At 42.2% G+C, this 53,139-nt stretch carries 51 protein-coding genes; 33 read left to right on the top strand and 18 right to left on the bottom strand.

The genetic code is table 11. The features are described from left to right. Window positions 1-156 precede the first annotated feature (156 nt). From B6K83_RS16320 to B6K83_RS16330, 3 genes are all read left to right on the top strand, one after another. A complete protein-coding gene (locus B6K83_RS16320; RefSeq protein WP_085285934.1) occupies window positions 157-342 on the top strand; it encodes a DUF2065 domain-containing protein in 186 nt (61 codons plus the stop codon). 163 nt (window positions 343-505) lie between these two features. Continuing rightward, complete coding sequence (locus B6K83_RS16325; protein WP_085285935.1) at window positions 506-1,804, top strand: adenylosuccinate synthase; 1,299 nt, start codon at window positions 506-508, stop codon at window positions 1,802-1,804. 440 nt (window positions 1,805-2,244) lie between these two features. Further along, entirely contained in the window at window positions 2,245-3,486 is a 1,242-nt protein-coding gene (locus B6K83_RS16330; RefSeq protein ID WP_085285936.1) for a malic enzyme-like NAD(P)-binding protein, read from the top strand. Window positions 3,487-3,602: 116 nt separating this feature from the next. On the opposite strand, the gene metJ is transcribed toward B6K83_RS16330, so the two are convergent. Next, a complete protein-coding gene (gene metJ / locus B6K83_RS16335) occupies window positions 3,603-3,935 on the bottom strand; it encodes a met regulon transcriptional regulator MetJ (protein WP_085285937.1) in 333 nt (110 codons plus the stop codon). A 218-nt stretch (window positions 3,936-4,153) separates the two neighbouring features. On the opposite strand from metJ, the gene metB reads away from it, so the two are divergent. Both metB and metL read left to right on the top strand, forming a co-directional pair. Continuing rightward, the gene (gene metB / locus B6K83_RS16340) at window positions 4,154-5,314 is read left to right on the top strand and encodes a cystathionine gamma-synthase (protein WP_085285938.1); all 1,161 of its coding nucleotides are present in this window, start codon (window positions 4,154-4,156) and stop codon (window positions 5,312-5,314) included. 96 nt (window positions 5,315-5,410) lie between these two features. Next, window positions 5,411-7,912, top strand: a complete 2,502-nt coding sequence (metL, locus tag B6K83_RS16345) for a bifunctional aspartate kinase/homoserine dehydrogenase II (protein ID WP_085285939.1) — start codon at window positions 5,411-5,413, stop codon at window positions 7,910-7,912. A gap of 49 nt (window positions 7,913-7,961) precedes the next feature. Here the strand turns inward: metL and B6K83_RS16350 are convergent, their stop codons facing one another. Then, window positions 7,962-8,627: a TorF family putative porin gene (locus B6K83_RS16350; RefSeq protein ID WP_085285940.1), complete on the bottom strand. Its 666-nt coding sequence runs from the start codon at window positions 8,625-8,627 to the stop codon at window positions 7,962-7,964. Between the two features lie 327 nt (window positions 8,628-8,954). Here B6K83_RS16350 and rpe point away from each other — a divergent pair, with 327 nt between their 5' ends. Continuing rightward, complete coding sequence (rpe, locus tag B6K83_RS16355) at window positions 8,955-9,626, top strand: ribulose-phosphate 3-epimerase (RefSeq protein ID WP_085285941.1); 672 nt, start codon at window positions 8,955-8,957, stop codon at window positions 9,624-9,626. 42 nt (window positions 9,627-9,668) lie between these two features. After that, on the top strand, window positions 9,669-10,673 hold the full coding sequence (trpS, locus tag B6K83_RS16360) for a tryptophan--tRNA ligase (RefSeq protein ID WP_085285942.1): 1,005 nt from the start codon (window positions 9,669-9,671) through the stop codon (window positions 10,671-10,673). An 86-nt stretch (window positions 10,674-10,759) separates the two neighbouring features. Here trpS and B6K83_RS16365 read toward each other — a convergent pair whose 3' ends face one another. Together B6K83_RS16365 and B6K83_RS16370 are read right to left on the bottom strand one after the other, a co-directional pair. Then, on the bottom strand, window positions 10,760-11,725 hold the full coding sequence (locus tag B6K83_RS16365; RefSeq protein WP_085285943.1) for an FHA domain-containing protein: 966 nt from the start codon (window positions 11,723-11,725) through the stop codon (window positions 10,760-10,762). Then, on the bottom strand, window positions 11,716-12,969 hold the full coding sequence (locus B6K83_RS16370; protein ID WP_085285944.1) for a S1 family peptidase: 1,254 nt from the start codon (window positions 12,967-12,969) through the stop codon (window positions 11,716-11,718). The genes B6K83_RS16365 and B6K83_RS16370 overlap by 10 nt, the downstream gene beginning before the upstream one ends. A 468-nt stretch (window positions 12,970-13,437) precedes the next feature. Here B6K83_RS16370 and B6K83_RS16375 point away from each other — a divergent pair, with 468 nt between their 5' ends. The 3 genes from B6K83_RS16375 (at window position 13,438) to B6K83_RS16385 (ending at window position 16,452) form a co-directional block, all read left to right on the top strand. Then, window positions 13,438-13,668, top strand: coding sequence for a FeoA family protein (locus tag B6K83_RS16375; RefSeq protein ID WP_158088373.1), 231 nt, complete (start codon window positions 13,438-13,440; stop codon window positions 13,666-13,668). After that, window positions 13,665-15,845, top strand: coding sequence for a ferrous iron transport protein B (feoB, locus tag B6K83_RS16380; RefSeq protein ID WP_085285946.1), 2,181 nt, complete (start codon window positions 13,665-13,667; stop codon window positions 15,843-15,845). The genes B6K83_RS16375 and feoB overlap by 4 nt, the downstream gene beginning before the upstream one ends. Before the next feature lie 223 nt (window positions 15,846-16,068). Further along, a complete protein-coding gene (locus B6K83_RS16385) occupies window positions 16,069-16,452 on the top strand; it encodes an MmcQ/YjbR family DNA-binding protein (RefSeq protein WP_085285947.1) in 384 nt (127 codons plus the stop codon). A gap of 65 nt (window positions 16,453-16,517) precedes the next feature. On the opposite strand, the gene B6K83_RS16390 is transcribed toward B6K83_RS16385, so the two are convergent. Then, window positions 16,518-18,221, bottom strand: a complete 1,704-nt coding sequence (locus B6K83_RS16390; RefSeq protein ID WP_085285948.1) for an ankyrin repeat domain-containing protein — start codon at window positions 18,219-18,221, stop codon at window positions 16,518-16,520. A 22-nt stretch (window positions 18,222-18,243) separates the two neighbouring features. After that, a complete protein-coding gene (locus B6K83_RS16395; RefSeq protein ID WP_158088374.1) occupies window positions 18,244-18,693 on the bottom strand; it encodes a DUF4231 domain-containing protein in 450 nt (149 codons plus the stop codon). 408 nt (window positions 18,694-19,101) lie between these two features. Between B6K83_RS16395 and B6K83_RS16400 the strand changes: the two genes are divergently transcribed. Next, window positions 19,102-21,132: a S9 family peptidase gene (locus B6K83_RS16400; RefSeq protein WP_233144080.1), complete on the top strand. Its 2,031-nt coding sequence runs from the start codon at window positions 19,102-19,104 to the stop codon at window positions 21,130-21,132. 80 nt (window positions 21,133-21,212) lie between these two features. On the opposite strand, the gene B6K83_RS16405 is transcribed toward B6K83_RS16400, so the two are convergent. From B6K83_RS16405 to B6K83_RS16415, 3 genes are all read right to left on the bottom strand, one after another. Next, on the bottom strand, window positions 21,213-21,791 hold the full coding sequence (locus tag B6K83_RS16405) for a hypothetical protein (protein WP_085285951.1): 579 nt from the start codon (window positions 21,789-21,791) through the stop codon (window positions 21,213-21,215). Between the two features lie 315 nt (window positions 21,792-22,106). Continuing rightward, entirely contained in the window at window positions 22,107-22,991 is an 885-nt protein-coding gene (locus B6K83_RS16410; RefSeq protein WP_085285952.1) for a kinase, read from the bottom strand. Window positions 22,992-23,139: 148 nt separating this feature from the next. Then, a complete protein-coding gene (locus tag B6K83_RS16415; RefSeq protein WP_085285953.1) occupies window positions 23,140-24,012 on the bottom strand; it encodes a LysR family transcriptional regulator in 873 nt (290 codons plus the stop codon). Window positions 24,013-24,123: 111 nt separating this feature from the next. Here B6K83_RS16415 and B6K83_RS16420 point away from each other — a divergent pair, with 111 nt between their 5' ends. The 3 genes from B6K83_RS16420 (at window position 24,124) to B6K83_RS16430 (ending at window position 25,404) form a co-directional block, all read left to right on the top strand. Then, window positions 24,124-24,627 carry a lactoylglutathione lyase family protein gene (locus B6K83_RS16420; protein WP_085285954.1) on the top strand — a complete coding sequence of 168 codons (504 nt, stop codon included), beginning with the start codon at window positions 24,124-24,126 and terminating at the stop codon, window positions 24,625-24,627. Window positions 24,628-24,760: 133 nt separating this feature from the next. Then, window positions 24,761-25,192: a DUF3081 domain-containing protein gene (locus tag B6K83_RS18605; protein WP_233144074.1), complete on the top strand. Its 432-nt coding sequence runs from the start codon at window positions 24,761-24,763 to the stop codon at window positions 25,190-25,192. Continuing rightward, a complete protein-coding gene (locus tag B6K83_RS16430; protein ID WP_085285955.1) occupies window positions 25,189-25,404 on the top strand; it encodes a TIGR02450 family Trp-rich protein in 216 nt (71 codons plus the stop codon). The genes B6K83_RS18605 and B6K83_RS16430 overlap by 4 nt, the downstream gene beginning before the upstream one ends. Before the next feature lie 25 nt (window positions 25,405-25,429). Here B6K83_RS16430 and B6K83_RS16435 read toward each other — a convergent pair whose 3' ends face one another. Further along, a complete protein-coding gene (locus B6K83_RS16435; RefSeq protein ID WP_085285956.1) occupies window positions 25,430-26,167 on the bottom strand; it encodes an SDR family NAD(P)-dependent oxidoreductase in 738 nt (245 codons plus the stop codon). Window positions 26,168-26,319: 152 nt separating this feature from the next. Here B6K83_RS16435 and B6K83_RS16440 point away from each other — a divergent pair, with 152 nt between their 5' ends. From B6K83_RS16440 to B6K83_RS16500, 13 genes are all read left to right on the top strand, one after another. After that, window positions 26,320-26,832, top strand: a complete 513-nt coding sequence (locus tag B6K83_RS16440) for a DUF2878 domain-containing protein (protein ID WP_085285957.1) — start codon at window positions 26,320-26,322, stop codon at window positions 26,830-26,832. Continuing rightward, the gene (locus B6K83_RS16445; protein WP_085285958.1) at window positions 26,822-27,433 is read left to right on the top strand and encodes a chalcone isomerase family protein; all 612 of its coding nucleotides are present in this window, start codon (window positions 26,822-26,824) and stop codon (window positions 27,431-27,433) included. The genes B6K83_RS16440 and B6K83_RS16445 overlap by 11 nt, the downstream gene beginning before the upstream one ends. Further along, window positions 27,430-28,020, top strand: coding sequence for a DUF3833 domain-containing protein (locus B6K83_RS16450; RefSeq protein ID WP_085285959.1), 591 nt, complete (start codon window positions 27,430-27,432; stop codon window positions 28,018-28,020). The genes B6K83_RS16445 and B6K83_RS16450 overlap by 4 nt, the downstream gene beginning before the upstream one ends. A 137-nt stretch (window positions 28,021-28,157) precedes the next feature. Beyond that, a complete protein-coding gene (locus B6K83_RS16455) occupies window positions 28,158-28,727 on the top strand; it encodes an LON peptidase substrate-binding domain-containing protein (protein ID WP_085285960.1) in 570 nt (189 codons plus the stop codon). Between the two features lie 142 nt (window positions 28,728-28,869). Next, window positions 28,870-29,439, top strand: a complete 570-nt coding sequence (locus tag B6K83_RS16460; protein WP_233144076.1) for a sigma-70 family RNA polymerase sigma factor — start codon at window positions 28,870-28,872, stop codon at window positions 29,437-29,439. Next, the gene (locus B6K83_RS16465; RefSeq protein ID WP_085285961.1) at window positions 29,432-30,121 is read left to right on the top strand and encodes a ChrR family anti-sigma-E factor; all 690 of its coding nucleotides are present in this window, start codon (window positions 29,432-29,434) and stop codon (window positions 30,119-30,121) included. Before B6K83_RS16460 ends, B6K83_RS16465 begins: the two co-directional genes overlap by 8 nt. Before the next feature lie 11 nt (window positions 30,122-30,132). After that, on the top strand, window positions 30,133-31,092 hold the full coding sequence (locus B6K83_RS16470) for a YbgA family protein (RefSeq protein ID WP_085285962.1): 960 nt from the start codon (window positions 30,133-30,135) through the stop codon (window positions 31,090-31,092). Then, window positions 31,082-32,491: a deoxyribodipyrimidine photo-lyase gene (gene phrB, locus B6K83_RS16475; RefSeq protein ID WP_233144079.1), complete on the top strand. Its 1,410-nt coding sequence runs from the start codon at window positions 31,082-31,084 to the stop codon at window positions 32,489-32,491. The genes B6K83_RS16470 and phrB overlap by 11 nt, the downstream gene beginning before the upstream one ends. A 42-nt stretch (window positions 32,492-32,533) precedes the next feature. Beyond that, a complete protein-coding gene (locus tag B6K83_RS16480; protein ID WP_085285963.1) occupies window positions 32,534-33,019 on the top strand; it encodes a nuclear transport factor 2 family protein in 486 nt (161 codons plus the stop codon). Continuing rightward, window positions 33,016-33,762 carry an SDR family NAD(P)-dependent oxidoreductase gene (locus B6K83_RS16485; protein ID WP_085285964.1) on the top strand — a complete coding sequence of 249 codons (747 nt, stop codon included), beginning with the start codon at window positions 33,016-33,018 and terminating at the stop codon, window positions 33,760-33,762. Before B6K83_RS16480 ends, B6K83_RS16485 begins: the two co-directional genes overlap by 4 nt. Next, on the top strand, window positions 33,759-35,042 hold the full coding sequence (locus B6K83_RS16490) for an NAD(P)/FAD-dependent oxidoreductase (RefSeq protein WP_085285965.1): 1,284 nt from the start codon (window positions 33,759-33,761) through the stop codon (window positions 35,040-35,042). The genes B6K83_RS16485 and B6K83_RS16490 overlap by 4 nt, the downstream gene beginning before the upstream one ends. Then, complete coding sequence (locus tag B6K83_RS16495) at window positions 35,032-35,895, top strand: DUF1365 domain-containing protein (RefSeq protein ID WP_085285966.1); 864 nt, start codon at window positions 35,032-35,034, stop codon at window positions 35,893-35,895. The genes B6K83_RS16490 and B6K83_RS16495 overlap by 11 nt, the downstream gene beginning before the upstream one ends. A gap of 25 nt (window positions 35,896-35,920) precedes the next feature. After that, complete coding sequence (locus tag B6K83_RS16500; RefSeq protein ID WP_085285967.1) at window positions 35,921-37,147, top strand: SAM-dependent methyltransferase; 1,227 nt, start codon at window positions 35,921-35,923, stop codon at window positions 37,145-37,147. Between the two features lie 103 nt (window positions 37,148-37,250). Here B6K83_RS16500 and B6K83_RS16505 read toward each other — a convergent pair whose 3' ends face one another. The 7 genes from B6K83_RS16505 to B6K83_RS16535 form a co-directional block, all read right to left on the bottom strand. Next, window positions 37,251-39,395: a putative bifunctional diguanylate cyclase/phosphodiesterase gene (locus B6K83_RS16505; protein WP_158088375.1), complete on the bottom strand. Its 2,145-nt coding sequence runs from the start codon at window positions 39,393-39,395 to the stop codon at window positions 37,251-37,253. Then, window positions 39,379-39,894 (bottom strand): Rab family GTPase, encoded by a 516-nt coding sequence (locus B6K83_RS16510; RefSeq protein ID WP_085285969.1) that lies wholly within the window; start codon window positions 39,892-39,894, stop codon window positions 39,379-39,381. The genes B6K83_RS16505 and B6K83_RS16510 overlap by 17 nt, the downstream gene beginning before the upstream one ends. A gap of 68 nt (window positions 39,895-39,962) precedes the next feature. Beyond that, a complete protein-coding gene (locus B6K83_RS16515; protein WP_085285970.1) occupies window positions 39,963-41,738 on the bottom strand; it encodes an OmpA family protein in 1,776 nt (591 codons plus the stop codon). After that, window positions 41,738-42,271, bottom strand: coding sequence for a hypothetical protein (locus B6K83_RS16520; RefSeq protein WP_085285971.1), 534 nt, complete (start codon window positions 42,269-42,271; stop codon window positions 41,738-41,740). The genes B6K83_RS16515 and B6K83_RS16520 overlap by 1 nt, the downstream gene beginning before the upstream one ends. A gap of 317 nt (window positions 42,272-42,588) precedes the next feature. Further along, window positions 42,589-43,554 (bottom strand): NAD(P)-dependent oxidoreductase, encoded by a 966-nt coding sequence (locus B6K83_RS16525; RefSeq protein WP_085285972.1) that lies wholly within the window; start codon window positions 43,552-43,554, stop codon window positions 42,589-42,591. Between the two features lie 66 nt (window positions 43,555-43,620). Beyond that, window positions 43,621-44,103, bottom strand: coding sequence for a putative 4-hydroxy-4-methyl-2-oxoglutarate aldolase (locus tag B6K83_RS16530; RefSeq protein ID WP_085285973.1), 483 nt, complete (start codon window positions 44,101-44,103; stop codon window positions 43,621-43,623). A 119-nt stretch (window positions 44,104-44,222) separates the two neighbouring features. Continuing rightward, on the bottom strand, window positions 44,223-44,960 hold the full coding sequence (locus tag B6K83_RS16535; protein ID WP_158088376.1) for a substrate-binding periplasmic protein: 738 nt from the start codon (window positions 44,958-44,960) through the stop codon (window positions 44,223-44,225). Between the two features lie 159 nt (window positions 44,961-45,119). Between B6K83_RS16535 and prmA the strand changes: the two genes are divergently transcribed. The 6 genes from prmA to purD all read left to right on the top strand — a co-directional run bounded on the left by prmA (window position 45,120) and on the right by purD (window position 51,650). Further along, window positions 45,120-46,001, top strand: a complete 882-nt coding sequence (prmA, locus tag B6K83_RS16540) for a 50S ribosomal protein L11 methyltransferase (RefSeq protein WP_085285975.1) — start codon at window positions 45,120-45,122, stop codon at window positions 45,999-46,001. 197 nt (window positions 46,002-46,198) lie between these two features. Next, window positions 46,199-47,176, top strand: a complete 978-nt coding sequence (dusB, locus tag B6K83_RS16545; protein WP_085285976.1) for a tRNA dihydrouridine synthase DusB — start codon at window positions 46,199-46,201, stop codon at window positions 47,174-47,176. A gap of 5 nt (window positions 47,177-47,181) precedes the next feature. Next, window positions 47,182-47,469: a DNA-binding transcriptional regulator Fis gene (gene fis, locus B6K83_RS16550; protein ID WP_044832893.1), complete on the top strand. Its 288-nt coding sequence runs from the start codon at window positions 47,182-47,184 to the stop codon at window positions 47,467-47,469. A 166-nt stretch (window positions 47,470-47,635) separates the two neighbouring features. After that, the gene (gene purH / locus B6K83_RS16555) at window positions 47,636-49,231 is read left to right on the top strand and encodes a bifunctional phosphoribosylaminoimidazolecarboxamide formyltransferase/IMP cyclohydrolase (RefSeq protein ID WP_085285977.1); all 1,596 of its coding nucleotides are present in this window, start codon (window positions 47,636-47,638) and stop codon (window positions 49,229-49,231) included. A 239-nt stretch (window positions 49,232-49,470) separates the two neighbouring features. Further along, window positions 49,471-50,286 (top strand): class I SAM-dependent methyltransferase, encoded by an 816-nt coding sequence (locus B6K83_RS16560; protein ID WP_408607242.1) that lies wholly within the window; start codon window positions 49,471-49,473, stop codon window positions 50,284-50,286. 68 nt (window positions 50,287-50,354) lie between these two features. After that, a complete protein-coding gene (gene purD / locus B6K83_RS16565) occupies window positions 50,355-51,650 on the top strand; it encodes a phosphoribosylamine--glycine ligase (RefSeq protein ID WP_085285978.1) in 1,296 nt (431 codons plus the stop codon). A gap of 94 nt (window positions 51,651-51,744) precedes the next feature. On the opposite strand, the gene B6K83_RS16570 is transcribed toward purD, so the two are convergent. Then, window positions 51,745-52,494: a hypothetical protein gene (locus B6K83_RS16570; protein WP_139175606.1), complete on the bottom strand. Its 750-nt coding sequence runs from the start codon at window positions 52,492-52,494 to the stop codon at window positions 51,745-51,747. Window positions 52,495-53,139 lie beyond the last annotated feature (645 nt).

A 53,139-nucleotide genomic window follows, 5' to 3' on the forward strand; every position in this document is an offset into this window, starting at 1 on the left:
ATGGTTTAACTCCTTTCGACTATGTTGCTTATTGTCTTGAACAACTCAGTGATCAAAATGTTGATGTTGAAGCTCTGCTACCTTGGAATGTAAAGCTTAGCTAGGTGCTGATCACCGGACGCTTACGAAGCGTTGGTAAAATATTAAGGAGCAAGCATGACAACTACATTACTGACGGCCCTTGCAATAGCACTCATTATCGAAGGGCTAATGCCGGCGCTATTTCCGAATAAATGGCGTAACTATGTTTTGAAGTTGGCGAATGAGCCGATCAGTGCCATACGTTATATGGGCACACTAATATTATTAATCGGTTTAGTATTATTATGGCTGATCAATTAACAAGATTTTCGGCATCATGTTGTTAATACAGTGCTTATTAAAATATCGAGCACATATAACAAGATGATTTTCTGTGATTGCATTAAAAATAAACAATAATTACTTGGACTCAATATCGTAATTTGGTAGAATCCCCGCCTAATTTTCTTACCAATATGTGAGCATGGGTAAAAACGTCGTAGTTCTAGGCACCCAATGGGGTGACGAAGGTAAAGGTAAAGTCGTTGACTTACTTACTGATAAAGCCAAATATGTAGTGCGCTATCAAGGTGGCCACAACGCGGGCCATACATTAGTCATTAACGGTGAAAAAACCGTGTTACATCTAATTCCATCAGGCGTATTGCGTGATAACGTAAAATGCTTAATTGGTAACGGTGTGGTTCTTTGTCCTAAAGCCCTAATGAAAGAAATGGCTATGTTAGAAGCACGCGGAGTACCTGTCCGTGAACGCTTACTGATCAGTGATGCCTGTCCATTAATTCTTCCTTATCATAATGCCTTAGATGCGGCGCGTGAAACAGCGCGCGGAAGCAAAGCCATCGGCACAACGGGTCGCGGTATTGGCCCGGCTTATGAAGATAAAGTCGCGCGTCGTGGTTTACGCGTAGGCGATTTATTTTGCACAGAGTCATTCGCGGCTAAGTTAAAAGAAATTATGGAATATCATAATTTTGTCTTAACCAACTACTACCAAGCTGAACCAGTAAGCTATGAAGAAGTGCTGGCTGATGCCATGGCGGTTGCCGATATCATCAAAGGCATGGTTGCCGATATTTCGGAAATTCTTGACCAAGCACGCAAAGCGGGCGACGCTATCATGTTTGAAGGTGCGCAAGGTACATTACTTGATATCGACCACGGTACATACCCTTACGTTACGTCATCTAACACTACTGTAGGTGGTGTGGCAACGGGTAGTGGTTTCGGGCCGTTGCACTTAGATTATGTGCTAGGTATTACTAAAGCGTATACCACACGCGTTGGCTCTGGGCCGTTCCCTACTGAGCTAAATGACGAAATTGGTCATCATTTAGGTACTGTCGGGCATGAGTTTGGTGCGACGACAGGGCGTGAGCGTCGTTGTGGTTGGTTTGATGCAGTTGCCATGCACCGTGCAGTACAAATTAACAGTATTACGGGTTTTTGTTTAACTAAGCTTGATGTATTAGACGGTCTATCGACGTTGAAAATATGTGTCGGTTATAAAACAGAAACTGGCGAAATAGTTACTGTACCACCAACTGCTGCTGAAGGTTACGATAAAATTACGCCAGTTTATGAAGAAATGCCTGGTTGGAGTGAAAGCACGGTTGGCGCCACTTCTTTAGCAGAGTTACCTGCTAATGCTATTGCTTATATTAAGCGCATTGAAGCTGTGACAGGTGTACCGGTTGATATTATTTCTACCGGTCCTGATCGCATTGAAACTATGATTTTAGTTAATCCGTTTGACGAATAACAATCCATTGTTTCTGCTTTTAAAAAAAACCACCTTTTAGGTGGTTTTTTTGTGGCTATTTTCGCTGGTTTTGAGTTATATCAGCGCTAGGTTTGCTTATGATGATGAAATGATTCAAAGCAAAGTTAAAATAGCAGAAAAATAATGCCTATAAGCTATCGATGTTTCAATAGCGTCTATATGTTCAGATTTCTAATTATTCGTGTTGTTTTTATATGTAAAGTGGCTAAATTATGCTGATTATTCAGCTGATTTATGTGTAACGACGTTCGTATAAGACTATATTATGTATAGCTTGTAGCGAATTAATATATATAAAAGTGCTTGAAATCATCAAGCAGGTTGCAATAACATATAAATCAATGATAATGAACATAACCATCATGAATTGTTATCAAAATAACAAACTCACGCATTAGTCTCATAAATTAGGAATAGACATGACAGATTTTCGCCAACAAGCACTAGATTATCACGCACACCCAACGCCTGGAAAAATCAGTGTTGAATTAACCACACCAGCAGAAACGAGTTATGATCTTTCGCTCGCCTATAGTCCTGGTGTTGCGGAGCCTGTTCGCGCCATTGCTGATAATCCAGATGATGTTTATAAGTATACCGGTAAAGGCAATACTGTGGCGGTGATCACTAATGGCACTGCTATTTTAGGCCTAGGTAATTTAGGTCCTATGGCGGCTAAACCTGTTATGGAAGGTAAAGCACTATTATTCAAACGTTTTGCCGGCATTAACTCCTTTGATATTGAAGTGAAAAATAAAACGGTTGAAGACTTTGTAAATACCGTGGCCAATATTGCCGACAGCTTTGGCGGCATTAATCTTGAAGATATAAAAGCCCCTGAATGTTTTGCCATAGAAAAAGCCTTAATTGAACGCTGCAAGGTTCCTGTTTTTCATGATGATCAACATGGCACGGCGATTGTTACTGCCGCAGGTATGATCAATGCTTTGGAAATTCAAGGCAAAGAACTGCGTCATGCCAATATCGTCTGTATGGGCGCTGGCGCGGCGGCTATTGCTTGTATGGAGCTATTGATCAAATGTGGTGCACAACGTGAAAAAATCTACATGCTAGATACTAAAGGTGTCATTCATACCCGCCGCGATGATCTGAATGAATACAAAAAGTTATTTGCCAATAACACCGACAAACGCACCTTAGAAGAAGCCATAGACGGTGCTGACGTTTTTGTTGGTGTATCAGGGCCAAACGTCTTATCGGCTGAGCATGTTAAGCTGATGGCAGCCAAACCAGTGATTTTTGCTTGTTCAAACCCTGATCCAGAAATACGCCCTGAGATCGCCCTAGCAGCGCGTGATGATTTAATTATTGCTACTGGTCGCTCTGATTATCCAAACCAAGTGAATAACGTATTGTGTTTTCCGTTTATTTTCCGTGGCGCCTTAGACGTGCGAGCGCGTACCATAAATGATGAAATGAAAATTGCCGCTGTCCATGCTATTCGCAGTATAGCGAAAGAGAGTGTGCCCGAAGAAGTGCTAAAAGCCAGTGGTAGTAAAAGTTTGAGCTTTGGCAAAGACTACATCATTCCTAAACCAATGGACTCACGTTTACGCTCGGTTGTGGCTAAGGCTGTTGCACAAGCAGCGGTAGATTCAGGCGTTGCGGCTTTGGCGATGCCAGAAGACTATAACGGTTAGGGGATAGCGAGACGTTATAAGTTACAGCGGCTAGTTAAAAATTAGCGCTCAGCGGTAAAAGTTTGACGATAAAAAAGGCGCTTAATAGCGCCTTTTTGCTTCATAAAAATTAAAAGTTAATCTTCAATTTCAGCTTCGTATTCACTAAAGTCGGTAATACCTTGTGCAGCTAAGGCTTTACGAACACTTGCTGGAAGTTTTTGTGTGTTGTCTTTCGCTAAATCACCATCGTCTGGCAAAGGTTGACCAGTAAAAGCATGCAAAAATGCTTCACATAATAGTTCGCTGTTAGTCGCATGACGTAGGTTATTAACCTGACGACGCGTTCTTTCATCGGTTAGCACTTTCAGCACACGTAAGGGGATAGACACGGTGATCTTTTTTACTTGTTCACTTTTCTTCCCGTGTTCGGCGTAAGGGTTAATATACTCGCCATTCCACTCTGCCATGAATATTCCTCTATGCTCTATAAGTTGTGATAAATCATTAAATTTGCCATTGGCAATAGATTTATACGTACTGGTAGATTTTACTGGTTGTGGGGCGCGAGTCAATAACGAAAGTGTAGAAGTTTAGATGTCTAAAGTTCTTGACCACAACTAATAAAGCGTTTAGATTGATAGACGTCCAAACATCTAAATTGAAACGTGTTTATATTGGAGCACATATGAGCGAGAAAAAAGCGGCCACTATCGCTGTGCGAGCGGGCATTAATAGCGACCAACATCATGGCGCGGTTATTCCCGCCATTCATCTTTCAAGTACCTATGGGTTAAAAGGTTTCAACGAAAAAGGCGCATTTGATTATTCTCGCACCGGTAACCCAACGCGAGCGACATTTGCGCAAGCCATTGCTGATTTAGAGCAGGGCGCTGTTGGTGTTGTTACCAGTACTGGCATGGCAGCCGTGCATTTGCTTTGTCAGTTGTTAGACACGACTGACACTATAGTGATCCCACATGATTGTTATGGCGGCAGCTTTCGACTATTTACGCATTTGGCAAAGCGTGGTCTTTTTAAATTAGTGGTAGTTGATCAAAATGACCCACAGGCTTTGACGCAAGCATTGGCTACTCAGCCTAAAATTGTCTTAATCGAGTCGCCTAGTAACCCACTATTGCGTTTGGTTGATATTGCTAACGTAACTGCTCAAGCCCATGCGGTTGGCGCTTTGGTTGCCGTAGATAACACCTTTCTATCGCCAGTGTTACAGCAACCGTTACGACTTGGTGCTGATATTGTTTTTCACTCAACCACCAAATATATCAATGGCCATAGCGATATGGTCGGCGGCGTGTTAGTGACTAAAACGCAAGCCTTAGGTGAGCAACTTGCTTGGTGGGCAAATTGCATCGGCATTACCGGTTCAGCTTTTGACAGCTACTTAGCCTTGCGTGGTTTAAAAACCTTGCCACTGCGCATGCAACAACATCAAGTTAACGCCAATGCGGTGGCCGAATTTCTGGCCAATCACCCCGCGGTTGAGCAGGTGTATTTTCCAGGCTTAAGTGATCATCCGCAACATCAACTGGCCAAACAGCAACAATATGACTTTGGCGCCATGATGAGCTTCAAACTCAAAGGTGGCGAGGCGGCAGTGAAAGTTTTATTTGAAAAGTTGCAATTGTTTACACTGGCGCAATCTCTGGGCGGCGTAGAAAGTTTGATCAGTCATCCCGCGACTATGACCCATGCCGGTATGGAAGTAGAGGCACAACTTGTTGCTGGCATAACGGCATCCTTAGTGCGACTTTCGGTGGGTATTGAAGATGTTAATGATTTAATCGCCGATCTAAGCCAAGCCTTAGCCGCCAGTCAGGCTATATAGAGCTGCTCTAGCAGGCAATACAACAGGCGTTAATAGCCACTTAGTTTTGCCTACAACAAAAACTTGTAATGACATAAACGACACAGCGACAGCAAAATGAATGATGAAAATAGTGCCGTGCTCCGCCACGCAGCAAAAAACCACTTGGCAAAATTGGCCGGTAATATCCATAAATTTGGTGGCAGTAGTTTAGCGACAGCGACTTGCATAGAACGTGTGATGAATATTATTCGAGAGCATTGTCAGCTCAACGATATTATTGTTGTTTCCGCTAATGGCACAACCACCAATGCTTTATTTCACCTGCACCAACTTAGCCTAAGCTATGCGGTTCAGCAATCTGAAAGTCTTGTAACCGGTGTCGAGAGTGAGCCAAGCAAAACATTGCGCGAGCAATTTAACCAAGCACTTCGCGCGCTCGCTGGTGAGCAAAAAAGTTTAATCGAGGCATTACTTAATGCCAGTACCGCCGCTAGATTAAGTGAGCAATTAGCGAGCGATGTGCAAGTTATTAGCCAGCAATTACTCGCTAACCCAGACCGTTTTAAAAACGATTTATTAGCCTATGGCGAAGTTTGGTCGGCGCGACTGTTATCGGCATTGCTCAATGAAAGTGTTTGTCCTAGCTATATGTTAGATGCCAGAGAGTTCTTATTGTTGGCGGATGAAAAAGCAAGCGTTATAGATTATGCCGAGAGTGGCCGCGCATTTGCTGCCTTACAAAAGCGAAATAGCCTGTTAATTGTCACCGGCTATATTGCTCGCAATAAAGACAACCAAAGCTGTACATTAGGGCGTAACGGTAGTGATTATTCTGCGACCATCATGGCGGCATTAAGCAAAGCACGGCATGTTACCTTGTGGACAGATGTGGATGGTATTTACAGTGCCGATCCCAGAAAGGTGCCACAAGCGCGCAAATTACATCGCCTGCCAAATGCGGTTGCAAGAGAGTTAGGACGCTTAGGTAATCCGGTACTGCACGCTAAAACCCTGCAGCCGTTAACACAGCATAATAGCCACCTGCATGTTGCTAGTAGTTTTGCCGCCGATATCAGCGGTAGCGAAATAGGTCATTTTGGTCACATTGCTAAGCAAGAACTCGCGGTAACCGAGTTGAACGACTTAATTTTAGCCTGCTCAAACAGTTTTTATGGTGACTCAGGGCAACGAGCGGTGCAGGAGTTTGCCCCCATTTGCTACAATCTAGAGCAAGGCTATTTGTTGATCCCACAGCGGCAACAAAAAGCCTTAAGCCAATGGTTAGCCAGTTATGGTAATCAGGTTTCCTTCCAGCCGGTGGCTATGATTGCCGTGGTAGGTCATAGCGTTGCCACGCAAGGCGATATGCGGGCCCGTTTTAAAAAGGCTTTACGTCAACAAAAGGTGCTACATTTTCAGCCGGCCAGTAACAAACATAGTTATATCGCAATATTGGCTGAGCCATGCACCACTGAGCTGCTCAATACGGTGCATACGCGAATGACCAAAGACGCAAAAAATATTGCCTTGGTGGTGGCGGGTGTCGGTAATATCGGTCAACGTTTTTTAACTATGTTACCTAAGCAACTTGCACGAGTGACGGGCTTAGATAACGTACACTTAGTGGCATTAGCTGGTCGCACTAAAGCCTTGATCAACACAGACGGCATTGATCTGAGTAATGCTTATCAAGATTATCAGCAACAGGCACAAGTTTGTGATAGTACACACTTACTTCGTTGGTTATCTAAGCATCCTTATGATGAGTTAATCGTTGTTGATATCACTGCCAGTGAGGCATTTAGCAACTTGTACCATGACTTTTTTGCCCATGGTATTCATGTGATCAGTGCCAATAAGTGGGCCGCGTCTTCGAGCACTGACAATTATCAACAATTATTGGCAACGGCAGAAAAAAATACCAGCCTTTGGTTGGGTAATGCCACGGTTGGTGCGGGTTTACCTATTAATCGCACCATAAAAGAATTGCTAGATAGTGGTGATGAAATTACCGAAATATCTGGTATATTTTCCGGCACACTGTCTTGGTTGTTTCAGTATTATGATGGTGAAAGCCCATTTTCTCAGCTGTTAGCACAAGCCTTGGCTGAGGGCATCACTGAGCCCGATCCGCGAGAGGATTTATCTGGACGTGATGTTCAACGAAAGTTGTTAATATTAGCGCGTGCGGCTGGCGTATCCTTATCTTTGCAAGATATTGAATGTCAAAATTTAGTGCCAGAGTCGTTATGCGATATTCCCTTGGCTGAATTTTTACAACGTAGCACAGAGCTTGATGAGCTATTTTTACAACACCTGCAACGGGCCAAAGCTAAAGGCTGTGCTATCCGTTATGTCGCGCGCTTTATTAATAAAAACGATAAAATCGTCGCTAAAGTTAGCTTAGAGCAGTTAAGTGAGCAGCACGCGTTTACACAATTAACACCGTGCGATAATGTTTTTCAAATTAACAGCCAGTGGTATCAAGATAATGCCCTGATCATTCGTGGCCCTGGCGCGGGCAGGGACGTTACCGCGGGCGGCATTCATGCCGACTTAGTCGCTATGTGCCAGCAGCTTAACCATCGTCAACCCCAAGTGAAACTGCCAGCATAAGTGCTGGCAGTACTTGTTAACGCTATTAACGTCTGCCCTTGGCGTGTTGTTATAAGTCGATGTTAGTACTGTAGCTGATAACGACATTTAACTCGCCATCTGCACCGTCAAGGTCAGTGTCAAATAGGCCAAAGCTAAATCCTCCCTTAGATAAGCTGACTCCGTAATCTCGATAATCGCCACCGGCGTCAAAGTCATAATAACCAAGGTGAAATGCCAGTGTCAGCTCCGGGGCAATGTCAAAGGCCGCATCTGCTGACAGGTAGCTGTCATCACCAAAACTGCCATCAGCGTCAGAACTCACTAAGGTATGATAGCTAATGCTATACGCATCATAAGACAGTGACAGGTTTAGCTCACTAAAATCTGACTCGGCATCGCTATCATACGCGTAATAGATGTAACCCAGATTATAACCAAGACCATTATCCAAGCTATTGCTGTAACTGGCATAAACATCTAGCTCGTAACTCATGTTCTGTGCCCAGTCGGCATTTGACGCCCAAGTACCAACGGCAAAGCCTGAACTGTGCTGATAATCAATGCCGCCTGATATGGCAGCGGCATTGTTTGTTTGCGTAACTCCGCGCCATAAGTAATTATTGCTCACGGTGGCATTAGCCGATAAGCCCGCTATGGCATGCGCTGAGCTTGTGGTCAAACTTGCGGTGATAAGTAACATTGAAATAGATAATGAGATCTTAGTTTGCTGCATAGTAACTCCAGTCAGTTTTTAAAATTATCTTGGCTATTGCAAAGACAATGCCTGAGTGAAGTGTTTTTATTTTAACTAACAAAATCATGAGTTTATGGAGTTTTGTGTTGGCTGGCGCTTAGTACAAAAACCATGAATTTGCGCGGATTTGGTGCAAAATAATATCTTAATGTACAAGATTAGTGCGCAGTACTCGCGGTTAAAAACTAAAGCAAGATGCTGAGTGTGGGCATAATTAGCGGTTTGGAGCGATATTTGTGCATGATCTCAGTCGCAAAATTGCCGTAATTAAGGTAAAGTAGCGCAGATTTTATCAAGGGGTTCACTATGTCTGATTTTTTAATTGCGCCATCAATTTTATCCGCAGACTTTGCTCGTTTGGGTGAAGACGTCGCTAAGGTCATCAGCGCTGGTGCTGATGTGGTTCATTTTGATGTTATGGACAATCACTTTGTACCTAACCTAACGTTTGGTCCTATGATTTGCCAATCGTTGCGCGATTATGGCATTAGCGCACCTATTGATGTGCATTTGATGGTAAAACCCGTTGACCGTCTTATTCCAGACTTTGCCAAAGCCGGCGCTGATATTATTACCTTTCATCCAGAAGCCAGCGATCATATCGATAGAAGCTTGCAATTGATTAAAGATCACGGCTGTAAGGCCGGCTTAGTTTTAAACCCAGCAACACCACTGCAGGTTTTAGACTTTGTCATGGATAAACTTGACGTTATTTTATTAATGTCGGTTAACCCAGGCTTTGGTGGTCAATCGTTTATTCCAAGCACTTTAGACAAGCTGCGCCTAGTGCGTGAAAAAATTGATGCCAGTGGTTTTGATATCCGCTTGCAAGTTGATGGTGGCGTAAAAGCGGATAATATTGCCGAAATTGCCCAAGCAGGTGCCGATATGTTTGTCGCCGGTTCAGCAATTTTTTCAAAGCCAGACTATAAAGTAGCCATCGATGACATGCGCGCAGAATTGGCAACAGTAAAATAATTAATTAAATTGAAATAATAAAGAAAAGTTGAAGGACAACACATGAGTAAACCTATTGTATTAAGTGGCTGCCAGCCCTCAGGCGAGTTAACTATTGGTAATTATTTAGGCGCAGTTCAGCAATGGGTAAATATGCAAGACAGCCATCAATGTTTTTATATGTTGGCGGATCAACATGCGATCACCGTTCGCCCTAAGCCAGAAGACTTACGCAAGGCAACCCTAGACGGTTTAGCTTTATATTTAGCTTGTGGCGTTGACCCGGAAAAAAGCACCATTTTTATTCAGTCGCAGGTGCCAGAGCATGCCCAGTTAAGCTGGGTGCTTAATTGCTATACGCAAATGGGTGAGCTAAATCGCATGACCCAATATAAAGATAAGTCACAAAAAGCGGAAGTGAATATGAACTCTGGTTTATTTACTTATCCGGTGTTAATGGCGGCTGATATTTTACTTTATGGTGCCAGCCAAGTGCCGGTCGGTGATGATCAAAAACAACATTTAGAGTTAGCCCGTGATATTGCCACCCGTTTTAATAACTTACACGGCGATACGTTTGTGGTACCCGAGCCCTATATTCCAGAATTTGGTGCCCGCGTCATGAGCTTGCAAGAGCCAACGAAAAAAATGTCTAAGTCAGACACCAACCCAGGTAACTTTATTGGCTTATTAGAAGATACTAAAAAAATTACCAAGAAAATCAAACGCGCCGTCACTGACTCTGACGAACAAGCCAATATTTACTTTGATATAGCTGAAAAGCCCGGCGTGTCGAATTTACTGTCTTTGTTATCTAGCGCTAGTGGCAAATCGGTTGCAGAGCTGGTACCTGCCTATGAAGATAAAATGTATGGCCACTTAAAAGGCGATGTTGCAGAGGCTGTGGTGGCATTATTAACACCCATTCAAGAACGTTACCATGCCTACCGTAACGACGAAGCCTTCTTAAATAAGGTTATGCGTGAAGGGGCCGAAAAAGCCTCGGCACATGCTGCAAAAGTGTTAGCAGCGGTTTACCAAGCCGTTGGTTTTATAGCTAAACCATAACACCACCTTGGATAAAGACTGACGCATTAAAAAGCCTGAATAAAAAATTCAGGCTTTTTTGTTTTGATTCCGCTTAACTTAAAAGTTTATTCTTTACTTTCCTGAGCGACCTGCGTTGCTTGTTGAAATAGCTTGCTACTGTCACTGACAAAGCGCTCAATATTGCTACTGGAGGCGAATAAAAATACTGGTGACATTATGGTGGTGTTAAATTGTGGGCGTGGGTTAAAGTCAGGTTGTTTACTCATTTGAATAACAAAACTGCCGCCAAATAACAATACCACTAAAGCGAGTGATACAAGGTTTCTACGCATTAGGCTCATATGAAAACCAACATAGCAATTTAGCCAAAATAAGCAAAATGCCAAGGCTAACGGAATAATGGCAATAAGCCATATCAGAGAAAAATTGCTTGAGGTATTAAAATGGACAATGTTTTCGAAAATATCGCTAAGCCACATTAAATTAAAAAAGATAAAGCTAATGCCGACTTGTGTCCAAAAACGCGCTTCATGCTTAGTTAAATGTGACACTAAGGCAATACCAGCCGGCCATAAAACAAAGCCAAGTGTTAAGCCTATAGTGGGCACTAACATTTGCGTTAAAGTGACTTCTTTGACATTGTTTAAGTTAATGATCCAACCGGCAATAACCGCAAATAAACAAATACTTAGCGCTAAAATAAATGGGTGACGCGCCAAGTTTATTAAGCTTTCAAACGGACTAATGGCGATGCTAGCCGCAACAGGATGAGTTGGAAAAACCAAGCGAATTTGGCTTTTACCTATGGTAATAATATCACCCGAACGAACTTGGTGTTCAACGACATTCGCCTTGCTATCTTCTAGGTAACTGCCATTAACAGAGTCAAGATCGCTAATTAACCAATGCTCGCCATTAAAGCGCAATTGCAAATGCTCGCTGCAGACATGCGGATCGCTGACAATAATGTCGTTATGGTAGCCACGGCCAATAGTGATCTCAGTGTTGGAGAATTTATGGCGACCTAATAATTTGTGGCCTTGACTGATTTCTTCAATAATTATTTCCATGACACTGACTCCATAAACTTAGCTAAAAATGCCAATGAGGTGTCTTGTGCAACACCGGAGATTGTAAAATGGCTCAGTAGCGCATATTGCTCATGATCCACTGATATGGCAATGTAGAGCACGTCATAAAGTTCAGGAAAGCTTTTATAAGCGCGGGTGCAAAATACCGCTTTGTTTTTCATATTGCCATTGCTTGGCATGACTAGATCATGGTGACATTGATATTCAGTGACATCATCTTTACCGGCTTTATTGCCCGGTGCCACTTGGTTTAATTGGCGTTCAAAAATATGATAAAACTTAGTGCTGCCTATTTTATCAGACTCCATATAGCGATATTCCATTTCAAGTGAGCCGGTAAAAAAGTCGCCCGAGATATAGGTATTTTCATCCAAGTCACAATTAGCCACCGCAGCCATAATTTGTGCGTCAGTTTTATCTGAGTTTGACTCGCCCCAACAACGAATAAACGGCACATCTATGGTGGGAATTACACCACGACCTAGCTGCTTAAGTTGCCAGTCACTGCTCAAAATAGTACTCATAAGCTTTTGCTGATTTTGCATTAGCTGAGTCGCCATTTGTTGCTCAATATTCTCGGGCGCTTGGTGTTGATACGCTTGGTAGAGCGCTAATAGCTTATCGTGTGGTACTAAAAAGCCAATTTGGTTACCCGAGGTAGCCACATTAATGCCCACCACTTCGGTGTTTTTATTCACCACAGGGCCACCACTCATGCCTGAATTGACCGAGCCAGTAAAGTGGATACGGTCATTAAACGACTCATTTTTTAAGCCATTATAGGTGCCGGGTACCACTATCATGCCTAAATCATGTGGATTACCTAACGAATACAGCTCTTCGCCTTTGGTGGGGGCGTGCTGGGCGATATGAAAAAACGGCATTGGCTTTGTAACATCACGCTGCACTATGGCTAAGTCATTAATAACATCGACACTTTTTAAACTCAGTGGCGCTTTGTTGCCGTTATGATCTAAATATTCAATGGTGTATTTATGGGGATGGCGCGCAAAACCTGAGATAACATGGTAATTAGTGGCAATCAGGCCATCGCTACTAATTTGAAACCCTGAGCCAATAGAGGACTTTTCACCACTGGCTTTGTCAATTAAGCGGATTTGATAAAGTGACGGTGCCAACTGTTTAAAAATTTCTTCAGCCTGCTCAACGGCGAAACTTAGGGTGCTAAACCCGATAAGTAACAGAGCAAATATCGCTTTCATTGGAGATCCTTTTTTATTATTACTGCGCTATTGTGCCAGTGTCTGTGAATTTGTCATCATTTATTCGCCATTGTTGGCCGATCAGCGGGGGTAGGCGTTTCGCATAGGTCGTGCTAGTCGTTCTAATATCCAGGCGTTGCTCGTGATTGGCGGTGCGCGATTTTACTTTAGTGTCATCACTGACTGATAAGGGCGTGTTGATCGTTCAGGACTATTTTTACAGCAATTTGATTGAGCGTGATTTGCTCTTTGTTATCCGTTATTTATTTGGAATAACCAAGCTTCATGCGAGTGCCACGATTAAATCACATTCAATTCGAACAAAGTTCAATCTCGAAAGTTCAACACGCTAATAAAGCAGAACAGTGATGAGATCAAAAAAAGTTAAAATTGCGGCGCTATAATCTTGTTGCTGAGTTTATATTTTAGTACAATCAAATGATAATCATTATCATTTACAGTGTAGTTATGACTTTATCCGAATTAAGCTTGCATCAGCAGGCTCGTATTAGCCTTTTGCCGAGCGACTTTGCGTTAAGTGCGCAATTAATTGCCCAAGGATTTGCACTGCAAAGTGTTATCTCGTTAGCGCATAAAGCACCGTTTAACGGGCCTTTAGCTTTTTATTTACATGGCACAAAAATGTGCTTACCGCTCGCCATTGCCCAACAAATTAACATTGAGTTGGTGCCAGCATGAGTCAACAACATTTGGTTTTGGTGGGCTTTGCCAACTCAGGTAAAAGCACATTGTTTAATGCCTTAGCCGGAGCAAAGCAAAAAACCGGCAATTGGAGCGGGGTAACAGTTGCGGCTAAACAGCAACATTGTCAGTTGAACCAGCAGCAAACATTGTTAACTGATTTACCCGGTATTAGCACCTTGGCACCGCGTAGGCAGCAGAGTAAAGATTTATCCATCAGTCAAGATTTCCTGCAACAACATTCACCCGATTGTCTGATCAATGTGGTTGATGCCACGCAACTAAAGCGCCAACTTTATTTAACCACCCAGCTCGTTGAGCTTGGCTTACCTATGCTAGTGGTATTAACCAAAGTCGATCGTAAAGAAGCTGCTCAGCTAGATATAGCTAAACTATCAACGGCTTTAGGTTGCCCAGTGGTCGCAGAGCAGGCACTGAGCAAAAATGCCGGGCAGGCTGTCAAAGCAGCCTTAGTGACCTTGCCTAAAGCGTCTGTGCAACAAACGCTAATTACCTTACCGAGCGAGCTTAAGAGTTTTCAAGGGGGAGCGCTTACATTAGAGCGGCAAGCGTGTGCTAATGCAAACGCTTGTCAAACCACAGACACAGCGGCCATTGCTGTTATGCAAGCTCGCTATGACTTTATTCATCAACTTTTACTCGACGTCACTGATACGCTAAGCAATAAGACGTTAATGAGTGATAAGTTAGATCGTTGGCTGTTGCATCCGGTGCTCGGAGTGCCGATATTTTTACTGATGATGTACTTACTGTTTATGTTTGCCATCAATGTAGGCAGTGCTTTTATCGATTTTTTTGATATTTTAGCCGGCGCGATATTTGTAGATTACCCACAACACTTTTTAAGTGGCGTTAATCTACCTGCGTGGCTGAACACGATTTTAACTGGTATTGGCTTAGGTCTTCAAACTGTGGCTACCTTTATTCCTGTGATCGCCTGCTTGTTTATTGGCTTGTCACTGTTAGAAAGCAGTGGCTATTTAGCGCGCGCCGCCTTTGTGGTTGACAGCGCCATGCAAAAAATTGGCTTACCTGGCAAAGCATTTGTGCCGCTAATTGTTGGCTTTGGCTGCACTGTGCCGGCGGTAATGTCAGCGCGCATTCTAGATAATGAACGCGAACGCATCACCACTATTATGATGTCGCCATTTATGTCTTGTGGCGCACGTTTACCCGTATATGCCTTGTTTGCTGCCGCGTTTTTCCCTGAATCTGGGCAAAATCTTGTGTTCTTACTGTATTTGATTGGCATCGCCGCGGCGGTGTTTACTGGCTTGATGCTAAAGAAAACCATATTAATGGGCAAAAATTCAATAAATATTATGGAGTTACCTCTATATGAATGGCCCAAAATTAGCTTTATAGCGCAGCGAGTTTGGCAGCGCACGCGCTCATTTGTGTTAGGCGCGGGTAAAACCATAGTGTTAGTGGTCTGTATTTTAAACTTTTTCAATTCGTTAGGCACAGACGGCGAGTTTGGTCATCATGACAGTCAAGACTCCTTACTCAGTAAAACGGCGCAAGTTGTCACCCCTTTGTTGGCGCCGATGGGGGTCAAAGAAGATAACTGGCAAGCTAGCGTGGGTATTATTACTGGCCTGTTTGCCAAAGAAGCCTTAGTGGCAACGTTTAATAGCCTATATTCACCGGCAGCTGAGGAGTCTGCAGTACCTGAATCTTTAACGCTATTGTGGCAACAAGCGGTGGCCAGTATCGGCGACAACCTGCAGGGCATAGCGCCAGATGACCCGTTAGGTACTGACATTGGCGACGTGTCAAGTATTGAAGTTGCTGCCCAAGAGCAAGGCGTTGCCGAAACTACCCTCACCATAATGCAAGCGGCATTTGCCGGCAAAATTGGCGCATTTTGTTATTTATTATTTATTTTGCTCTATACGCCATGTGCGGCTGCTATGGGGGCGATAAAAAATGAAGTGGGTACATCGTGGGCGATGTTTGCTGCGCTTTGGAGCTTTACTTTAGCTTATTTAACCGCAACCGCCTGCTATCAATTGGCGGTGTTCTTTGCGCAGCCGCTGCATTCTTTGATCAGTCTTACAATTGTTATTGGGCTATTTTTAGCTATATTTTACGGTCTAAAGCGAGCTGGAAAAAATATTCTTACCATTCCTACTGTGGTGTCTTATCGCTAAATACGGATGCGCTAGCTGAGACAGGCTAGCGCCCCTTGTTTAATGTTATAGCGCATATATTTTAAGCTAAACAAAAGCAAGCTGGCTGCAATAAGCGGGTTGCTGTTTGTCATTTAGGAAAATATTAGTGGCGATTTCAGTAACCTAAGATGATTTAGCTTGCGTAAATTTATAAAGCGCATAGGCTTATCGTTAGTTCAACTAAGCGCACAATATTGACATTATGGATAACATACAAGCCAAGCACTATTTACTGGCAAAAATGGCCACTAGCGAATATTTTCCTTTTGGCCCCCAGGTGAGTGTTTTTAAAGTCAAAGATAAAATGTTTGCTACTTTAGCTTTAGGCAAAGGCAATGAAAAAGGTACTGAGGGAAAAATGGCGGGGCATTATTGTCTAAATTTAAAGTGTGATCCTGACGAAGCCGTGATACTTAGAGATATTTTTACTGCGGTCATTCCAGGTTATCACATGAATAAGGCGCAGTGGAATACGGTTATTCTTGACGGCTCAATTCCGCAAGGTGAAATCGAGCGCATGATCGATAATTCTTATCAATTAGTAGTCAGTAAAATGAGTAAAAAAGATCAGCAGTCGCTCTGTTAAGCCATTGCTTATTTTGCTAGCGCTTAATTAGTACTTTGCATTAGCGGTGCTGCTAGGTTGTCAGGTCAATTCATATCAATACTTCTCATGGCGGTATCTATATATTCTTGATGTACCGCTTGGTCTTGATACTGAGGCGGTGGGTTAAAGGGCATGTGGCTTTTGAGCTGACCATTGGTATTTAGGGTAAAGATTAAGCCATAGCTTTGCTGACTCGGTAACTGTAAGCCTAATGACATTAAATGGGTCATTAACTTATGCCAACGAGCTGCTGATTTTTCATCATTTTCATCTCGTTTTGGCAGCATCAAAAAAATTGTTTTATCAAGGTAGCCGCGCTCAATAATATGATTAATTTCCCATAATGTTCCTTCGTTCATAGAAGGCAGCAGTATAATTAACTTGGCTTTTAATAACATGGTAGCCACAATTGCTTGCCACTTTTCTTCGTCCGTTTTTACACGGCAAGTGCCAATATGCTCACCAGGCTCTCCTAACGATATAATAGGTAATTCATCGGGAAAAACTAATGCTAGAGCTGTTTCAATTTCTATCCCGGTTTGCTTATTGTGTAATTTTCCCGTTGATTTAAATGGTCGCAGGTATACCGCAAAATCTACGGGGTCGGCAGTGTCACCAGCGCTGATACTTTCAACTATATCGTGCGCTTTTTTATCTCGACTCTGTTGTTCAAGGTAAAGTCTTTTGGTGACTAATTGCAAAAGCACATAGCGCCTTGCGATATCAATCGCAACAATAACCAACAAGCTTATTATACTCACTAAATAACTCAGCTCTACATCAGGCGCATTAATTCTGGCCTGCCAACCAAGCATTAGCGCTATCGTGATCACTATGGTAAAAAGCCACTGCGTGAAAATTGACGCTTTACGACTAATGGCGTCGTTTGCGTTTGTCGGTTTTAGCGTCGGTAAAACATTGCTTACTTTTAATATTGATTTTACAAAGGCAATATCAGCATCCTTAAAGCTAATATCATTAATCTCGTACAGCTGAAGCTTCTTAGTGGTAAACATCATTAATAAACTATTGGCGATATACCAAAGAGGAATGAATATATAGCCAACATAGGCAAGTAATGAAAACAAATGAGGCACTTTATCAAAGGCATCATAAACAGAGAATTTAAGGCTCGCAGAAAGATCTTTGGATTCAACAAAGCTATTGTGAGTTCCTGCCATATAACGCTTGAATTTATTAATCTTTGTTGTGAAATATTTGCTGTTGCCTTCGGCTTTTTTTATTAATTTTTTACACTTTCGACTGCGGGGTGTTGTGTAGTCTGAATAAAGATAATCACTCGGAAATTGCAAATTATTATCAACAATTTTCGCATCTGCGCCATGTGCTATGAGTAATTGTACAATCTCTACATTGTTAACTTTTACTGCATACATGAGTGCGGTTTTGCCGGCTGAGTTTTGTAAATTGACATTGGCACCAGCATCAATAAGTTGTTTACAAATAGCATAGTGATGATACATGGTTGCATAAATTAGCGCAGAGTAATCATCGTAGCTCAAACGATCTAGATTGACATCTTGGCTTAATAATATCGCCAAGGTTTGTTGATTGTTGTTACGCGCAGCTAACATCACAGGGGTATTCCCTTCGCGGTCAATACACTCGCCTATTGCACCTGTAGCCAATAGTTCCTTAAGCTCATTGTCGTCATTATTATTAATTGCTTGTAGTACGCGTTCACAATGCTGAGCTTGTTCGTTATTTTGTTTGTTTGGAAGTGCCATAGCGATGTCCTAGTTATTTTATTTACTGCTTCGCTGGGGTAACCTCTTGACTATTAGCCTGTGTGTATTGTGACCAGTTGCTGTTTTCTTTTGAAATTAACCCCTCGGCACGTTGTACAAACTTAGGAAAAGCATCTTGACCATGATAGGGGGAGGTTTTGGTGGCAAAAAGGTATTTTTCGTGTTTTAGGGTTTCGCAAGTTGTGCGATATTCTATCCAGTTCTCTTGATATTGATTGAGGCTGGTTATGGCGGATGTGATAACAATTAATACGCCAATGATACCAACGACAAATAAGGTAACTGTATTGTCAAGAGGCTCGGCAGTAGCTGTTAGTAAAGGAATTGAGGCGGCGGCAACAATTTCAAAGCCTCGAAGGGCTTTAAATATTCGTTGAGCATGTTGGCTTTTTCTATCATACCACTGAATTTGGGCATCAATTCTCTTTGATAAATATTCGTTTTCGTCCACTGAACAGCTCCTTCTGGTTGAAATGTAACCAAGTATAGCGCAGAAATCTTCACTGCAGTTTTTGTGGTTTAAAAAGCGATATTATTGATTTTATTGGGCGCTATAAAAATTAGCCTGATAATGAAGCGCACTAATTATCATGATATCAAGATGGTACTTGCTCAAGGAGCAGCAAGCTTTGAGAGTTATTTTGACTCGGTGTTCTTTAGCGCGCGCAACAGTCATTCGACCTTGTTATGTTGAGCTTTTGCGGTTAACACACCCATATGTGAGATAGAATCACTCAGCGCAAGGTGTTATTAACAGTTAGCTACTATACAATCAGCAATATAAATAATTAAGCTGTGGGTCAATTGAAGCTCACTTTGCAGTTAGGGTGTAACTATGTGTTTACTATCTCGTTTTTTCATGGTTTTGGTGTTAGCTATTTCATCACTTGCTGTTTTTGCTGATGAGCTATTTACTGCCGAAGATATCTTTTCATTAGAATATGCCAGTGATGTGCAAATTTCACCGGATGGTTCTCAGATTGTTTATGTGCGAAATTCCAACGACATTATGACCGATGGCAAAAATACTAACCTGTGGTTAATTGATGTTAAGTCGCAACAGCAAGTACCCTTGTTTTCTGATGATAAACAATACTCGCAACCGCGTTGGTCTGCTGATGGCAAAAAAATTGCCTTTGTGAGTAACTTAACCGGTAGCTATCAAATTCATGTACATTACCTTGACGAAAACAAAACCGCTTTGCTTAGCCAGTTGCAAACCAAGGTATCAAATTTAACTTGGTCGCCCAACGGCAAGTGGTTAGCTTTTAGCCAAAAAGTCAAAGCAGAGCCGACGGTGATTGCTAAGATGCCGAAAAAACCTAAGGGTGCTAAGTGGAACAAGCCGGTGGTGGTGATTGACCAAGCTTATTATCAAGCTGACGGCAAAGGATTGGTAACGCCGGGTTACCAGCAACTTTTTATACTACCCAGTGAAGGTGGAACGCCGCGTCAATTAACCCATGACAATTTTCATCACCGTGGTACATTGGCTTGGACGCGTGACAGTACTGCGATTGTGTTTTCTGCTAACCGAGAAAAAGACTGGGAGTACCAGCGCCTAGAAGGCAATTTATACCAATTGCAAGTGGCAACGGGTGAGTTAACCGAGCTGACCTCAACGCCTGGTAAAGAATACCAGCCAGTGTTTTCTCAAAATGGTAAGAAACTCGCATTCTTATCAGGCTCTAATGCCTTAAACCCGTATCGTAATGCTAAATTGCACATTATGGATTGGCAAAGCAAGCAAGTGAACGTCATCACCAAAGACTTTGATCGCTCGGTGCGTGATCCGCAATGGCTTTCTAATAGCCGTTTAGCGTTTAGCTATGATGATTTTGGTAAGCGAAAGTTAGCCACCATAACCACTAAAGGTAAAATTAACGACTTAACTGATACCCTGTCGGGTACCACGTTGGGGCGGCCTTACATTAGTGGCAGCTTTACCGCGTCAAGTAATGGTGTTATGGCCTTTACCGCTGGCAATCCATTGCGCCCAGCCGATGTCGCTGTTATCAAAAGTGCCAATAAAGCACAGGTGTTAACTCAATTAAATGACGACCTACTAGCCCATAAAACCTTAGGGCAAGTGCATGAGCTTAATTATAAGTCGGCCTTTGATGGTGAACCTATTCAAGGTTGGTATATCACCCCGCCTAACTTTGATCCGAAGAAAAAATACCCACTGATTTTAGAAATTCATGGTGGCCCGCACTTAGCCTATGGCCCACATTTTTCAGCCGAGTTACAGCGTTTTGCTGCTCAAGGCTATGTAGTGTTTTACAACAACTACCGTGGCAGTAGTTCCTACGGTGAGCGTTTTGCCATGTTGCTGAAATATAAATATAGCTCGACAGAAGACTTTGCCGACCATGACTCAGGCGTCAATGCCATGCTTGAGCAAGGTTTTATTGACCAAGATAATTTATTTATCGCCGGTGGCTCAGCCGGTGGTATAGCAACGGCCTATGCCATTGGTTTAACTGATCGTTTTTCTGCCGCTGTGGTGGTTAAGCCAGTCATTAACTGGTTAAGTAAGGTATTAACCGCCGATAGTGGCTTAGGGCAAATACCAACTCAGTTTCCGGGTATGCCATGGGAGCATGTTGAGCATTATTGGCAGCGCTCGCCAATGTCGTTAGTTGCTAATGTTAATACCCCGACCATGCTTATGACCGGCGAGAAAGACTTACGCACGCCGATGGCAGAAACCGAGCAGTATTACCAAGCGTTAAAATTAAGAAAAATAGACACGGTATTAGTGAAAGTGCCTGAGTCTTATCATGGTATTGCCGCCAGACCTTCACGCATGATCACTAAAATAGAGCACACGCTGGCGTGGTTTGAAAAATATAAAACCGCTACAACGCCGCTATCAGACGTCAACTAGTATGATTTAGTCTTTGTTACTTGAGGCAACAAACACCCCCTAACGTGCATGGCTAGTCAGGGGGTACTAAGCACACTTAGCTAGTTGCTATTGTTTTGTGATTGCTTTGAACTTGCGGCCAAAACATGACCTATTTTCCTGATAATAAATCGCAGTAAAAAATACACCAAGGCCGAGGCTAGGGCGATCAGGCTAGCAAAAAATGTGGGTAACACAGCGCCAAAGGTGATGCACATACCAAGAATAAGACCGAATACATACTCGGCTTGATAGACTTTAAAAAACAAGGCAAAAACTAGTATCGCTGGCAACATGACTGAGGAAAGTGCTTGATTACCCTGAGTGAACGCCAGCGATAAAACCGCGCCATACGCTAACGCCATAACAAATCCGCCTAATATTTGTTTAAATACTCGGGAGCTGCTTTGAGCTGGTCCAGTAAACAGGCGTTTTTCAACTCGGGTCATGGCAAGCCAAGCTAAAACTGGCAGTAATAACGCGCCCCACCAATTTGACAGTGCCGGCATATCAGCACGTTGTAAAAAGTAATGCACGGGCACGCCTTGGTGAAAATGTTGCCACAGCAATAATGACCAAATGCTGATGGCAATAACACCGACAAAATAACGCTTAATCAATGAAAATTCTTGTTGCTGCATGGCTCAATCCTTTACTTGAGTGTGATTGCTTAAGCGTAGAGCAAGTACTATACCAGTCGCAGCAAACTAACTGCCTAGCAGCGTTCAGCAAGCCGCTAAGCTGCATGCTGGCGCTGATTAGGTGACTTGATGTCGGCAAAAAACGCACCAGGCAATAACTAACTAAGCACTAGGTAAGAACTAAGCGATGGCGAATTTCGCTATTAGTTGACAATAATCACCGCCTTGAAAACTAAGTTGCGATAATCAAGGTCAGCTTAATAAAGCATATTTCGATTTTTGCCCTCAGGCATGTTTAGCTGATAACGCCTGCTGTTATTGCTGATGATTAACAAAGCGTTGTTGACAGATTTTTCTTGCCCTATCTAAGTAAAACACTAAGTCGGCAGATTGGGTAATAGTATCTAAGGCATGCATACTGAGTCGTTGAAAATATTGTATAAAACCTAATAGCTCAGCCTCACTCATTATCTTGCTCTGTGTTTGATCACTAAATGCGGCTTGTAACTTTTGCTCTTGCTCTAAGCGCCACTGATAAACACAATCAAAACTAGGGGCTTGCAATACTAACCAAAAATCCATCAAGGGGTAGAGCGGCTGGTATTGTTCCTTGAGCTGTTGATTAACAAACTTGCGCCAAATGCCTTTGCTATCATGTTGTCGTTCTAGCTCATTGACAGGGCAGTTAAGGGCTTGCTCAGTTTCTGGGCGAACGCCCCAGCACCAGCCCTCTAGTAGCACGATATCCGTTGCTTGTGTGACTCTTGGCCATTGCGTTTTAGCAAATGGCTCATCGGTTGCTTTGTTAAATCTAGGTATGGCAAAGCCGGTTTGCTGAGTTTTTAACTGGTGTAACACGCGCTTTAGTGCGCCAATATCATGCGTACCGGGTACGCCTCGGGTGGCTAATAATGGTTGAATGTCATTAGCCAGTTGCTGACGTTGCGCGCTGCTAAAATAAAAATCATCTAGCGACATCACCACTACATTAACGGCATAGGTGGCGGTTAAATACGCAGCAAGAAAATCGCTTAAGGTTGACTTGCCACTGCCTTGGCAGCCATTAATACCGACAAAATAAACCCCTGCATTTTTTTTAAACTGGCTAAATATATGCGCGGCCAGTGGTTGATAATAGCGCAGCGCCGTGTCTTTAAATGATGCAGGCAATGCCTGCTGTTTAATAAAAGCTGTAAGCATATCTGGTAGCAAACCTAAGGTTACTGATGACGTTGAGTATAGCGGTGATTGTTAAGTTATTCGTTTTAAAACAGTCTCGTTATTGTAGAGAAAATGGCTTATCGCAACTGGCGACACTAAGGGGTGCTTGCTTAGCGGTGGCTAGCAATTAAGTAATAAAATCCATTATAGCGCTTTTGACAAATTGCTTGCGCTTGCTGGTAAAGGCCAGCCGATTTTGGCAAAGGTATAAATTTTCATGTACTGCTTGCGGCAGCTGGTGCCAACGTATTTGCTCGGGCTTTGCAAACGCTTTAGCGGCATGTAAGGGCAAAACCGTAAATCCCAAGCCACGACTCACCGGCTCAAGTATTAAGCTGATTTGATTACAAAAACCCTGTGCTTTAAATTGCTTAACGTGTTCAAATTCAGCAAAATTTTTACTCAGTAAGGCTCCAGCATGGTGCGGTGCATCTGGATGACCAATAAAGCCAAGTGTGGTTAATGTTGACCAAGTAATTGTTTTGATCTTATTCGCCGTGACCAGCACCAGTGGCTCTTCCGCTATTTTTTCGCTACTAATATTTTCCGCGCTGATCTGTTCGGTAACAATAGCCAAGTCAAGCTGACGAGCCAGCAAATCTTGCTCAATACTTTTGTTGGGCGCAAAACGATAGTCAATGGCTAACGCGTTGTACTGTTGTTGTAAATTAAGTAAATGCGGGTAAAGCTTTAAGCCTATGCTGCCGGGGCTGGCCATTTTTACTGCGCCAATATAAGGGTCGTCTAGTAGCAGCGACTTTTCAATTTCGGCGCAACGACCGAGTAAGTGTTGCCCTTGTTGGTATAGCTTTAAGCCGGCTTCGGTGAGTGAAAAGGTCTTACCTTCGCGGATCAGCAGTGTTGTCTTGAGTTGTTGTTCTAGCTTTTTCACCTGTTGGCTGACACCTGATTGGGTCATAAATAGCTGCTCGGCGGTTTTGGTAAAGTGACCGACGTCGACTAGTGTGCAAAAGGTTTTTAGCCAGACCAGATTAATCATAACAATATGTACTCATATCTATAATTATTGATAATTTTTTATAATTTATAGCCTGGCTTATACTTTGTCCATGACATTAAGCAATAAGCTAACAACGAGGTTATTCAAATCATGAGTAAAGCATATCCCAGATCATTTTCACATATTGGCCTATCCGTTCCTAACCTAGAGCAAGCGGTTGAGTTTTATACTCAGGTATTAGGTTGGTATTTAATTATGCCGCCAACAGAAATTATTGAAGATCAGAGTGCCATCGGTGCTATGTGTACCGATGTCTTTGGTGCTAATTGGCAAAAATTTAAAATTGCCCATCTGTCGACCGGTGATCGTATCGGCGTCGAGTTGTTTGAATTTCCCAATCAACAAAGCCCTGAAAATAACTTTGAGTATTGGAAAACCGGCATTTTTCACTTTTGTGTGCAAGACCCTAACCTTGAAGAGTTGGCGGAGAAAATTGTTGCTGCTGGCGGTAAGAAGCGCATGGCGAAACCACGCTACTATTATCCGTACGAAAAGCCGTATCGCATGATTTATATGGAAGATCCCTTTGGCAATATTCTGGAGATTTATAGCCATAGTTATGAATTAATTTATGCACAAGGGGCTTATCAATAACCTGGGCGTGGTTATTGCTGTGTGGTAATCGCTATTCAGTGGTTATAAGTGCAGCAATATTGGCTATCATTTGCGCCAAAATTCTGGCTTAAGTTTACTATGATCTTGCTGGCATGTTGTAAAACAGCGTAACATGCCAGCTTTAATATCTGTGCTAGCAAACGGAAAAAATAAAGCACCAATAATTGAACTTGCTGCGTCAATTGTTCGTACTTACTTAACGCTAAGTGCAAAGATGTTATGGCTAAAGCCAGGCATTTTTGCTGCACACTCGTTACTGTCAGAGGAAGCCATGAACTTAAATAAAAGCAATGCCTTAGATTTAAAAGATTTATTGCATATTTTTAACCTTGTTACCCGTGAAGGTGAAAAAATTCAAGAAAGTTATCATTATGAAGGTATTAAGGCTTGGCATGACTTTGACGGTTATACCTGTTTTCTTGCTTATAAAGATCTGACCTTAACCTTTTTGTTTCATGGTCGCTATAATGTTGATTTTGAACAGCAAGCAACATTTGATCGTTTTGTGGCTAAAGTTAGCAAGCTTTTAATGGCGGAAAAATGAACCGCGTTAACCCTAAAGTATTGTTAGGCAGCAAGTGGACCAAAACCCAAGTTGAAAATCGTGAAAAACATTTTGTTGTCACAAAAGTTGCCTTTGATGAGAATAACAATGTTATGAAATGTATCATCACGGCGGTGATTAATAACCGAGAATATACCATCAACTGGCGTGATTTAAAGCAACCCGCCCAGTGGAAGTTTGGTTGGCAATAGTCAAATGACTATTGCTAACGCTTTATTACCAGTTGATGTTTTTTCCTTGCCAATCTAAAAAGCTTAACTTGTGATTTAGTACTTGTTTTGCAACGATTTTTATCACTTGTTGAGCAACAAATTGCGCTGTAAACAGTTTTCCCTTCGCAACATTTTTTTGAAACGGCTTCGATAGCCCAGTGTTTGTGGTACCAGGGTGAAATGCAATGACCTTGATATTTTTCGCTCGTCTTGAAAATTCAATAGCGACATTTTTAAGCATCATATTTAGCGCTGCTTTTGAGGCTCGGTAGCTATACCAGCCACCTAAGCGGTTATCGGCAATACTGCCGACGCGGGCACTAAATACCACTAATTTACAGGGTTGATCACCTGTGATGATGGGTGTTAATGCTTTTATCCATAATAGCGGTGTAACAGTGTTTGCCGATAAAATCGTAGTAAAGGATTTAGCACTAAAATCTTCAATACGCTTTTCAGGGCTAACGGTCTCGTTATGTAATAAGCCATGAAAAATATAAACCTGACTAAATGTTGGCGCCGTTGTCTGAGTTAGTGTTAAAACGGCTTTTTCGATACTGGATTCTTGATAATCGCTCAGGAGTATTTTCGTCAAGCGTGCTGAGTTTTGCTGTTCATATGCGGATAAATCTCTGCTGATAAGGGTAATATGCACCGGCTCGGCTGCATTGAGCAACTCTGTAACTAATGCCTGGGCTATGGTGCTGTTGGCACCAAGTATGAGTACCTGTTGGCGTTGCATAATATCTCCCAATTTTTGCCATGGCTAACTAGCAAGAAGTTATTTGTTCATACGTTACTTATTTTCTCTAAGATCAAAAAATAATCCGATTAAATTAATCCAGATAAGCCATCGCTGCGTATAACCTAGCAAAGTGTTAATACGGTGCCTTGATGGTGACAAAGTCTAAACTGTGGAATTTAATTTGCTTTAACCTCGCCTGGTTTGGCTTGGTGTTTATTGGCAATTTATTTATTCCGATAGCCATACTGCTGCTCGGCTTACAGCTGTTTGTTAGCCGAGTGCAAAAAAGCGAGTGGTTATTGATATTCATTATTGCCTCAATGGGGATACTGATGGATTTGGGCTTGGTTTATAGCGGTATGTTTATTTTTCCAAACACGCATTACTTACCTTATTGGCTGATAGTACTTTGGTTTTGTTTTGCAAGCACCATAAGGCAAAGCTTGGCCTTTTTGGCGAAATCAGTTGGTTTGCAATTTATGGTAGCAGCCTTGTTTGCTCCGTTAAGCTACCTTGTTGGAGCAAAGGCTGGTGTAGTTACTTTCGGGCCATCGTTGGCGACGAGTTATTTGATATTATCGGCATTGTGGGGACCTATGATGGTCGCATTTTTTGCGCTTAGTCGCGGTTTGCAATCGGTGGAGCTGGGTAATGCGTCTTAAAACCATCACCGGTGCTTTGCTCGTAATTACAGTTTGTTGCGTTAGCACAAGCACAATCGCCAATAAGGCCTTGCCGGCGGAAAGTACTCAGCAGCCGAGTTTTTGTGGTGTCAGTGAGTTAGACACACAGCTTAACGGCCAAGGTGCCAATTATCCAGCGGGCGAAAATTTTCAATTACTCGGTAAAGCTAAGCTATCAGTGCTGTTTTGGGATATTTATGAAAGTCAGTTGTTGACCTCTGATGCTAAAGTGCCTTTTAGCAGTGCCTGTCAATGTATCTTATTTAAAATTCGCTATTTACGAGCGATAAGTAACCAAGAATTAGTGGCTAATACCGAGGCGCAGTGGCAACACTTACAGGTGGATAAAGACATTTATCGTGGTTACTTAACCAAGTTAGCGCGTATTTGGCCCGATATTCAAGCCGGTGACCAGCTCAGTTTGCTCAGTCAAGGCGAGATAACCGTGTTTTATTTCAATCAACAAAAAATAGCCGCTATCAAGAGCCCGACTTTTGCCAAGCTATTTTTAGGTATTTGGCTGGATAAAAACACCAGTGAAGCAAGATTACGTCAGCAGCTTTTAGGAGGGGGGATATGAAATGTCTTGAAAAATTGAGTATCGCCATAATGTTGGTTTTATTGTTATCAAGCTGCACTGTTGGCCTGCAAGACTATAGGCAAACTGCTCCTAAGCTCGATATTAAGCAATATTTTTCAGGTAAGTTGATTGCTTGGGGCATGGTGCAAGATTATCGTGACAATGTTATTCGCCGTTTTTGTGTCGAGCTGGACGGGCAGTGGCAAGGCGAACAAGGGCTGTTAAAAGAGGTGTTTTATTTTAATGATGGCGAGATCAGCTATCGAAATTGGCACTTAACCAAGTTAGCTGATGGTCAGTATCAAGGTAGTGCCGAAGATGTTGTTGGTCAGGCGCAGGGACAACAAATGGGCTTTGCTTTTCAGTGGCAATATCAGCTCAATATTGCCACTGATGGCACAAGTATGCTGTTTTCACTGGATGATTGGATGTATCAAGTCGACGAGTATCGGCTGTTTAACCGCACAAAAATGAAAAAATTGGGTATTATCGTTGCCGAAATCACCTTGTTTTTTGATAAAGAGTTTCCTCAAAAACGCTGTCATCAGGCTGGCGAAATTAGTCACTTGATGGGTGAAATACATTGACATAAGTTAACGGTTTAATGCTGTGTGTCTTTGCCCCCTACTTATCAAAGTTGGTTTTAGGGGGCTTTTTTTTGATCGCGGTTGATTTTTATTGCGTATAACCATCATGAACTGATCATGACTTGCAGGGGACTTTTATGACAATGATTAACTTACCTGTTTTTCCGCTAGCCTTACTACTTTTACCGCAAGGGCTAACCCGCTTGCGAATTTTTGAGGCGCGGTATTTAAAAATGGTGTCATTAGCCATGAAAGCATCGGGCTTTGTTATTTTGCCGAAACCGCAACAAAGCCAGTTAACGTCACCAGTCACGGGAAGTTGGGTGGAAATTATTAACTTTCATCAAGGCGATGATGGCTTGCTGATTATAGATGTGCGCTGTAAATCTTTAGTTGATATTAGCAATCTGACCCAAGATGAAAGTCAATTGCATCATGGTGATGTCTGTATAAAAACGCACTGGCCTTGTATTGATTTAGATAATATAACCAGACCCTTATCAACGGCATTAGCAGAGATTTTTCACGATACGCAGCAGTTAAGCGCCTTGTATCAGCAATGCCACTTTGAATCTGGTCGTTGGGTGGTGTCGCGTTGGTTGGAGTTACTGCCGATAGCGTTAAACGACAAAACTTGTTTTTTGCAGTCAGACTCATACAGTGCAGCGACGCAATTTTTATACAATATTATTTTATCTGATGCTTAAAGCTCAATCATTTTTCAAAATAATGTGATCGACTAGCGATAGCTAAACGTATCTCAATAGAGAATTAAAAGTTTGGATAATAATTATGCTGGCAATGGATTCAAGGTTGCTAAGTCGTCAATCTGCTGTTAGATCTAGTAGTATGACTAACGAAATCAATCACTCCCAACTTTGTCAATGGCTTAACGCAATAGCACTAGACAGAGATAAAGCGGCTTTTACCGCGCTATTTCGCTTTTTTGCGCCGAAAATACATGCCATAGCTTACGGTAAACTTAACAGTGAAGCGTTAGCGAGTGAAGTGGTGCAAGATACCATGAGTAAAGTTTGGCGCAAAGCGCACTTATTTGATGACAGCAAAGGGGCAGTAACTACTTGGGTTTACACCATAATGCGTAACGTTACTTTTGATTTTTTGCGTAAAATGAAAGCCAATAAAGAAGATAACCTCAGTGATGACATTTGGCCATTAGCAGAACCCTTAAGCAGCGAAGAAGAGTCGTTTAAGGATCATTTGCAAAATCGTAATTTGCAAGGCGTATTAGCAACACTGCCAGAGAGTCAGCAGCAAGTTGTTAAAGGCTTTTACTTTTTGGAGATGTCACAAGAGCAGCTTGCCACACATCTTAACTTACCGCTAGGCACAATAAAGTCGCGACTTCGCCTTGCCCTAGGTAAGCTTAAGACAAAGCTTGGAGAAAATAATGATTAAACATCACCCTAAATTTGAATTGTTGAAAAGTTTTGTTGAGGGTGATTTGCCGGCATCACTAGCGGCAGGCGTTGCCATTCATGCCGACTTTTGTTCAATTTGTCAGCAGCATATCGACTTGCTGACGGAGCAAGTGGCGGAAATGAGTTTTGAGCAACAAGCGACTGATAAACTATTCATTGATGATCAGCGTCAGTCTTACCCGCCTGCATCCGCTCATTTAGATGACATGATAGCGCAAATTACAGCCAGCGATGCGCTGGCAAGCACCCAGCGCACAGCAGCACCCGTTACTATGAGTTTTAAAGGTACGCAGTATCAACTCCCGAATGCCTTGCGTAACATGTCTTTAGGCAAAATAGCTCAAATTGGCAAGTTATCTCGGGCGCGTGTCCAGCTCGACGAAGGAAAAATTCATACTAGCTTATTGCACATAGCTGCAGGTGGTTCAATTCCTGAACACACACATAAAGGTTTTGAGTTAACGTTATTATTAGCGGGTAGTTTTGCTGATGCCGCAGGTGAGTATGTGCCCGGAGACTTTATTATGCTCGACCAGCGCCATCAACATCAGCCTGCAACTGAAGCAGGTTGCTTGTGTTATACCGTGGTTAATGATGCGCTGCATTTTACTCAAGGCATCAATAAAATGTTAAACCCAATCGGTTCATTTATTTATTAGTAGGGATGACTATGACAAAAAAATTTGCAAAAGAAGATATTGTAATTGGCATTAGTGCCTGCTTGATCGGCGAGAAAGTGCGCTTTGATGCCAGTAATAAGCCGTCTAATTTTTGTATCAAAGAGCTAGGACAACATGTGACCTATAAAGCTTATTGCCCTGAAGTTGCAGTAGGCTTGCCAATTCCTAGACCCACCATTCGTTTGATAAAAGACCAAGAGCTGATCAAAGTTGCGCGCCCCGACGGTTCGGGTGATGTTACCCGTGAAATTAAAGCCTACGGTAAAAAAGTCGCGTCTTTTTCGGCGAATCTCAGTGGTTATGTGTTTTGCGCCAAAAGTCCAAGTTGTGGTATGGAACGAGTGAAAGTGTATTCTCCTAGCGGTGACCCACTGCAAGCAAAAGGCATTGGCGTATTTTCTCGGGAAATTATGAAAGCCAATCCGCTCTTACCTTGTGAAGAAAATGGCCGGTTAAATGATCCTATTTTGCGGGAAAATTTTGTTGCGAGAGTCTACGCCTATCGTCATTGGCAAGCCGTTGTTGAATCTGGCATCAGTAAGCACAAGCTGACCAGTTTTCATGCGCAATACAAGTATACCTTAATGAGTCATGACTTAGTGGCCTATAAAAACTTAGGGCGGCTATTGGCACGCGCTGACCTTGCGGTTGATGACATGGCGGCGCAATATATTGCCGGCTTAATGACCGCGTTAACCAAGCCCGCCACGCGTAAAAACCACGCTAATACCCTGTCTCATATTCAAGGTTATTTCTCGAAATACTTAAATAAAGAACAGCGAAAAGAATTATCGGCGCAAGTTGACGCCTACCGAAATGCGTTAGTGCCTTTGATGGTGCCGTTGACCTTAATTAATCATTATTTGTTAGCGCACCCGAATGACTACCTAGCGCAGCAAGCTTATTTAAACCCGTACCCTGAGGCACTAAAGCTAAGGTATGGCTACTAATATGATACTGTGGTTTCGTAACGATTTAAGGACTCACGACAATGCAGCCTTGGCGTATTTTCTTGAGCAACAACAACCGGCAACAAGCAAAAAAGCAATTTTTTTCGTCAGTGAAAAACAATGGCGAGCGCATGACTGGTCGGCCATTAAAATAGACTTTATCAAGCGCCATGTTAATGCGCTGGCTGAGCAGTTACTGGCGCTGAATATAGAGCTAGAGGTGGTGCATTGTGATGATTTTGCCGAGCAAATAACGTATTTGCAACAATACTGTCAGCAACATAATATTAAAGACGTGCTGGCAAACCAAGAAGTTGAATTTAATGAACGCCAGCGTGATAAGGCTTGTCTTGATGTTGGCATTTCACTGAAGTTGTTTGAAAGCGATGTTATTGTTGAAAAGGGCAAGGTGCTAAATAAAAGTGGTGAAATGTATAAAGTTTTTACCCCTTTTAAACGCGCTTGGTTAGCAATCGTTCGTCAACAGGGCGTTAATTATCTTGGCAAACCTAGCCCGTTAGCTGCATCGCAAGATAGCAAACCAAGCAGCACGCCAATGTCAGCCGCCATTGCTGGTACTGGTATTTCAGATGCTTGGCCGTTAGCAAGTACAGTCGAACAAGAGTTGCTGCCGATATTTTTTCAACAGAAAATAGCAAGTTATGCTCAGCAGCGAGACTTTCCCGCCATCAAAGCGACCTCAGGGTTATCACCTTATTTAGCTATAGGTGCGATTAGCCCGAGGTATTTGCTAGTGTTACTAATGCAGCGTTTTCCCGATATTTTAGTGGCCAGCGACAGCGCCGAGTTTAGTTGGCTCAATGAGTTGATTTGGCGTGAATTCTATCGGCATTTGATTTTTCATCAGCCAGCGCTTTGTAAGCACCAATGCTTTAATCCTAAATACCAAGATGTTAAGTGGCCTAATAACCCTGAGCTATTTCAAGCCTGGTGTCAGGGCAGAACGGGCTACCCGCTGGTTGATGCCGCCATGAGGCAGCTTAACCAAACCGGTTGGATGCATAATCGCTTGCGCATGGTGGTGGCGAGTTTTCTCACCAAGCATTTACTGATTGATTGGCGTTGGGGTGAAAAATACTTTATGCAGCAGCTTATTGATGGTGACTTAGCTGCCAATAACGGCGGTTGGCAATGGGCGGCTAGTACCGGCTGCGATGCTCAACCTTATTTTCGGGTATTTAACCCGATCAGACAAAGTGAAAGGTTTGATCCAAAGGGTGAGTTTATTCGTAAGTATTTACCAGAGCTGGCGCAAATACCTGACAAGCACATTCACTTTCCGCATCAATACCTTGCGAAAGAAAACTTAGCTTGTTACTGGCCGGCGGTTGTAGAGCATAAAGAAGCAAGGTTGGCAGCACTGGCATTTTATCGTTAGCGTTACCGACAACCCTAACTTTTGTATAGCTAAAGAGGTTTTATGTCAACGCAGGTCCGCAAATCATCAGCTGTATCAGAAAACCCTAAGTCGGCCGTTAAGCAGCAAGCTTGGTTAAGTAACTTTGTAGAAAAGTATCAACAACTTAATGTTGGTGATTTAGATTTGCTTGCTGAGATCTATCATCAAGATATTGTGTTTATTGATCCTATGCATCAACTCCGCGGGTTAGCCGATTTGCAGCAATATTTTGCTAAACTTTTTCAACGGCTAAGCTTTTGCCAGTTCCGCATAGATAATGTGATAGCGCAAGCTAATGAAGCAAGTGTTTATTGGCAAATGAGCTATCAGCATCCACGCTTAAATGCAGAAAGACTTGTCCATATTCAAGGCTGCTCTCATATTAAAGGTCAGGGTGAACGCGTACTTTATCATCGCGACTACTTAGATTTAGGGGCTATGCTGTATGAGCAGCTACCTATCGTTGGTGGACTCATCAGCTGGTTAAAAAAACGGGCCAGCCAATGAACAAAACTCAACCGACTATTTTGATCACTGGCGCGACTTCAGGTATAGGTGAGTCGTTATTAAAGCAATACCTGAAGCAAGGCTATCGTGTCATTGCCTGTGGCCGCAATGAAGCTAAGCTAAAGCTATTAGCGGATAATGATTCGAAGGTATTACCACTGGTTTTTGATGTTACAGCACCCGCGCAAGTTATTGCGGCGGCGAATCATATTATCCACATTGAACAAATTGATATTTTGATGCTCAATGCCGGAGACTGTCGCTATATTGATGATGTTAAAGCCTTTGATAGTGCGCTGTTTAGCGATGTTATTAGCACCAACTTACAGGCGCTTGGTTATTTACTCGCTAGCTTTTTACCTAAAGTTGCCCGCGGTGGGCAAGTGGTTTTTATCAGCTCCAGTGCCACTTTATTACCTTTTCCACGGGCTGAGGCCTATGGCGCTTCAAAAGCCGGCGTTGACTATTTGGCGAAAAGTTTAGCACTCGACTTAAAGGCAGCAGAAATTGCCGTTACTTTAGTTCACCCGGGTTTTATCAAAACGCCGTTAACCGATAAAAATAATTTTGCCATGCCATTTATTATGACCAGCGAGCAAGCCGCTTGGCGAATTTATCATGGTGTTTGTCAACGTAAGTCGTACTTACACTTTCCAAAACGCTTAACCTGGTTAATGAAACTCTTGGCCTTACTGCCAAATGTGATGTGGCAAGCTATTGTGTTAAGGAGCCATAAATCATGAAACGTATTGCAATTATCGGCACAGGTATTTCCGGTTTAACAGCGGCTTATTTATTGTCTAAGCAGCACCAAGTGAGTGTTTTTGAGAAGTCGGATCGTATTGGTGGCCATACCGCCACCGTTGATGTTGACCTTGATGAAAAAACTTATGCTATTGATACCGGCTTTATTGTTTTTAACAACAAAACCTACCCAAATTTTTTGGCGTTATTGGCAGAAATTGGTATGGGTAAACAAGAAACCGAAATGAGTTTTTCTGTGCGCAATAACAACACTGGCCTTGAATATAATGGTCACAATCTTAATACCTTATTTGCGCAACGGCGAAATTTGCTAAACCCTAAGTTTTGGTGGCTATTAAAAGAAATATTACGCTTTAATAAACGCTGCAAACATTATTATCAACACAAAAATTATAATGAATCTTTAACCTTAGCTGGATTTTTACAAGAAAATCGCTTTAGCCGTTACTTTGCCGAGCATTATATTTTACCAATGGCCGCTGCAATTTGGTCTGCTTCATTGGCTGATATGGAGCAGCTGCAATTTCAGTTTTTTGTGCAATTTTTTCATCATCATGGTTTGCTTAATATTGCGGATCGCCCGCAATGGTATGTTATTCCAGGGGGCTCGAGAAGTTATTTAGCTCCGCTGTGCCAGCCATTTGCTGATAACATTCATCTTAATAGCGATATAAAAGCGATCACCCGTGAAAATGGTCAAGTGCAATTACATTTTGCTAACGGTGACCGGCAAACATTTGATGATGTTGTTTTAGCCTGCCACTCTGACCAAGCTTTGGCGCTATTGGCCGATGCCACTGCGCAAGAACAATCGATATTAGGAGCGATACCTTACCGTGAAAACTCAGTCGTGTTGCATACTGACACCGGGTTGTTACCTAAACGGCGGCAAGCTTGGGCGAGTTGGAATTATCAACTTAGCGCAAGTCGAACCACGCCGGCCAGCGTTACTTACAACATGAATATATTACAAGGTTTAACAACACCAACCACGTTTTGTGTGACCTTAAATCAGCGTTCAGCTATTATCGCCAATAAAATACTGCGAGAGTTTACCTACCACCACCCTGTTTTTTCTCCTCAGGCTATTGATGCCCAGCAGCAACGTTCAAAAATATGTGGCATACAACACAGCCACTTTGTCGGCGCATACTGGTATAGCGGCTTTCATGAAGACGGCGTGCGCAGTGCCGTTGATGTTGCCAAACGCTTTGGTTGCTTGCTAAATGTCGATGAGCCACAGCATCATGAATACTAAGGCAAGTGGCGAGCACTTTATTTACCACGGCCAAATCAGCCACCGGCGCTTTAGCCCGAGGGCGCATTACTTTAACTATCAACTTTATATGCTGGCACTTGATGTTGATGGGCTGTCTGAAAAGCGTGGCTCAATCGGCATTTTTGGCTTTTCATGGTTCAATTTGTTGCGATTTAAAGCAAGTGATTACTTACGGGGTGAACCAAATGACCTTAAGCAACGTATTAAGGATAAAGTCGAGCTGTTATTGAGGCAAGAAAAACAATCGTCGGCTATTAATGACTATGCACAGCACGACATTAAGCGTATCACTATGCTGGTGCAGGTACGCTGTTTCGGGTTTTACTTTAGTCCGGCGAATTTTTATTTTTGCTATGACAAGGATGATGTTTGTCAGTACATGCTAGCCGAAGTGAGTAATACGCCGTGGAACGAACGGCATTACTATTTGGTGCCCATAGCCAAGCCAAATAGCAAGCCCGGTTTAGCCTTGCATTACAGTGATAAAAATTTTCAAGTATCACCGTTTATGGATTTAAATATGCGCTATCGTTGGCGCATCAAGCCACCAATGGCAACGAGCTCGACTCTGTTAATTGATATTGAGAATCATAGTAAAGGGGGTAACCCTGTGGCAAACACTAATGCAAATAATGAGCAAAAAGTATTTGCTGCCACTATGCGTTTAGAGAAAAAGGTTTTTAGCAAAAAAAACTTATGGCAACTCTGGTGTAGTCTGCCAGTGATGACATTAAAAATTGTCTTGGCAATCTATTGGCAAGCGTTAAAGCTGTTTCTTAAACGGGTGCCTTTTCTTGGTTATCAAAAAGGACCCGCTGAAAAGCCAAAGTGAGCAGAAACTTAATAGGAGTAAAGTGGTGGAGCAAACGACTGAATTACTGATAAAAAAGTCAGAAAACTGGTTGGATATACGCTGCAAAAAGATCGTCTTTTCGGTTTTTTCACAATTGCCTTACGGTCAGCTTGAATTGATTGAAAATGAGCAACGCTTTTTATTTCCTGAGCTTGCAAAAAGCAATGGCTTACTTGCGCAAATTAATATTCATGATGCCAGTGTTTATCGAGATTTTGTTAAAGGCGGTAGTATAGGTGTAGCTGAAGCTTATATAGCGGGTAAGTGGACCAGTCCAAATTTAACCAAGGTTATTCGTATTTTTGCGCGTGCTCAGCAGCAAACAGATGTACTTGAGCGACAAAAATCTTGGTTTGTGAAGCTAAAATATGCGTTATTGCACCGTGGTAATCGCAACAACCAACAAGGCGCAAAAAAAAATATTCTTGCACATTATGACTTAGGTAATGAACTGTATACTCGTTTTCTCGACCCAGAAATGATGTATTCATCTGCGATTTATCCAGATAAACAGGCAAGTTTAGCCCAAGCGCAACAACATAAACTTGCAACTATATGTCAAAGTTTAGCGTTAAAACCCAGCGATCATTTGTTGGAAATTGGCACCGGCTGGGGAGGGTTAGCGATTTATGCTGCACGGCATTTTGGCTGCCAAGTGACGACGACAACTATTTCTGATGCCCAATATGACTATGCAAAACAGCGCATTGAGCAACTGGGCTTAGCCGATAAAATAACGCTTCTAAAAAAAGATTATCGAGATTTAACCGGCCAATATGACAAACTGGTATCAATTGAGATGATTGAAGCCGTAGGGTTTGCATACTTGCCGAATTTCTTTAAGCAGTGTAATGCGCGATTAAAGTCGGGTGGTAAGATGCTGATTCAGTCGATCACCATAGCGGATCAGCGCTTTGATTATTACAAAAACAATGTCGACTTTATTCAACGCTACATATTTCCAGGTGGCTTTTTACCATCGGTTACTGTGTTAACAACGCATTTAACTCAATATAGTGATTTAGTGACTGAGTCAATTCGCGATATCGGGCTAGACTATGCAAAAACCTTAGCCCATTGGCGTGATGCTTTTTTAAAGGCTTGGCCCGAGTTGAATCAACTAGGGTATGACGAGCAATTTAAACGATTGTGGTTGTATTACTTGGCTTATTGTGAAGGCGCATTTTTAGAGCGCGCGACAAGCACAGTGCAATTGTTGGCAAGAAAATAGCCTACTAGTCGCTTTCAATGCGCGCAGCGATAGGTAACCTTTGTTATTTAGCTCAGTAATGTAGCTCAGTACTACAGTACTGTCCTTATTAGCAATGTGGTAATTATTTGTGCTGGTTTTGCTGTTGTAGCAGCGTGATAAAACTTTGTAGCTGTATTGGTCGGCTAAAAATGAAGCCTTGCACAGAGTTGCAAGCATTATTCACTAAAAAGCTTAATTGTTCTTCTGTTTCTACACCTTCAGCGATAACACATAAATTTAAGGTATGGGCCATGCCAATAACCGCTCGTACTATGGCTTTATCGTGTTCGTCGGTGACGATCTCTTTGATAAAAGTGCGGTCTATTTTAAGAAAGTCGAGCGGTAATTTTTTTAAATACACAAGAGAGCTATAGCCTGTACCAAAGTCATCTACCGAGATACTAATGCCTAACGCCCTGACTTTTTTCAATAATTGCTCAGCTACTATATAATCATCAACCAAGACGCCTTCGGTGATTTCTAATTCTAATAAACTGGCATCAATTTGTGTTTGTTCAATACACTGGGTCAGGTGGTTATATAAATTATCATCAGCAACTTGGCTAGGGGAAAGGTTCATAGATATTTTAAGGTTAACCCCTAGCTCACTGATTTGTTTTGCGATTTGGCAAGTGCGCTCAATAACCCATTCGCCAATATTAATAATTAAGCCAGTTTTCTCAGCAATGGTAATAAAGTGCTCAGGGCTGATTAAGCCTTGCTTGGGGTGGTGCCAGCGCAGCAGAGCTTCGGCTTTATTGATGTGGTTGGTTTTGACATCGATAATAGGTTGTAAATAGAGTTCAAACTCTTGGTGCTTGATGGCTTGTCTAAGTTCTCGTTCAATTTGAATGGCGGAAAACGAGGCTTTTCTTAACGACGTTGAATAAAATTGAATGGCGTTTTGTTTTTTATTTTTACCGCTGTAGGCACTGAGGTCTGCTATTTTCATTAACTCTTCAGCACTAACAGCATCAATCGGACAACAAGCTGCGCCTATACTGATGGTGACGTTATAATGTTCGCCCTGCTCGGTATAAAAGGGTCTAGCAAGCTGGGTAAGCAGCCGATCTATGACCTGAGTGCATGCCTGTTTGCTATCAATATTGTTAATTATAATGGCAAACTCATCACCGCCTACACGGGCAAAATAGTCAGTGGCTTTAGCGCCCACTCTTATGCGCTTACTGAGCTCAATAAGCAGCTTGTCACCTTCATCATGGCCATAAAACTCATTGTGTCGCCTAAAGTCATTGATATCGATATATAATAAATAAAAGGCACATTTGGTGGCGATATGTTTTTCCAACATTTGCCAAAAAGCAAAACGGTTGGGCAGTTTTGTTAACATGTCTTGCAGCGCAAGTTGTTCATTACGCTGAATTAAATGCTTCATAGTGCTAATATCGTTAGCAAATATTATCCAGTTTTCTACGTCATTGAGCTTGTTTTTTACTGGATGAAAACCTATTTTCAACCACTTTAAGGTTGATGGCGGTAGTATCCAGCACAGCTCGCCGTTCCAGCTTGAATGGGTAGACAGTAATCGCTGATATTCAGGTAATTGATTTTTCATCAAGGTTAAGATGATATCTATCGGGCGACTTTGAGTCTTATGTAACGGCTTGTCTTGGCTAAAAAGGCGCAGTGCAGCAGCATTTTCAATGCTGGTGTTAAAGTCATAGCTGGCAACGATAACGGCAAATTCAGCGTTTTCTATAATTTTTGCCGTAGCAGTTAAAATCTGACTATTCTCGGCACTTGGCTGATTTAAAATCGACAACAGCCGTGTGTGTAAGTATTCACTTTTTAAAAAAAGTCTATCGTATGACAGTAATACTTCACGGGCTACTTGTTTCGTTTGTTGTTGAATATTAAAGCTTTCGTGTTGATTACAAATCACTAACAGGTTACGGCTCGCCTGTTTGATAGCGATGGCTTCTAAGTGTAATTCCACACCTTGAGTTGTGACTTCGGTCCATAAGCCTGAGCGTAATTTTTTATTATCTTGTTGCTGCCATATTGCTTTTGCATCAATAAGAAAGTCGAATAAAAAGGCGCTTTCTTGACTGATGGTAAATGCTGATTGGCTTTTAGCTTCTGGAAAAATTTCATTTGCCCAATCGCTATCACCATCAAGCCAGAGCACTGTGCTTGCCTCAATGTCGGTAACTTCCAGTACAATTTGTTCTAACGCATTGGCAAGCGTATTAAGAAGTGATGTCATTTTTTTCAAGCCGTAGTAATAAGCTTGCCAATGCTGAAAACATTTCTTCAACATTGGATCCGGTTTTAGCACTGGTAGAAAAATTTAAGTCGAACAAGCGTTTATAATTCTCGTACTCACTATCATCAAAGTGCCAAGTGGCTGGAAGGTCATTCTTATTGACCGCGAGAATCGCAGGGCAGGTTGTTACTTGTCGTGCTAAAGTGTGAATATCAATACCCTCATGGAGTGAGGAGGCGCGTGTTTGATCGACCACTATGATATAACCTGCGGCACCACGCAAATAACGCTCTTGAAAAACGTTATAGCTGTCATTGCCTTCCATGTCCCAAAGCATAAAGTTGAGCTCTGTATTGGCAATCGACAAGGTTTTTCGATCAACTTTTACACCTATGGTGGTTAGGTACTTTTCATTAAAAATGCCGTCAACAAATTGTTTGACTAAACTTGTTTTACCAACGCTTGAAGCCCCTAATAAACAGATTTTTTTTTGTATCAAAGCTTCACTCCTATGTGCTCCACTTATTGTTATATGTTGTGCGTGATTCACGCCAACTGTTTGTGGATTTATCTGATTACATGCCCATCTTGATAAGTATACATGACATTGAACATAACGGATCTAGTCGCATGGCTAATACTGGCAATATCGACTGTGCCAATACCCGCAACAAATATCTTCTCTTTTGCAATGCCTTTTTGCTGTAACAATGCGGCGACATTATTGGCGCGTTTAATGCTGATAATATTGTTGTGAGCTTGACTGCCACTGCTGTCGCTGCTGCCTAAGATTAATAGCCCATAATTAATCTTAAGAGATTTTGCTAACGGCTCAAGCTGTTGTAAATAATCATAAAGTTTCTGTAGTCTGGTTTGCATTTGCGGTTCAATAGACTCACTTGCAACTGCAAAGCTAAGCTGGATTGTGGCAATTCGTCCAACAAGCTCATCAAAAAGTTGTTGCTTGATTGACAACGCCTCTACTAGCGGTTTTGTAGAGGGAGGCTGTAATTTGGTTATCGTCAAGTTAGTGTCAGTGTCAAAGCCAGCACTTTTTAAGCGTTGGACTAATTGCTCGGTTTGTAAATAGTCTAAACTGCCACTGAGCACTAACTGTTGTTCCTGCCAGTGCGCGATAATATCCGGGTAGGCACTGAGGATACGACTGGCCCGTGCGCGTAATATCGCGTCATCAAGAGAATAAAAACGGCGCTCAGTCACCTTGAAATTTTGCTCATTTATGCCATTGTTGCGTAGCCATTGTTGAATATCAATGGCATCGGGATCACGCCAAATATCTAGACTAACATCATCTAATTGATTGATTTTTAACTGTTTAACAATAATGCCTGCTTGTTGCTCAATGAGCATAACCTGTTGCTGCAATTGATTTTTTTTTAGCCAGTCAATTGCTTGATAACCCGCAAGGATGACGACAAACATTACTATCGCCCAAGCAAATAATGGAGGTTTCTTTTTATCACTACCCGTGCTTTTTTGCTCTGATAAGAGACAATCACGCAGCAAGGCATCGCTACTAGCAAAGGCGCTATTATCGCCTGAAAAGTTATTTAATTCGTCAAAAAACAACTGGTGAATATTTTCTACAACCACTTGTAATTGATCGCTGAGCCGTTGTGGAGGTTGCCCACTAACGGCTGCAACAACAAAAGCACTCGGACCGGGTTTGATGATTAAATTAAAGTTATCAGTGCTGATCTCTTGCAACTGTTCTTTTTGTCCTGCTTCATCATTTAAAAACGAGTCGGCGACAAAGTCGTTTATGGCGGTCAACATGGCAGAAACAATATCTGCATTGCTGTTATTTTCATTTTCTAAGGCAATGGAGTGCAGTAGTAATCCTGTTTCTCGATGAATTAGAAAAACATGCTCAACACGATAAACAAATGTCTGGGCAGCCACATATTGTGCATAACTAACACCACTTTGCCGGGCCTTTAGGCGCCACTTCAGCCCTTTGATAGTCAGGCTGTTTTCCAGCAGTTGATTGGTTTTTTCCATGAAGTCACTGAGAAAAGCCGCGACTGATTTCCTCACTAAGCTACCCACTAAAGGATATAAGGCACTGACCATTTGCTCACTATTATTGGCAACTGATTGCTTGACCGACTGCTCAATTAAAGGTTGTAATACTTTATCAACCGAGTGATCTTGCTTTTGTCGGTCGTGCAGGGCTTCCGTAACGACATTTGAGACGATGCGGCGTGCATCTTTTTCAATGCTTTGCGTTACTCTGCTGTTATCCTTACCTAAGATCAAGCGTCGAACTGTTTCTAGTTGTTGAGCAGGATCTTTTGGGTTTTGTGCTGCTTCGCTTGGCATTAGATAGCGTCGTCTTCTAAATTAGTCGCCATAGTTGCAAGTAATTTTGCAAGTGTTTTCCGATCTGTTTTTGAGGAGCTAAGCTCTTTTGATACCGCGTCAAGGTGGGTTTTTAATTGCTCTAATTGCTGGTTAAAGGTTTGTGAGAGTGTTTGGCTTTCGTGGTCTAAAGCTTGTTCTATCTGTTTAAAGTCTTGCTGTGTGGTGGTGGCGAACATTTCATGTTCAGAGCTTAAATCGGCAGGATCTTTTTGCATGATAGCTTCAGTCTGTTCGTGACTTTTGTCGACATGAAGCAGTTTTTGCTCTAGCTTGTCAATTTGCTGAACAATATTATCCTGCATTTTTGCTAAGCGTTCATTAAAGTCCAGCTGCTGCTGTTTTAATGCTTGCTCTAAACTGGCGTGCGTGGTGGCTATTTGCTGGCTTAATTCTTGCTCTGCAACACCAAATACGATTTGTCTTAACTGTGTTAGTTCATCAACTGGCGCGACATTGTCTGTTTCTTGTTTGGCATTTTTATTATTAGGCATCTACTACATTCCCTTTTATCAGACATTTACCTTAAATAGAGTGAAATTAAAAACGTTTAACGTCCTGTTAATCATAGGCTCAAAGTCTATTAATTGCACACAATAGACATTATTACACTTATTTGTTTTTGTCTATATTTTCACCGAATACATTGTTAATGTATCTCAACAAGGCTGCGCTTTGCAGTGCTGATTAGCTTTAGGGGCGAACTACGAATCCGTATAGGGGGATTATTGGTATTGTTTTCACGAGTAAATGTCAGGGGCTTTGTGGTGAAGTCCTTTTCGGTGATATTGAAATCTTATTGGCCGCAATGCTAGCGGCCACTGTAGAGGTGTTTGATAACAATGCTGCTTGCCGCTAAGGCTTTGTTTTCAGGAAGATTGAGCTCACCATGGAGTAAGTAGATGACTTTATCACCTTGCTCTGCGAGCTCTAGTGCGTGTTGCACATTAATTAATACTTCTGATGCAACCTGTTGCGGAAACTTGCTCGCATCACGTCTAATATACTCAATGATGTCTTGATTAACCGCCTGGTCGTAAAATACCGCATCAGCAAATTGCATTTCTCTATGCGCATTGAGTGTTAAGTGATCTGGGTTGCCATTGCCGGTGTGAATAAAAACAATCTCACCTCGCGCAGACGGTGTTTGTGTTTGTAAACTGGCGATCAATTCTTGCTCAGCTGCGGTGCGCTCGCCAGCTAAAATAGCCTGACCAATAGGGCCTCTTAAGGTGCGCTCCCAAAATGTACGCCGCTCTCGCATACTTTTGATGCGCGCTTTGACATGCTCTCTAAATTTAAACGAAAAATCAGCTAGCTTGCCATAGCCATAGGGTAAGGTTTTCTCAATTTGTTCGCGTAACATGCGTAATAATATGGGCGCGCTGCCTGAGCTAGACATGGCAATTATCATCGGATTTCGATCAATAATCGCTGGGGTTATATAATTACAAAGCTCAGGCTGATCAACTACATTAGTCAATAGCTTAAGTTGATTGCTTTCTGCGGCAATGGCGCTATTAACTTCTCGGCTATCGGTAGCGGCAATGACTAAATTACAATCACCTAGGTGACCTGCTTGATAATTATGTGATAACCAAGTTAATTGATGTGACCGTACCAAGCGCTCAACGCTTGGGTTGAGCGATGCAGCCATTATGCTAATTTGGGTTGTCGACTTTAACAATAACTCTATTTTACGCGCTGCGACTTCGCCGCCGCCTATTATCATGGCATTAATATCTTTGGCGTCTAAAAAAATTGGAAAATACTTCATTGTGATAACACGCAAACTCTTACTTTAATGTTAGCCTCAGTTACCCTTTGGCTAAGGCGTTAGTGGTTAAATCGATAATAGTGCTTTACTTACCGCTAAGCCATTACTATCACCATAAATATATTGACCTGGATTAAAACTTAGGTCGGCAAAGCTGACAATAGTGTTTATTTCACCTTGTCCAAGCTTTTCTGTTTTTATGGGACAACAGCCTAGCGCCTTTATGGCAATAGGGAGTGTTGCAATCGTACCAGCATCTCGAATACAGCCATTAACGACTATGCCTTGCCAGCCATTTTCTACGGCTTGTTCGGCGAGCATGTCACCCAGTAGCGCTCGTCTCATACTGGCTTTACCATCAATGACTAAAACTTTATTGGTGCCATCAGTGGCGACAAGCTCTTTGACCTTTGAGTTATCGTTATAACAACAAACGGTCACTATCTCGCCATGAAAAATGGTATTACCCCCATAGTCATTGAAAATGGCGCGAGCTAGAGACAATTGCTCGGCATGAGCATCAAATAAATCAGGTAAAAGATCTAACATTTTATATCCTTTTAAATACGCAGTCGAAGCGCCAGTTTACCAGATCCAATAAAGTTTATCTGGTCGCTAGTCTGATAGTGATAATTACCGCTGATTATTGTAAAGGGATTAGAAGCTAACTAAAGTTGCCACTTTGCTAAAATAGCCTGATAGCTGCCATCTGCCTTCATTGATTCCAGTGCTCGCTTTAATGCAGTGACAATCTTTTTATCTGTGCTTAAGCTAGCTGCAATATATAGCTTATCCGAAAAGTTTGGTACTTGTACGCTAAGCTGTAATTTATTTGGGTCACGACCAATCGATTCTACCTCATAGCGCCAAAGCAAATCATTGGTAAATACAGCGTCAATACGGCCGCTAAAAAGCAGCTCCCACAGTATGGGGTATTTGCTACTGATAAATAGATTTTTGCCAGTCGTGAAACCTTGCTCAATTAAGTAATGTTCCGCTAAATCGCCACGAATCGTCCCGACGCGATATGCTTTTGCATCAGAAATGGTTTGCAGAGTTGCCGCGGGGCTAATTTTTTTGGTGGCTAAGTAAGAATTAAGTGTATAAAGCTGACCAATCCATTGAAATTTAGCCTCTCGTGTTGGATCGCGTAATAGTGAAAAAATAACGGTATTTTTATTAGTCAATGCCAGTTGGTAGCTGCGAGCCCATGGGTATAGCTTGATGGCAGATTTTAACTCAGCTCGCTCAAGCATAGTATTAACAATATCCACCATGACACCGGTTGGTTGCTGTTGCGCATCGAACATTTGTAGCGGTGGCACTTCTTCACTGACAATGTGCAAGCTTTGGGCTTGTAGCGCCAATGAGATCGCACTTATCAGAAACATTATTATTTTTAACATAACTAGTCCAAAGACCAATTTAACTTGCATGATGACTAATGCGTTAGTGGTCTTTAATTATAAAACTGTGCAAGGTATTACTTGAGTATATGGCTAAATTGGCTATTTTGTCGCGTGCGAGAGTGATAAACTAGCAAAAAAACTTATACGAGAGTAAGCATGCCCTGGATCCAACTCAGACTAAGTGCCAATGAAGATAATGCAGAAAAATATAGCGAATGGCTCAGCGCGTGTGGTGCCCAAGCGGTTACCTTTATTGATGCGCAAGATACCCCAATATATGAACCCTTACCTGGTGATGAAATTGTTTACTGGAATAATACCGTAGTGATGGGCTTGTTTGACGCTAGTCATGACATGGACAAAGTACTGAGTTATTTAAAAAGTATACATCCAGATAAGTCGAACATGGCCTATAAGCTTGAACAACTGGAAGACAAAGACTGGGAACGAGAATGGATGGATAATTTCCATCCGATGAAGTTTGGCCAGCGTTTGTGGATTTGTCCGAGTTGGCGTGAAGTGCCTGATCCCGATGCGGTTAATGTCATGCTTGACCCAGGTTTGGCATTTGGTACCGGCACGCACCCAACCACCGCATTATGTTTAACTTGGCTAGATAGTTTAGATCTCAAGGGGAAAACTGTGGTTGATTTTGGCTGTGGCTCGGGAATATTGTCTTTAGCGGCCCTTAAACTAGGCGCGGCAAAGGTGATTGGTATTGATATTGATCCACAAGCTTTACAAGCGAGTTTGGAAAATGCCAAGCGTAATGACTGTGCAGACCGTTTAGCGCTATTTCTACCTAAAGATCAGCCGACATTTAAAGCGGATGTGGTGGTGGCGAATATTTTGGCTGGCCCTTTACGCGAATTGGCGCCGGTGATCATCGAGTATGTGGCCAGTAAGGGCAAACTAGCATTATCAGGCGTATTGGAGGAGCAAGCACAGCAATTGCAAACAATCTATGGTGAGTTTTGCGATATGGAGCCAGTGACTGTGCAAGACGAATGGGTGCGATTGTCTGGCACACGCAAATAAGCACGGCTAAATCTCTTAAAAAATGAGCAGCTTTTGTTATCAAATTGTACGAATTCTGCTCGCATCAACACTTTATAAAATGTCAATATAAAAAACGTGAAAAAAAGCGCGTTTTGTTCAATTTATATCCTTTTCAATCTGAAAAAAAACGCGTAAACTTAGCGCCCTTTTGACTAGTAGCTCAAAAAAACAACAGCGTGAAGATAGGTCCATACACTTTAGCAAGCAATACCATGCTTGCGCCCATGGCAGGAATTACTGATCAACCATTTCGGCAATTATGTTGTCAAATGGGGGCTGGCTTAGCGGTATCTGAAATGATGTCATCTAATCCTAAGGTGTGGAATACGGGCAAATCTCAGCGTCGGATGTTACATAGTGACGAAGCAGGTATACGGTCGGTACAAATTGCTGGTTCGGATCCTGAAGAGTTAGCTTTTGCTGCTAAGTTTAATGCTGATAATGGCGCGCAAATTATTGATATCAATATGGGCTGCCCAGCAAAAAAGGTCAACAAAAAGTTAGCAGGTTCAGCGTTATTGAAAGAACCGAAATTAGTTGAGCAAATAGTGAGCGCTGTGGTTAATGCGGTTGCGATTCCAGTAACGTTGAAAATTCGAACTGGCTGGTGTGAAAACACTCGCAATGGTATTGAAATAGCCAATATTGCTCAGCATAACGGTATTCAATCACTTGCTGTGCATGGCCGTACTCGCAATGACTTTTATAAAGGCGATGCCGAGTACGACACCATAAAAGCCATTAAGCAAGCGGTTAAAATACCTGTTGTCGCTAATGGCGATATTACTTGTGCGGAAAAAGCGGAACAAGTGCTGAATTACACTGGGGCTGACGCCATTATGGTTGGTCGTGGTGCTCAAGGGAGACCTTGGATTTTTCGAGAAATTAATCATTTTTTGAAAACGGGTAGGCATTTGCCTGCGCCATCTACGGATGAAGTTCGCTCAATTTTAATTGGGCATGTAAGGGAATTACACAAATTTTACGGTGACTTTATGGGTGTACGCTTTGCCCGTAAACATGTTTCTTGGTACATGCAAACGCATGAACAAGGAAAGTCGTTTCGCTCTATTTTTAATGGGCTTGAGTCTGTTGCAGAACAACTTGAGGCATTAACTATGTATTTTGATAATTTAACTTTAGAAAGAGTCTGAACTTTATGTTTGAACAAAATATTTCCTCTCCATTTATTACCGGTGATTTACAAACTCAAACCAAGGCCTCGCCTTTGCGTACCCAAGCGAAAGTAGCCATTAAAAACTACTTGTCGCAGTTAAACGGTAATGACGTTGATGATATGTACGACCTTGTACTTTCAGAAATTGAAGCGCCAATGCTTGAAGAAGTCATGCAATATACGCGTGGTAACCAAACCCGTGCAGCAAACTTATTAGGCATTAACCGCGGTACATTACGTAAAAAGTTAAAAAAATACGGCATGAACTAAGCAGTACGACAGGTTGGCCTGTCAACTAAAAGCACCCTCGGGTGCTTTTTTGTTTTAGAAAAGATAAAAGTTATCCAAGTAGTCAACTTTTATTTGTGTTTTAATATTTCGCATATATAAATTATTAGCCAGACAACCCTTTACATTATAGGTCTATAGAAAAATCATGGATACACCACGCCCCATCAAACGCGCACTATTAAGTGTTTCAGACAAAACCGGTATTGTTGAATTTGCCCGCTCGTTATCAAATAAAGGTATTGAGCTGTTATCAACAGGTGGTACCGCTAAACTATTGGCTGAAAACGGCATTGAAGTTACTGAAGTGTCTGACTATACCGGTCATCCAGAAATTATGGATGGACGAGTAAAAACCCTACACCCGAAAGTACATGGGGGTATTTTAGCGCGCCGTGATATGGATGAAGCGGTAATGGCTGAAAATAATATCAATGCTATTGATTTGGTTGTGGTCAACCTTTATCCGTTTGCTGATGCCGTTGCTGATGAAAACTGTTCATTAGCTAACGCGATTGAAAATATTGATATCGGCGGGCCGACCATGGTGCGTGCGGCAGCGAAAAATCACCGAGACGTTACTATTGTGGTTAATGCCCATGATTATGATCGTGTACTTGCTGAAATGGCAGAGAACAATGATTCATTGCAGTATCAAACACGTTTTGACCTTGCCATTGCGGCGTATGAACACACAGCCGCTTATGACGGTATGATTGCAAATTACTTTGGTAAAATGTTGCCGGCGCATGGCAGTAAAGCATCAGCTAGCGAAACAAAGCATAAATTTCCTCGCACTTTTAATAGCCAATTTATAAAAGCGCAAGATCTACGTTACGGTGAAAACTCACACCAAGATGCGGCGTTTTACGTGGAAGCAAATCCAGAAGAGGCCTCGGTCTCGACAGCCAAGCAAATTCAAGGTAAAGCCTTATCATACAATAATATTGCCGATACTGATGCGGCGCTAGAGTGCGTAAAAGAATTCGACGAAGCGGCCTGTGTTATTGTTAAACACGCCAACCCATGTGGTGTAGCTATTGGTGAGAATATTTTAGCGGCCTATGAGAGCGCCTTTAAAACTGACCCTACTTCGGCGTTTGGTGGCATCATTGCATTTAACCGTGAATTAGACGCTGAAACGGCTGAAGCCATTGTCTCGCGCCAATTTGTTGAGGTGATTATCGCGCCGAGTATTTCAGCGGCGGCAGCAGAAATTGTTGCGGCTAAGCCGAATGTACGCTTACTCGTGTCTGGTCAATGGTCAACGCAAACCACAGGGCTTGATTTCAAACGGGTTAACGGTGGTTTACTAGTACAAGATCGTGACCAAGGTAAAGTCAGTGCTGATGATTTAAAAGTCGTCACTAAACGCCAACCGACCGAAGCTGAAATGCGTGACTTACAATTTTGCTGGAAAGTGGCAAAATATGTGAAATCAAACGCTATTGTTTATGTGAAAAATAGTATGACTATTGGTGTTGGCGCAGGGCAAATGAGCCGCGTTTATTCAGCAAAAGTTGCTGGTATTAAAGCCGCTGATGAAAACTTAGAGGTTGCAGGCTCTGTCATGGCTTCAGATGCATTCTTCCCATTTCGCGATGGTTTAGATGCCGCCGCGCAAGCAGGGATAACCGCGGTTATACAGCCCGGTGGTTCGATGCGTGATGATGAAGTCATTGCCGCTGCAGACGAGCATAACATTGCTATGGTCTTTACTGGCATGCGTCACTTTCGTCATTAATAATAACCATTTATAAATTAATGCCCAGCTAGGTTGTCATGAATGAGATAGCAACTGGGCATTTTTTATGGCTCAAACGTAGTGTAAGTTGCCAACGCAATAAGCATGTCATCGTCTAACATTGCTAACTTGGTTTAACAGGGGCTTTTCATTGATAAGATTATGGTAATTGCGCTGAATCTCAGCAAAAATTCTGCTATAAATAGGTACTCAATGTTGACCGTTAATGGAAGATAACAATGTATAAAAACACTAACATCATTAGAAAAGCTCTCACCACATCAATCATGGCCGCAACTTTACTGTGTGCCGGCCTAGTTAATGCGCATCCGCCTAGCTCACTTGAACAGGCGATTGCAGGAGATCACCGTTCGTCAGCCAATAAGGCGCGTGATGTTTATCGTCACCCACTTGAAACGCTGACATTTTTTGGCTTTCAGCCAGAGATGACAGTAGTTGAGATCACCCCAGGTGGCGGTTGGTATACGGAAATTTTAGCACCAGCGCTTAAAGGTAAAGGTAAGCTGTATGGCGCTCATTACCCTGATACGGGCGCAGATAATTATTACAGCAACTCACGCAAAAAATTAGAAAAAAAACTTGCTGGCAATGCCGTGTTTAGTGAAGTTATCTTAACTGACTTCGTACCACGCCAAGCAAGTGAGCTAGCGCCAGCTGGCAGTGCTGATTTAGTGTTAACCTTTCGCAATTTACATAACTGGCAAGATGCCGGTGTAGAACAAGTGTTCAAAGACGCCTATAAGGCGTTGAAGAAAGGGGGAGTATTAGGTGTTGTTGAGCATAGATTGCCAGAAGGTGCAGACGCCAGTAAAGCTAAGGGTTATGTCTCGCAAAGTAAAACTATTGCTCAAGCAGAAGCCGCGGGTTTTCGTTTTGTCGCCAGTAGTGAAATAAACGCCAACAGTAAAGATAAAGCGAATCATCCAAAAGGTGTTTGGACTTTACCACCTTCTCTAGCGCTAGGAGAAAAAGATAAAGCTAAATACATGGCAATTGGCGAAAGTGATCGTATGACATTGAAATTCGTCAAATAACATAAGCAAACGCTACAAGTTAATTGCATTAGCTTGTAGCAATTTTCAAATATTAGGAATGTAAGTAAATGAATGTTTTGGTCATTGGTAGCGGTGGACGTGAACACGCGTTAGCGTGGAAAGCTGCACAATCTTCTTCAGTAACAAAGGTTTTTGTTGCTCCTGGCAATGCCGGCACGGCAAGCGAAGAGAAATTAGAAAATGTTGCTATTGCAGTTAATGATATTGCTGCCTTAGTTGAGTTTGCTAAGCGCAAAGATATTGCATTGACTATTGTTGGACCAGAGCAACCCCTTGTTGATGGTGTTGTCGATGCGTTTCAAGCTGAAGGTTTAATGATATTTGGTCCAAGTGCGAAAGCAGCGCAACTAGAAGGCTCTAAATCATTTACTAAAGACTTTTTAGCGAGAAATAATATCCCGACTGGAAGCTATCAAACCTTCACTGAAATCGAGCCAGCAATTGATTATGTTCGCGAGCAAGGTGCACCAATTGTGGTTAAAGCCGATGGCTTAGCTGCAGGTAAAGGCGTTATAGTTGCCATGAGCAATGAAGAAGCTGAAGCCGCGATTAAAGATATGCTTGCGGGGAACGCGTTTGGCGACGCTGGTCATCGTGTGGTGATTGAAGAATTCTTAGAAGGCGAGGAAGCCAGCTTTATTGTAATGGTTGATGGTAAAAATGTTTTAGCCTTTGCAACCAGCCAAGATCATAAACGAGCATATAACGGTGATAAAGGACCTAATACCGGCGGCATGGGCGCATACTCTCCCGCACCTGTCGTTACTGCTGAGATTCATCAACGGGCGATGAATGAAGTGATCATGCCAACCGTTGAGGGAATGGCAAAAGAAGGCGCACCTTATACTGGCTTTTTATACGCCGGGTTAATGATAGCAAGTGACGGTACCCCAAAAGTGATTGAGTATAACTGTCGCTTTGGTGATCCAGAAACTCAACCCATAATGATGCGCCTTAACTCAGATTTAGTTGAACTTTGTTTAATGGCGTGTCGAGGCGAATTAGATAAAGCTAGTATTGACTTTGATCCTAGACCGGCGGTCGGTGTTGTAATGGCGGCGGCAGGCTACCCTAATAGTTATCCTAAAGGTGATATTATTTCAGGGTTAGAATTAAATACTGAAAGCGATCGAAAAATATTTCATGCAGGCACTGCCGATAAAGCAGGAGCTGTTGTTACGGCAGGTGGGCGAGTGTTGTGTGCGACCGCTATGGCTGAAAATGTAACCTTAGCACAGAAGTCAGCATACCAGTTACTTCAGCAAATATCGTGGTCAGGTATGGAGTATAGAACCGATATCGCCTATCGAGCTATCGAGCGTGAGCAAAACTCATTGAGCTAACCAGCATAATAGGTTATGTCCCGTCCTAAAATTAGTTGACGGTTTTTAAAGCCCAATCTTAAAGCCCAACAATAAATTGGGCTTTTTTTATGCCTTAGTAGTCGTTATGGAGTTTAGCTAAGCTTTCTTTTTTTGCACCGCCTGCAATAGCCGCTGCAATGGCAGTATCTTTATCAACACCAGAGTCAATCGCCGCGGTAACAATATGATTACTTTGACTATCATTACTCTGTGCAACCGCCGTCTTAACAACAGTATCCGCTTGGTTTGGGAACAGGGCAAGTATGCCTTTAACGATATTGCTGGCTTGCTCAGGTATCGCAGTGAAAGCTGCAGTCAAAATATTTAAAATTTTATTTGGGTGAGTGGCAGCCGTATTGTTTACAATATTAATCGTATCGTAAGGCTCAGTACGTATTGCTACCCTGACAATATTTTCAATTTCATTCGGGCTGAACTGTACTGCAGTATTAACGATTTCTTGTGCGTAAGCGGGTTCAGCTTCAATAGCAATTTTAACCAGCTCACTACTGGGAGCAACGTTCGCTTTAATAGCATTTTTTATTACGTCAGAGGCTAAACTTGGCTCGGCAGTTAACGCTCCTATTAATATTTGCCGGTATTCATCAGGATAACGAGCCAAGGCTACCGTCATTACGGCGTCGACTTTCTCAGGATAGCGCGCAAGAATTGAATAGACACTACTTTGCACAGTTCTATGCTTTTTCACTTGTTGATTTAATATTTTTGCTATTAAACGTTCCTGTTTATATTCGGCGATATCCTTTGCGACAACAACTTTACTAAGTCCAACAAGCATTAACACAAGGAAAATCTTTCTCATCGGTTTTGCTCTCTGTATTAAGGTAATCTAAAAAAGCATTACCATTTCATTATTATTTTTATGTCTAGAACAATATAGAGTATTAGTTACTTAATATCTTCTCTTTTTTTCTGACATTCTAGATTAAAATTTAATAGCCAATTTAACTATAACTAAGGTTATAGCCAGTAATTTAGTCTATTAAAAGCTCGATTAGTTCAATTAAAAAGCAAACGAACCTGTTTTTGCAATTTAATTGCATTTAGCGGTTGACGGGGGCAGATAAATCTCTAAAATGCGCTCCACTTCTTCGGGACAAGTCGAAGAGGTGGTTTTAATAGGTTATCTAGCGCGGTTTCGACCAAATTGGTTAACTTAACGTTTTAAGAAGTATGGTTTTGAAAGTTGCAAAAGCTTTTAAAATAAATTCATAAAAATGTTGCTTTTAAAACTCAGTTGCGTATAATGCGCATCTCGCTTCAGGCAAGGTCTGCAGCTACGAATTACTTTACGGTACAGAGCGAATGAGATTCTTACCGGTTAACTCTTTGAGTTAACGCTCTTTAACAATTAGTTATCATGCAATTTGTGTGGACACTCACATTAATGTTGATTTTACCTAGTTATCCTTTCTTCGGGAAGTGCATAACAAAAAAACAGCTTAAT

The organism is Colwellia chukchiensis, assembly GCF_002104455.1.
Lineage (GTDB): Bacteria > Pseudomonadota > Gammaproteobacteria > Enterobacterales > Alteromonadaceae > Cognaticolwellia > Cognaticolwellia chukchiensis.

Excerpts from the sequence above, each read along its gene's own strand:
- B6K83_RS16320 (WP_085285934.1), top strand. The coding sequence starts at position 157 with ATGACAACTACATTACTGACGGCCCTTGCAATAGCACTCATTATCGAA.
- B6K83_RS16325 (WP_085285935.1), top strand. The coding sequence starts at position 506 with ATGGGTAAAAACGTCGTAGTTCTAGGCACCCAATGGGGTGACGAAGGT.
- B6K83_RS16330 (WP_085285936.1), top strand. The coding sequence starts at position 2,245 with ATGACAGATTTTCGCCAACAAGCACTAGATTATCACGCACACCCAACG.
- metJ (WP_085285937.1), bottom strand. The coding sequence starts at position 3,935 with ATGGCAGAGTGGAATGGCGAGTATATTAACCCTTACGCCGAACACGGG.
- metB (WP_085285938.1), top strand. The coding sequence starts at position 4,154 with ATGAGCGAGAAAAAAGCGGCCACTATCGCTGTGCGAGCGGGCATTAAT.
- metL (WP_085285939.1), top strand. The coding sequence starts at position 5,411 with ATGAATGATGAAAATAGTGCCGTGCTCCGCCACGCAGCAAAAAACCAC.
- B6K83_RS16350 (WP_085285940.1), bottom strand. The coding sequence starts at position 8,627 with ATGCAGCAAACTAAGATCTCATTATCTATTTCAATGTTACTTATCACC.
- rpe (WP_085285941.1), top strand. The coding sequence starts at position 8,955 with ATGTCTGATTTTTTAATTGCGCCATCAATTTTATCCGCAGACTTTGCT.
- trpS (WP_085285942.1), top strand. The coding sequence starts at position 9,669 with ATGAGTAAACCTATTGTATTAAGTGGCTGCCAGCCCTCAGGCGAGTTA.
- B6K83_RS16365 (WP_085285943.1), bottom strand. The coding sequence starts at position 11,725 with ATGGAAATAATTATTGAAGAAATCAGTCAAGGCCACAAATTATTAGGT.
- B6K83_RS16370 (WP_085285944.1), bottom strand. The coding sequence starts at position 12,969 with ATGAAAGCGATATTTGCTCTGTTACTTATCGGGTTTAGCACCCTAAGT.
- B6K83_RS16375 (WP_158088373.1), top strand. The coding sequence starts at position 13,438 with ATGACTTTATCCGAATTAAGCTTGCATCAGCAGGCTCGTATTAGCCTT.
- feoB (WP_085285946.1), top strand. The coding sequence starts at position 13,665 with ATGAGTCAACAACATTTGGTTTTGGTGGGCTTTGCCAACTCAGGTAAA.
- B6K83_RS16385 (WP_085285947.1), top strand. The coding sequence starts at position 16,069 with ATGGATAACATACAAGCCAAGCACTATTTACTGGCAAAAATGGCCACT.
- B6K83_RS16390 (WP_085285948.1), bottom strand. The coding sequence starts at position 18,221 with ATGGCACTTCCAAACAAACAAAATAACGAACAAGCTCAGCATTGTGAA.
- B6K83_RS16400 (WP_233144080.1), top strand. The coding sequence starts at position 19,102 with ATGGTTTTGGTGTTAGCTATTTCATCACTTGCTGTTTTTGCTGATGAG.
- B6K83_RS16405 (WP_085285951.1), bottom strand. The coding sequence starts at position 21,791 with ATGCAGCAACAAGAATTTTCATTGATTAAGCGTTATTTTGTCGGTGTT.
- B6K83_RS16410 (WP_085285952.1), bottom strand. The coding sequence starts at position 22,991 with ATGCTTACAGCTTTTATTAAACAGCAGGCATTGCCTGCATCATTTAAA.
- B6K83_RS16415 (WP_085285953.1), bottom strand. The coding sequence starts at position 24,012 with ATGATTAATCTGGTCTGGCTAAAAACCTTTTGCACACTAGTCGACGTC.
- B6K83_RS16420 (WP_085285954.1), top strand. The coding sequence starts at position 24,124 with ATGAGTAAAGCATATCCCAGATCATTTTCACATATTGGCCTATCCGTT.
- B6K83_RS18605 (WP_233144074.1), top strand. The coding sequence starts at position 24,761 with ATGCCAGCTTTAATATCTGTGCTAGCAAACGGAAAAAATAAAGCACCA.
- B6K83_RS16430 (WP_085285955.1), top strand. The coding sequence starts at position 25,189 with ATGAACCGCGTTAACCCTAAAGTATTGTTAGGCAGCAAGTGGACCAAA.
- B6K83_RS16435 (WP_085285956.1), bottom strand. The coding sequence starts at position 26,167 with ATGCAACGCCAACAGGTACTCATACTTGGTGCCAACAGCACCATAGCC.
- B6K83_RS16440 (WP_085285957.1), top strand. The coding sequence starts at position 26,320 with ATGGTGACAAAGTCTAAACTGTGGAATTTAATTTGCTTTAACCTCGCC.
- B6K83_RS16445 (WP_085285958.1), top strand. The coding sequence starts at position 26,822 with ATGCGTCTTAAAACCATCACCGGTGCTTTGCTCGTAATTACAGTTTGT.
- B6K83_RS16450 (WP_085285959.1), top strand. The coding sequence starts at position 27,430 with ATGAAATGTCTTGAAAAATTGAGTATCGCCATAATGTTGGTTTTATTG.
- B6K83_RS16455 (WP_085285960.1), top strand. The coding sequence starts at position 28,158 with ATGACAATGATTAACTTACCTGTTTTTCCGCTAGCCTTACTACTTTTA.
- B6K83_RS16460 (WP_233144076.1), top strand. The coding sequence starts at position 28,870 with ATGACTAACGAAATCAATCACTCCCAACTTTGTCAATGGCTTAACGCA.
- B6K83_RS16465 (WP_085285961.1), top strand. The coding sequence starts at position 29,432 with ATGATTAAACATCACCCTAAATTTGAATTGTTGAAAAGTTTTGTTGAG.
- B6K83_RS16470 (WP_085285962.1), top strand. The coding sequence starts at position 30,133 with ATGACAAAAAAATTTGCAAAAGAAGATATTGTAATTGGCATTAGTGCC.
- phrB (WP_233144079.1), top strand. The coding sequence starts at position 31,082 with ATGGCTACTAATATGATACTGTGGTTTCGTAACGATTTAAGGACTCAC.
- B6K83_RS16480 (WP_085285963.1), top strand. The coding sequence starts at position 32,534 with ATGTCAACGCAGGTCCGCAAATCATCAGCTGTATCAGAAAACCCTAAG.
- B6K83_RS16485 (WP_085285964.1), top strand. The coding sequence starts at position 33,016 with ATGAACAAAACTCAACCGACTATTTTGATCACTGGCGCGACTTCAGGT.
- B6K83_RS16490 (WP_085285965.1), top strand. The coding sequence starts at position 33,759 with ATGAAACGTATTGCAATTATCGGCACAGGTATTTCCGGTTTAACAGCG.
- B6K83_RS16495 (WP_085285966.1), top strand. The coding sequence starts at position 35,032 with ATGAATACTAAGGCAAGTGGCGAGCACTTTATTTACCACGGCCAAATC.
- B6K83_RS16505 (WP_158088375.1), bottom strand. The coding sequence starts at position 39,395 with ATGACATCACTTCTTAATACGCTTGCCAATGCGTTAGAACAAATTGTA.
- B6K83_RS16515 (WP_085285970.1), bottom strand. The coding sequence starts at position 41,738 with ATGCCAAGCGAAGCAGCACAAAACCCAAAAGATCCTGCTCAACAACTA.
- B6K83_RS16520 (WP_085285971.1), bottom strand. The coding sequence starts at position 42,271 with ATGCCTAATAATAAAAATGCCAAACAAGAAACAGACAATGTCGCGCCA.
- B6K83_RS16525 (WP_085285972.1), bottom strand. The coding sequence starts at position 43,554 with ATGAAGTATTTTCCAATTTTTTTAGACGCCAAAGATATTAATGCCATG.
- B6K83_RS16530 (WP_085285973.1), bottom strand. The coding sequence starts at position 44,103 with ATGTTAGATCTTTTACCTGATTTATTTGATGCTCATGCCGAGCAATTG.
- B6K83_RS16535 (WP_158088376.1), bottom strand. The coding sequence starts at position 44,960 with ATGTTAAAAATAATAATGTTTCTGATAAGTGCGATCTCATTGGCGCTA.
- prmA (WP_085285975.1), top strand. The coding sequence starts at position 45,120 with ATGCCCTGGATCCAACTCAGACTAAGTGCCAATGAAGATAATGCAGAA.
- fis (WP_044832893.1), top strand. The coding sequence starts at position 47,182 with ATGTTTGAACAAAATATTTCCTCTCCATTTATTACCGGTGATTTACAA.
- purH (WP_085285977.1), top strand. The coding sequence starts at position 47,636 with ATGGATACACCACGCCCCATCAAACGCGCACTATTAAGTGTTTCAGAC.
- B6K83_RS16560 (WP_408607242.1), top strand. The coding sequence starts at position 49,471 with ATGTATAAAAACACTAACATCATTAGAAAAGCTCTCACCACATCAATC.
- purD (WP_085285978.1), top strand. The coding sequence starts at position 50,355 with ATGAATGTTTTGGTCATTGGTAGCGGTGGACGTGAACACGCGTTAGCG.
- B6K83_RS16570 (WP_139175606.1), bottom strand. The coding sequence starts at position 52,494 with ATGAGAAAGATTTTCCTTGTGTTAATGCTTGTTGGACTTAGTAAAGTT.